The sequence below is a fragment of the Bacillus cihuensis genome (assembly GCF_000504145.1).
Classification (GTDB): Bacteria; Bacillota; Bacilli; order Bacillales; family DSM-1321; genus Peribacillus; species Peribacillus huizhouensis.
In genome coordinates, this window is the sequence record NZ_KI632495.1 from 483,992 (window position 1) to 541,662 (window position 57,671).

Annotated in this window: 47 protein-coding genes and 5 pseudogenes; 21 read left to right on the forward strand and 31 right to left on the reverse strand. The window is 34.1% G+C overall.

Features of this window, described 5'->3' with window-relative positions:
- Nucleotides 1-233 precede the first annotated feature (233 nt).
- Nucleotides 234-1,733: a xylulokinase gene (gene xylB / locus V179_RS0108170; RefSeq protein WP_028391025.1), complete on the forward strand. Its 1,500-nt coding sequence runs from the start codon at nt 234-236 to the stop codon at nt 1,731-1,733.
- A gap of 560 nt (nt 1,734-2,293) precedes the next feature.
- Here the strand turns inward: xylB and V179_RS29860 are convergent.
- The gene (locus V179_RS29860) at nt 2,294-2,518 is read right to left on the reverse strand and encodes a LysR substrate-binding domain-containing protein (protein ID WP_084552409.1); all 225 of its coding nucleotides are present in this window, start codon (nt 2,516-2,518) and stop codon (nt 2,294-2,296) included.
- A 32-nt stretch (nt 2,519-2,550) separates the two neighbouring features.
- Here V179_RS29860 and V179_RS0108175 point away from each other — a divergent pair, with 32 nt between their 5' ends.
- The 5 genes from V179_RS0108175 to V179_RS27470 all read left to right on the forward strand — a co-directional run bounded on the left by V179_RS0108175 (nt 2,551) and on the right by V179_RS27470 (nt 11,535).
- Nucleotides 2,551-2,913 (forward strand): alkaline phosphatase family protein, encoded by a 363-nt coding sequence (locus V179_RS0108175; RefSeq protein ID WP_268745202.1) that lies wholly within the window; start codon nt 2,551-2,553, stop codon nt 2,911-2,913.
- A 523-nt stretch (nt 2,914-3,436) separates the two neighbouring features.
- Nucleotides 3,437-4,816 (forward strand): amino acid permease, encoded by a 1,380-nt coding sequence (locus tag V179_RS0108180; protein WP_028391027.1) that lies wholly within the window; start codon nt 3,437-3,439, stop codon nt 4,814-4,816.
- 1,626 nt (nt 4,817-6,442) lie between these two features.
- Nucleotides 6,443-8,488: a transporter substrate-binding domain-containing protein gene (locus V179_RS0108185; protein ID WP_028391028.1), complete on the forward strand. Its 2,046-nt coding sequence runs from the start codon at nt 6,443-6,445 to the stop codon at nt 8,486-8,488.
- A complete protein-coding gene (locus V179_RS0108190; RefSeq protein WP_200868664.1) occupies nt 8,478-9,848 on the forward strand; it encodes a sigma-54-dependent transcriptional regulator in 1,371 nt (456 codons plus the stop codon). The genes V179_RS0108185 and V179_RS0108190 overlap by 11 nt, the downstream gene beginning before the upstream one ends.
- Before the next feature lie 568 nt (nt 9,849-10,416).
- A complete protein-coding gene (locus V179_RS27470; protein ID WP_051404888.1) occupies nt 10,417-11,535 on the forward strand; it encodes a YkvI family membrane protein in 1,119 nt (372 codons plus the stop codon).
- Nucleotides 11,536-11,913: 378 nt separating this feature from the next.
- On the opposite strand, the pseudogene V179_RS27475 reads toward V179_RS27470, so the two are convergent.
- A pseudogene (locus V179_RS27475) lies at nt 11,914-12,116 on the reverse strand (small, acid-soluble spore protein, alpha/beta type).
- Nucleotides 12,117-12,478: 362 nt separating this feature from the next.
- Between V179_RS27475 and map the strand changes: the two are divergent.
- Together map and V179_RS30995 are read left to right on the forward strand one after the other, a co-directional pair.
- Nucleotides 12,479-13,228, forward strand: coding sequence for a type I methionyl aminopeptidase (gene map, locus V179_RS0108205; protein WP_028391030.1), 750 nt, complete (start codon nt 12,479-12,481; stop codon nt 13,226-13,228).
- 466 nt (nt 13,229-13,694) lie between these two features.
- A complete protein-coding gene (locus V179_RS30995) occupies nt 13,695-13,844 on the forward strand; it encodes a hypothetical protein (RefSeq protein ID WP_154663996.1) in 150 nt (49 codons plus the stop codon).
- Nucleotides 13,845-14,243: 399 nt separating this feature from the next.
- On the opposite strand, the gene V179_RS0108215 is transcribed toward V179_RS30995, so the two are convergent.
- Both V179_RS0108215 and V179_RS0108220 read right to left on the reverse strand, forming a co-directional pair.
- Complete coding sequence (locus tag V179_RS0108215) at nt 14,244-15,608, reverse strand: cytochrome P450 (protein WP_051404889.1); 1,365 nt, start codon at nt 15,606-15,608, stop codon at nt 14,244-14,246.
- A 262-nt stretch (nt 15,609-15,870) separates the two neighbouring features.
- Nucleotides 15,871-16,695 carry an alpha/beta fold hydrolase gene (locus tag V179_RS0108220; protein WP_028391032.1) on the reverse strand — a complete coding sequence of 275 codons (825 nt, stop codon included), beginning with the start codon at nt 16,693-16,695 and terminating at the stop codon, nt 15,871-15,873.
- Between the two features lie 310 nt (nt 16,696-17,005).
- On the opposite strand from V179_RS0108220, the gene V179_RS27480 reads away from it, so the two are divergent.
- The 5 genes and pseudogenes from V179_RS27480 to V179_RS0108240 all read left to right on the forward strand — a co-directional run bounded on the left by V179_RS27480 (nt 17,006) and on the right by V179_RS0108240 (nt 21,535).
- The gene (locus V179_RS27480; RefSeq protein ID WP_034300909.1) at nt 17,006-17,767 is read left to right on the forward strand and encodes a helix-turn-helix transcriptional regulator; all 762 of its coding nucleotides are present in this window, start codon (nt 17,006-17,008) and stop codon (nt 17,765-17,767) included.
- A gap of 10 nt (nt 17,768-17,777) precedes the next feature.
- On the forward strand, nt 17,778-18,704 hold the full coding sequence (locus tag V179_RS0108230; RefSeq protein ID WP_028391033.1) for an MBL fold metallo-hydrolase: 927 nt from the start codon (nt 17,778-17,780) through the stop codon (nt 18,702-18,704).
- 90 nt (nt 18,705-18,794) lie between these two features.
- Nucleotides 18,795-19,946 (forward strand): acyl-CoA dehydrogenase family protein, encoded by a 1,152-nt coding sequence (locus tag V179_RS0108235; protein ID WP_028391034.1) that lies wholly within the window; start codon nt 18,795-18,797, stop codon nt 19,944-19,946.
- 716 nt (nt 19,947-20,662) lie between these two features.
- Nucleotides 20,663-20,890 (forward strand): annotated as a pseudogene (locus tag V179_RS31620) (site-specific integrase); the annotation flags it as partial.
- 18 nt (nt 20,891-20,908) lie between these two features.
- Entirely contained in the window at nt 20,909-21,535 is a 627-nt protein-coding gene (locus V179_RS0108240; RefSeq protein WP_235179083.1) for a tyrosine-type recombinase/integrase, read from the forward strand.
- Nucleotides 21,536-21,799: 264 nt separating this feature from the next.
- On the opposite strand, the gene V179_RS0108245 is transcribed toward V179_RS0108240, so the two are convergent.
- Entirely contained in the window at nt 21,800-22,462 is a 663-nt protein-coding gene (locus tag V179_RS0108245) for a hypothetical protein (protein ID WP_235179085.1), read from the reverse strand.
- A gap of 655 nt (nt 22,463-23,117) precedes the next feature.
- On the reverse strand, nt 23,118-23,519 hold the full coding sequence (locus V179_RS0108255) for a hypothetical protein (protein ID WP_028391038.1): 402 nt from the start codon (nt 23,517-23,519) through the stop codon (nt 23,118-23,120).
- Nucleotides 23,520-23,860: 341 nt separating this feature from the next.
- Between V179_RS0108255 and V179_RS31000 the strand changes: the two genes are divergently transcribed.
- The 3 genes from V179_RS31000 (at nt 23,861) to V179_RS29865 (ending at nt 25,715) form a co-directional block, all read left to right on the forward strand.
- A complete protein-coding gene (locus V179_RS31000) occupies nt 23,861-24,001 on the forward strand; it encodes a hypothetical protein (protein WP_154663997.1) in 141 nt (46 codons plus the stop codon).
- A gap of 375 nt (nt 24,002-24,376) precedes the next feature.
- A complete protein-coding gene (locus V179_RS0108265; protein WP_028391039.1) occupies nt 24,377-24,874 on the forward strand; it encodes a hypothetical protein in 498 nt (165 codons plus the stop codon).
- 577 nt (nt 24,875-25,451) lie between these two features.
- The gene (locus V179_RS29865; RefSeq protein WP_235179087.1) at nt 25,452-25,715 is read left to right on the forward strand and encodes a tyrosine-type recombinase/integrase; all 264 of its coding nucleotides are present in this window, start codon (nt 25,452-25,454) and stop codon (nt 25,713-25,715) included.
- Nucleotides 25,716-25,987: 272 nt separating this feature from the next.
- On the opposite strand, the gene V179_RS0108270 is transcribed toward V179_RS29865, so the two are convergent.
- The 11 genes from V179_RS0108270 to V179_RS0108330 all read right to left on the reverse strand — a co-directional run bounded on the left by V179_RS0108270 (nt 25,988) and on the right by V179_RS0108330 (nt 36,890).
- A complete protein-coding gene (locus V179_RS0108270; protein WP_028391040.1) occupies nt 25,988-26,737 on the reverse strand; it encodes a tyrosine-type recombinase/integrase in 750 nt (249 codons plus the stop codon).
- Between the two features lie 81 nt (nt 26,738-26,818).
- Nucleotides 26,819-27,049: a site-specific integrase gene (locus V179_RS0108275; RefSeq protein WP_028391041.1), complete on the reverse strand. Its 231-nt coding sequence runs from the start codon at nt 27,047-27,049 to the stop codon at nt 26,819-26,821.
- A gap of 1,402 nt (nt 27,050-28,451) precedes the next feature.
- Nucleotides 28,452-30,398, reverse strand: a complete 1,947-nt coding sequence (locus V179_RS0108280) for a PhoX family protein (RefSeq protein ID WP_051404890.1) — start codon at nt 30,396-30,398, stop codon at nt 28,452-28,454.
- Nucleotides 30,399-31,098: 700 nt separating this feature from the next.
- Nucleotides 31,099-31,530 carry a hypothetical protein gene (locus V179_RS0108285; protein ID WP_028391043.1) on the reverse strand — a complete coding sequence of 144 codons (432 nt, stop codon included), beginning with the start codon at nt 31,528-31,530 and terminating at the stop codon, nt 31,099-31,101.
- Between the two features lie 594 nt (nt 31,531-32,124).
- Nucleotides 32,125-32,751, reverse strand: coding sequence for a VanZ family protein (locus tag V179_RS29070; protein WP_051404891.1), 627 nt, complete (start codon nt 32,749-32,751; stop codon nt 32,125-32,127).
- 285 nt (nt 32,752-33,036) lie between these two features.
- Complete coding sequence (locus tag V179_RS0108300) at nt 33,037-33,303, reverse strand: DUF1292 domain-containing protein (RefSeq protein WP_028391045.1); 267 nt, start codon at nt 33,301-33,303, stop codon at nt 33,037-33,039.
- A 219-nt stretch (nt 33,304-33,522) separates the two neighbouring features.
- Nucleotides 33,523-33,975: a hypothetical protein gene (locus V179_RS0108305; RefSeq protein ID WP_028391046.1), complete on the reverse strand. Its 453-nt coding sequence runs from the start codon at nt 33,973-33,975 to the stop codon at nt 33,523-33,525.
- A gap of 111 nt (nt 33,976-34,086) precedes the next feature.
- Entirely contained in the window at nt 34,087-34,680 is a 594-nt protein-coding gene (locus tag V179_RS0108310) for a hypothetical protein (protein ID WP_028391047.1), read from the reverse strand.
- Between the two features lie 150 nt (nt 34,681-34,830).
- Complete coding sequence (locus tag V179_RS0108315; protein ID WP_028391048.1) at nt 34,831-35,325, reverse strand: hypothetical protein; 495 nt, start codon at nt 35,323-35,325, stop codon at nt 34,831-34,833.
- A gap of 273 nt (nt 35,326-35,598) precedes the next feature.
- A complete protein-coding gene (locus V179_RS0108320; RefSeq protein WP_028391049.1) occupies nt 35,599-35,808 on the reverse strand; it encodes a hypothetical protein in 210 nt (69 codons plus the stop codon).
- A gap of 899 nt (nt 35,809-36,707) precedes the next feature.
- Nucleotides 36,708-36,890, reverse strand: coding sequence for a DUF6440 family protein (locus V179_RS0108330; RefSeq protein ID WP_028391051.1), 183 nt, complete (start codon nt 36,888-36,890; stop codon nt 36,708-36,710).
- 450 nt (nt 36,891-37,340) lie between these two features.
- Here V179_RS0108330 and V179_RS27495 point away from each other — a divergent pair.
- Nucleotides 37,341-38,753: pseudogene (locus tag V179_RS27495) on the forward strand (LysM peptidoglycan-binding domain-containing protein).
- A 185-nt stretch (nt 38,754-38,938) separates the two neighbouring features.
- Here the strand turns inward: V179_RS27495 and V179_RS32370 are convergent.
- A complete protein-coding gene (locus V179_RS32370; protein WP_407637230.1) occupies nt 38,939-39,079 on the reverse strand; it encodes a YczI family protein in 141 nt (46 codons plus the stop codon).
- A gap of 536 nt (nt 39,080-39,615) precedes the next feature.
- A complete protein-coding gene (locus V179_RS0108345; protein WP_028391052.1) occupies nt 39,616-40,380 on the reverse strand; it encodes an SDR family NAD(P)-dependent oxidoreductase in 765 nt (254 codons plus the stop codon).
- 147 nt (nt 40,381-40,527) lie between these two features.
- Here V179_RS0108345 and V179_RS27505 point away from each other — a divergent pair.
- Nucleotides 40,528-40,803: pseudogene (locus tag V179_RS27505) on the forward strand (MerR family transcriptional regulator); the annotation flags it as partial.
- 262 nt (nt 40,804-41,065) lie between these two features.
- Here the strand turns inward: V179_RS27505 and V179_RS0108355 are convergent.
- Nucleotides 41,066-41,695 (reverse strand): NUDIX hydrolase, encoded by a 630-nt coding sequence (locus V179_RS0108355; protein ID WP_028391053.1) that lies wholly within the window; start codon nt 41,693-41,695, stop codon nt 41,066-41,068.
- Between the two features lie 208 nt (nt 41,696-41,903).
- Nucleotides 41,904-42,206, reverse strand: a complete 303-nt coding sequence (locus V179_RS0108360; RefSeq protein ID WP_028391054.1) for a hypothetical protein — start codon at nt 42,204-42,206, stop codon at nt 41,904-41,906.
- 517 nt (nt 42,207-42,723) lie between these two features.
- On the opposite strand from V179_RS0108360, the pseudogene V179_RS29870 reads away from it, so the two are divergent.
- Nucleotides 42,724-43,959: pseudogene (locus tag V179_RS29870) on the forward strand (IS110 family RNA-guided transposase).
- A gap of 312 nt (nt 43,960-44,271) precedes the next feature.
- Here the strand turns inward: V179_RS29870 and V179_RS27510 are convergent.
- Entirely contained in the window at nt 44,272-46,683 is a 2,412-nt protein-coding gene (locus V179_RS27510) for a beta-glucosidase (RefSeq protein ID WP_051404892.1), read from the reverse strand.
- A gap of 701 nt (nt 46,684-47,384) precedes the next feature.
- Here V179_RS27510 and V179_RS0108380 point away from each other — a divergent pair.
- Nucleotides 47,385-48,620, forward strand: a complete 1,236-nt coding sequence (locus tag V179_RS0108380) for an IS110 family RNA-guided transposase (protein ID WP_028390866.1) — start codon at nt 47,385-47,387, stop codon at nt 48,618-48,620.
- 277 nt (nt 48,621-48,897) lie between these two features.
- On the opposite strand, the gene V179_RS0108385 is transcribed toward V179_RS0108380, so the two are convergent.
- From V179_RS0108385 to V179_RS0108410, 5 genes are all read right to left on the reverse strand, one after another.
- Nucleotides 48,898-49,884, reverse strand: a complete 987-nt coding sequence (locus tag V179_RS0108385; protein WP_028391057.1) for an NAD(P)-dependent alcohol dehydrogenase — start codon at nt 49,882-49,884, stop codon at nt 48,898-48,900.
- Between the two features lie 172 nt (nt 49,885-50,056).
- Nucleotides 50,057-50,404: a hypothetical protein gene (locus V179_RS0108390; RefSeq protein ID WP_028391058.1), complete on the reverse strand. Its 348-nt coding sequence runs from the start codon at nt 50,402-50,404 to the stop codon at nt 50,057-50,059.
- Between the two features lie 200 nt (nt 50,405-50,604).
- A complete protein-coding gene (locus V179_RS0108395; protein WP_028391059.1) occupies nt 50,605-51,000 on the reverse strand; it encodes a hypothetical protein in 396 nt (131 codons plus the stop codon).
- Between the two features lie 464 nt (nt 51,001-51,464).
- Nucleotides 51,465-51,746: a hypothetical protein gene (locus V179_RS27515; RefSeq protein WP_051404893.1), complete on the reverse strand. Its 282-nt coding sequence runs from the start codon at nt 51,744-51,746 to the stop codon at nt 51,465-51,467.
- A 111-nt stretch (nt 51,747-51,857) separates the two neighbouring features.
- Complete coding sequence (locus V179_RS0108410; RefSeq protein WP_028391061.1) at nt 51,858-52,184, reverse strand: hypothetical protein; 327 nt, start codon at nt 52,182-52,184, stop codon at nt 51,858-51,860.
- A 448-nt stretch (nt 52,185-52,632) separates the two neighbouring features.
- Here V179_RS0108410 and V179_RS0108420 point away from each other — a divergent pair, with 448 nt between their 5' ends.
- Nucleotides 52,633-53,493, forward strand: coding sequence for an HAD family hydrolase (locus tag V179_RS0108420; protein ID WP_028391062.1), 861 nt, complete (start codon nt 52,633-52,635; stop codon nt 53,491-53,493).
- Nucleotides 53,494-53,805: 312 nt separating this feature from the next.
- Here the strand turns inward: V179_RS0108420 and V179_RS0108425 are convergent, their stop codons facing one another.
- From V179_RS0108425 to rpiB, 4 genes are all read right to left on the reverse strand, one after another.
- Nucleotides 53,806-54,411, reverse strand: a complete 606-nt coding sequence (locus V179_RS0108425; RefSeq protein WP_028391063.1) for a class I SAM-dependent methyltransferase — start codon at nt 54,409-54,411, stop codon at nt 53,806-53,808.
- Between the two features lie 323 nt (nt 54,412-54,734).
- Nucleotides 54,735-55,667 carry a ribokinase gene (locus tag V179_RS0108430; RefSeq protein ID WP_028391064.1) on the reverse strand — a complete coding sequence of 311 codons (933 nt, stop codon included), beginning with the start codon at nt 55,665-55,667 and terminating at the stop codon, nt 54,735-54,737.
- Nucleotides 55,668-55,697: 30 nt separating this feature from the next.
- Nucleotides 55,698-56,987 (reverse strand): MFS transporter, encoded by a 1,290-nt coding sequence (locus V179_RS0108435; RefSeq protein WP_028391065.1) that lies wholly within the window; start codon nt 56,985-56,987, stop codon nt 55,698-55,700.
- 54 nt (nt 56,988-57,041) lie between these two features.
- Nucleotides 57,042-57,494: a ribose 5-phosphate isomerase B gene (gene rpiB / locus V179_RS0108440; protein WP_028391066.1), complete on the reverse strand. Its 453-nt coding sequence runs from the start codon at nt 57,492-57,494 to the stop codon at nt 57,042-57,044.
- Between the last annotated feature and the right edge of the window lie 177 nt (nt 57,495-57,671).

Consider the following 57,671-nt stretch of genomic DNA (forward strand, 5'->3'; position numbering starts at 1 on the left):
ACTATTGTTTAAGTGAGATGAAAGAAAAAGGCTATGAGTATTCAGTTATAGGAGAAACTGGACCTCTTGAATTTTACGAATAAGCCTGTAATGCAATTGTTATTCCTAAATCTTTAGGTAATTTTTAAATGGAATCACTAAAAGCTCGACGTTATTTTGTTAACAGTAAAATGGTACCTGCTAATTGAAAGGGGGCCTTGCTTTATTTATTGGATTGGGAGTGATGGTATAAAATGAGTTATTTAATGGGAATAGATTTGGGTACATCCAGTGTAAAAACGGTCATAATCGATATCGATGGAAATATGAAAAGTTCTGCTCAAGCGTTCTATGATATAAATATTCCAAATAAAGGATATGCGGAACAAGATCCAAAAAGATGGTGGAAGTCCACTGTACAGTCGATCAAGGAGGCATTAAACAATGCTCATATTCAATCGCAAGAGTTAAAAGGGATAGGATTTTCTGGTCAAATGCATGGTATGGTGCTTATCGATAAACAGTTACAAGTAATTCGTCCAGCTATTATATGGTCAGATCAAAGAACACAGCGGGAGGTAGACTCGATCTATGAGTTGTTAGGGAAAAATTATGTAGGGGAAATCACTTTAAATCCATTATCTACGGGATTCCAAACTCCTTCCTTGCTATGGGTTAAGCAAAACGAACCAGAGACATATGAAAGAATTTATAAAGTACTGCTGCCAAAAGACTATATTCGACTAATGTTGACGGGGGAAATAGGGACGGATGTGACAGATGCATCTGCAACACTAGCGTTTGATACGAGAAATTTAGTTTGGTCGGACAAATTAATTTCGACTATAGGGTTGAATCGTGATTTCTATCCAAATGTAAACAATCCGTTTGATATTGCTGGAGAAATAACAGAAAAAGCTTCCAAAGAGACGGGGTTATACAGAGGTACGCCTGTCGTGTATGGAGGAGGAGATCAGCCAATGCAATCGGTGGGAAACGGCATTGTAGAGGCAGGTCAAGTTTCTTTAACAATTGGCACCGGTGGACAAGTTTTTTCAGTGATCTCTGAACCTAAATATGATAAACAAATGAGAACCCATACTTTCTGTAATGCCGTCCCGGGAACTTGGAATATTATGGGGGCGAGCTTAGCTGCTGGATTATCTTTAAGCTGGTTGAATGAAAAAATCCTATCGAATATGCCTTATCATGAAATTAATGAGTTAGCGAAAAGTGTCAAACCTGGAAGTGAAGGATTGTTATTTTTGCCATATTTGACAGGGGAACGAACTCCTCATATGGATTCTTCTGCGCGGGGAACATTCATTGGCTTAGTATTAAATCATTCTCGGGCCAATCTTATCCGCGCAGTGATGGAAGGAGTAGTATTTGCTTTAAAAGATTCAGTAGAAATCATCAAAAGTCTCAATACAAAAATGGATACCTTTATTGCTTCTGGTGGTGGGGCACGAAGTGATGTTTGGTTGCAAATACAAGCTAATATATTAAATCAAGAAATTTACAAAGTAAGTCAAGAAGAACAAGCATGTGTAGGTGCAGCAATCATGGCAGGAGTTGGTGTTCAAGCTTATCCATCAATTCAAGAAGCGTGTCAAGCAATTATCCAAATTAGTGATGAACCTGTCGTTCCACATCCAGAAGATGCTCGTAAGTACAACGACATGTATCAATATTACAAAATGGCTTACCAACAGAATAAGGAGCTATTTCATCACCTTTCGGATTTTAGTTAAGTATTTATCACCAAGCAAGTAAAAAATATATTAATAGAATGCTAGTATCCACATAATAATTAACGTAACAATAGGATCTTTAAAATAATTGTCGAATGATAGGGTTAATATAAAGGTCCATTACAATTCCACCTATTTAAGTATAACGATGAGAACAGTCAGTACTAAGGAATAATCATCGATTATTTTAGAATTCTTTCAATCAACTTAGCCAAAAAATAAAATTTAAAACTGAACCTGCTGGGAATAGAGGCATACGATGATGTAGTATATGGAAAAGCCGCTTACCTTGACATGATAGAATCTCCGCTTCATTGAATCTATAAGCAAAAGGGAGTCATGAATGTGAGAAAAGACTTCTCTGGAAAATAAAGCCAAAATAAAAAAATCCTACTATTACTTGTAGGATTTTTTTTATTTTGGCTAGTGAATTGTTTATAGATAGCAGTAAAAATCACATCATGAAGTTGTTATTTGGTTGAACAAACGGAAATGTAAAACTTACTTGAAAATCCTAAACAGGTAGTGTAGGTACTATAGAAAAAATGTTTATTTTAGACTTATATAGACTCTAGATTCAACATAGAGATAAATTGAATCGCTGCGGGTGAAAGATGTGAACTGCGATGATAAACGTACCTAATTCCCCTATGAAATTTTACCCCTTCAATAGGGACAGCTATTAATAATCCTGTTTCGATCTCCAGTTTAATTGCAAAGCTGGAGACAATTGATACTCCGAGTCCTTGTATAACCCCTTGTTTAATGGCTACTAATCTCCAAATGTTTTTGAGAACGGAAGCTGGCTCTTGAGGAAATTGATATGGTGTATGTTCATGTTAAGGCACCTGATGTGAAAGGTCACGATAATGACCCGTTTGAGAAAGTTAAAGCAATAGAAATGTTCGATCAAATGGTTGGGCTTATTGCTAAGCAGCTACCTGAAAATGTGTATATGGCTTTAGCAGCTGATCATTCTACACCATGTGAAATAGGAGAGCATACAGGTGAACCCGTGCCTGTCGTCATTTCTGGTCCTAGTATTCGAAGAGATAGAATCTTGCAATACAATGAATTGGATTGTGCCCATGGGGGGTTAGGGCATTTAACTGGAAATGAATTTGTGAGAACACTACATAGGTTAATGGGATACGTAAAAAACAAGGTAATTAGACGATAATTGCATTCAGTTCAAAGGTTGTTAAAATTACATAAGTTGGGTGAGCTAATCTGCTCCTTCAAAAGGAGAATGTACTAAAATCTAGTTAGGTTGAAGCTACTAAATTTTAGCTAGAAGTGGTAATGAGCATGATTGATATCTGTCTTTATCTTAGTAAACTGAAAATCCTAGTACCTTTTGTAATGCTGGTTTTTTATCCAAGAAGACCACTATCAAAGTTTCACCATTTACCACAACCAGAGCTATGTCTGGATTCTTGTAATTCTATTTATCCGTTAAATGCTCTAGCTTTACGTTTGCATAACTAGAAGAAAAAAGTAAGGAAGCTGTATCTGAAGTCCTAGAAAAGGTTTAGAAAAAATACTATTTATCAAAAATATATGAAAATTTATTCTATTATGAATGTAAACGCTTACTTTGTTCTTGTCGAACTGACTAATAATATGTTAAACTTTTATTAGAATATTAATATGTTAAAAACGTAAAATTGCAAACATCCTAAAACTAGAGAGTGGGAAATCGTATGCAGGAAGAAAAATTGGCGAGAGGTTTAAAAAACCGACACGTACAACTAATTGCTATTGGTGGGGCAATCGGCACGGGATTATTTCTTGGAGCAGGAAAATCTATTCATTTAGCAGGACCATCGATTCTATTTGCTTACTTGATTACAGGTGTCATCCTCTTTTTACTTATGCGGGCACTTGGAGAATTACTTTTAAGCAATTTAAGTTATCATTCTTTTGTTGACTTTGTAAGAGACTATTTAGGTAATATGGCAGCATTTATCACTGGATGGACGTACTGGTTTTGCTGGATTTCAATCGCGATGGCCGACTTAACAGCAGTTGGTCTCTACACTCAATATTGGCTTCCTGATGTACCACAGTGGATGCCAGGATTAATTGCTCTTGTCATTTTGCTAATAATGAATCTTGCAACAGTCAAACTTTTTGGTGAAATGGAATTTTGGTTCGCATTAATTAAAGTCATTGCGATACTAGCACTAATTGTTATTGGTATTTTTATGATTATTAAAGGTTTTTCCACTGATTCAGGCGCAGCCAGTTTCACAAACTTATGGAGCCATGACGGCATGTTCCCAAATGGCATAAATGGCTTTATCCTTTCATTCCAAATGGTCGTATTTGCGTTTGTAGGCATTGAACTAGTAGGACTTACAGCAGGTGAAACAGAAGATCCAGAAAGAGTTATCCCAAAAGCAATTAATAATATTCCGATTCGGATTATTATTTTCTACATTGGCGCTCTTATTGTCATTATGAGTATTTATCCATGGAACGCAATTGTCCCAACGGAAAGCCCGTTCGTCCAAGTATTCGTGGCAGTTGGTATTGCTGCAGCTGCTGGTATTGTCAATTTTGTCGTCCTAACATCCGCTGCTTCGGCATGTAATAGCGCCATTTTTAGTACAAGCAGAATGGTATACTCGCTTGCCAAAGATAAAAATGCACCAGTACTATTTGCAAAACTTGATGCTCGTAAAGTACCTTCTAATGCATTGTTCTTTTCAACTGTCGTGATTCTAATTTCCGTTGTGCTTAACTATGTAATGCCAGAAGGAGTATTCACACTAATTACAAGTATTTCTACAGTATGTTTTATCTTTATTTGGGCAATTACTGTTATCAGTCATTTAAAATATCGCAAAACAAGACCAGAACTGGCGAAAGTGAACAAATTTAAATTGCCGCTTTATCCATTTTCCAATTACTTAATTCTTACTTTCTTAGCGTTCGTTCTTGTCGTGCTTGCACTTGCAGAAGATACTCGTGTAGCCTTATTCGTAACTCCTGTTTGGTTTATAATGCTAATTGTGGTTTATAAGATTCGGATATCGAAAGTGAATCATGTGAAGCATGATAAGGTTGCGGAACATTAAGAGAAAACAGATAAAAATCTACACGCTTTGATACTATTAATTATCTAAACAGCTGTATAAGTTTATAATACTTATTGAAAAATTCCTTGTCTTTTATTTCAAGACAGGGAATTTTCAATGTTTAAAGATTTATTTTACCTTATATTAAAGTTTAAACTCTAATCATTGTTAGACATGGCATTATATCATATCTCGTCATCAGTGGAAGTAAGTGGTTGTCAGTATCTAAATTACTCTCTAATCGTTAAATCGACACAGATTCTATAAATAGAGCATTATAAAAAACGCAATGTATCAATAATTACTTATTTTATTCAAATTACTCGATTTTTAACAACCGGATGCTTTCCTACAATAAAGATTATCGCCTATTATCATTATTGGCCAATTTTATCTATAATAAATGCACAGTTACTATTTATTGTCCAAGATCCTATTTTTGAATACTTTTCTTCATTAGTTAATCCAACCATTAAGTGAAATCTTTATCTTAAAACTGAATTTAAGATGAAAATGTTATCTTATACACAAATCTTAGGATATATAAATGTGATTTATAGCCATACCAAAAAGATTATATTTCGTTAGGAGGCTATATTAAGGGAAGATCAAACAATAGAAAATCATCTAGCAGGAAAAATTCATTACCTCAGGCTCCCAAAAAACTTAAAAATAGAACCGGATCATGTGAATGAAGAGTTTTCTCGTGAGATAGGTGAAAGTGTGAAAAAAAGAGCTACAAGACCTAAATAATCCATTTAAATAAAAAGGTGCAGAGGGATTGAATACACCCCGCTTTAGATTTTTGTAAAACGGATAGATGATAAATTCTCTCCATAAAAGTAGGAGAGAATTTTTTGTTTCATTCAGATATTTTAGCACGAAACATCCAGTAAATTGCTTCGTTAATTTTCTGATGTCAGCCTGGGATGTGATAATCTCAAAGTTTGTAAGCATACTCTGAATAGCTGATGAAGCATTTTATTTTCTGTTTAATTCCAATTAAGCTTTATGAAGAAGTATTTGTTTGAAATCAAGATCCGTTGTAGCTTCATGCCCCTCTATTATTAGCAATCCAACTTGTCCACTGAATTTCTAATAAATTAGAAATTGCAGTTCATGAATAATATGTTTCATTTTTTAATTAAATGAAGATGAGTGTTTACAAAAATGGACACATACATTGCTTCAGGTGGTAGAGCTCATTGTGATGTTTTGATGTAATTACAATCAAATATTTTAAATCAAGAAATATACTTGAGTAATTATAGGACCTAGAAAGTCTAGAAAAGATTACATAAATAAAATACGTTGAAAGATAGAGTAAACAAAAATTTAAAGTTATAAAAGGATTATTAAAATATTTGTCGAATGATAGTGTATGGAATTAATGGGTTGAAAGAAGTACACCAAATGTATTTGTTCAAGGAAATCTTTTCAAAAGGGCCGTCATAACTGCTATAAGGGGATTTAAGATAGGGAATGGGAAGGAATTGTGGTTTTTCATGCTATGTTTAGCATCTAATATTATCTGAATTTTCGGATGGTTTCTAGATCATATAAATTTTATTATTTATCTACTTTGGTTCGATCAGATGTAACGACAATGGAAGGTTAGATGGTGTAATGAATAAAAAGACTGTCGTAGCCCTATTAATCATCATCACTATTTTGCTAAATGCTTATTTGAATCTTAGATACGATTCAGATCTTTTTGCTTTCATAAATGATGATCAAAGGCTGTCAAAGAGTGAAAAGCATTGGCTGGATAATCACGGTAGCTTCATCTATAGCTCTGATTACAATTCTCCACCTCTTAGGTATATAGATGAGAACAATCAATACCAAGGTGTAATCGTCGACTATATGAGTGCCCTTTCTATCAACTTAGAAACAAAAATGAAATTTAAACCTGAAGCTACTTGGAATGGTGCATACGAAAATGTGAAAAGCGGAAAAGCAGATTATATTGACATGATTGAATCTCCAAAAAGGAATCTCCGCTTCAATTTTTCAAAGCCAATCTACAAGTTAAGGGGAGCTGCAGCATTTAAAAAGGGGAAAAGTGAATTAACAAATGTTTTGGATTTGGAAAATAAAACGATTGCGGTTCAAAGATCTGACTATGCAGTAGAGTTTTTAATGACAAATGTTAAAGGGGCAGATATTGTTCAAACGAACAACATGAGTGAAGCCTTAATAAAGCTTAAAAATGGAGAAGTAGATGCAGTAGTAGGGGATGAGCCTGTAATCAAATATATTGCTGCAAGATTATCTATTGAAAATGGTATAAGCTTTTCTGAAAAACCACTTTATGAAGAAAATGTTGTACTCGCTGTTGCAAAGTCTCAAAAAGAAATGATTTCCATACTAAATAAGAGCATAACAGAGCTTGATAAGAAAAATACGATGCAAAAGATACAAGAAAAGTGGTTTGGAGCGTACTCCCTCTCAAAAAATGAAAAACAAGAAAAGATGATCTCCATATTCCTTTCATCTATTTCTATTTTAGTACTACTTTCTTATATATTTTACAGCTGGAACAGACAGCTAAAAAATGAGGTCAAAATAAGGACAAAACAGCTTAATTTAAGCAGAAATAGCCTTATAGAAACTTTAGATGGATTTACAGATTATTTGGTAGTTATTGATAATAATGGAAAAGTGATTCTAGCAAATCGCTCGTTCGGCAAAAAGTTTGGAAAGGCTAAGGAATATTTAATAGGCAAAAATTATAATGAGTTAATAGATTTTCCATGCTGGGATTATGCAATGGGAATGATTAAGGATACTTTTGAAAATGGAAATGGGCTATTCAAGGAATACAAGTGCAATGGTAGCGTTTATAGCATTAATACTTTTCCGATAAGAGAAGGATCGGAGAATATAGAAAGAGTGCTTACAGTTATTAAAGACATTACAAAGATAAAAGTCAGTGAAAAAATGCTTCTCCACGAAGATAAGATGGTTGCCATCGGTCAACTTGCAGCAGCCGTAGCCCATGAAATTAGAAACCCCCTTGGGATCATAAGAAATTATGCATACATTATCAAGACAAATGATGAGAACTTAGAAACTACACAAAGATCAATCGCAGCGATAGAAAGTTCTGTAAAGCGGGCAAGTGGGATCATAGATAATTTGCTTAACTTTTCAAGGCTTAGTCCCAACACAGTCATTAAAACGAATATGAAACAATTTATACAGTCAATTTTCAACTTGTATACAAAACCTATGCAGAATAAGGGAATACAGTGCTCCGTGATTTGCAGTGAAAATTCAGAGTGTTTTGTAAACCAGGAATCATTAAAGCACATTATGACTAATCTTATATCGAATTCAATTGATGCGATCGAACAAAATGGCATGATAGACGTTAAATGTATGACATATAATGAGAAAGTTGTTATTGAAATTTCAGATACTGGTTCGGGTATAAAGGAAGAAAATATTGAAAGCGCCTTCAACCCCTTCTTTACTACGAAAGAGCCTGGAAAGGGTACGGGACTTGGTTTATATATAGTTTACAACGAAGTAAAAAAATGTTCTGGAGAAGTTAATGTATACAGCACGTATGGAAAAGGAACGACATTCAAGGTGAGTCTGCCGTTAGAAACTAGAGAATTAAGGGGAAATACTAAGAGTATAGAAGGTGAATCTATTGATCAATAAAAAACAAATAAAAATATTAACTCTAGACGACGAAGTTGAATATACTCAAACACTTTTTCATATACTGAGTACTAGCGGATACGCCGTTAAGACATCCAATTCACCAATAGAAGCATTCGAAATGATGAAAAATGATAGTTTTGACGTAGTCATTACAGATCTTATGATGCCGACTATAAATGGAATACAAGTGCTTAAACACATAAAAGAATATTACCCAAAGACACAAGTCATTATTATAACAGGCTATGGAACGATAGAAAATGCTGTTGAGGCAATTAAAAAAGGGGCTTTAACTTATTTTATAAAAGGACATGATCCTGAAAATCTTCTTCAGGAAATTGAAAACATAAAAAGCATGAAAGAAGAAGGTGTTTTAAAGAATTTAGATAATGAAAAGCAATTCTCAGAAGTTAATGGATTTTTACTAGAGACAAAAAGTAAGGTTTTTGCAAAGACTCTCGAAATTGCTCAAAAAGCAGCAAAAAGTAATGTGAACATATTGATACTCGGAGAATCGGGTGTAGGTAAAGAAGTGTTTGCAAGATTCATACATGACAGTAGTAGAAGAAGCTCCGGTTCGTTTGTTCCTATAAACTGTCACTCATTTTCAGAAAGTCTTTTGGAATCTGAGCTTTTTGGACATGAAAAAGGAGCATTTACTGGAGCGGCTACAACTAGAATTGGAAGATTCGAAACTGCTGATGGAGGAACTCTTTTTCTTGATGAAATAGGAGATACATCCCTTGATACCCAGGTCAAGCTTTTAAGAGTACTTGAATCAAAGAGTATACAAAAAGTTGGTAGTAACGCTTCAATAAAACTTGATTTCAGACTAGTCAGTGCTACAAATCAAAATCTTCAGGAAGAAATAACGCTTGGAAATTTTAGAGAAGACTTTTTCTACAGGATAAGCAGTATTGTCATAAGAATACCACCTCTTCGAGCAAGAAAAGAAGATTTGGAAGGCCTTATTGCCTTTTTCATGAAAAAGGCACAGAAAGAGCAGATGATAAAGATTTCTAACATGGAGCCGGAAGTAAAGAATTTTCTATTACAATATGATTATCCTGGGAACGTCAGAGAGTTAAAAAACATAATAGAAAGGCTTGTAGTGCTTTCTGAAGATGGAGTGATCACAAAAGATACTCTTCCTATATGTACAAATTATGAAAAGAAACTTGATGAAAGCAGAGGTTTTGAAATAAAACCTCTCAAAGATATTAGAAAAGATTTTGAGATCGAGTATATCCAAAAAGTTTTACATGCTTGTTCAGGAAATTTAACTGAAGCTGCACGACATTTGGCAATAAGCAGAAGACAATTATTTAACAAAGTTTCTGATTATGGACTAAAATGAGTCAAATTGCCTTAAGTGGAAAGAAAATTCACTCTATTCGGGAAATTTATTTCCAATTTAGAAAAAATCCGAAATGATAATAAATCATTTCGGATTTTTTTGTTGTCTAACTCATTGAAAATACTGCTACTAGAAGATTTCAAATTACAATTTTCATAGAATTGGCATACTAATTGCATGTATATAAGAAAGGAGGAAATTTATTGATCAACCATCTACTAAAGTAGGCGGAATCCATTTGGCCTAAAGCCCACTGAAGTACAAACACTAAAAAAAGGTTAAAAAACAGACAAGGCTAAAAGCAGATCCCGGTTAAGGACGGTGGTTTAAGACCACGCATTTTTATATCAATTCATAGGGAGGTTGAAAAGTTATTAGGGCAAATTGAAGGAATGGGAATACTGAAAATTCATTATTTGGACAGTCATTAGGGATTGTTGAAGTTGATTTTGAAAGCGTTTTAAATTGAAAAGAACTCAGGATGTGTATGAAAGCAGCAGGTTAAGTATTCAATACTCGGCACAAGCCGGTAAATAACAATCAAATGATGTGAACAGGAGATATTAATATGGATCGTAATAAAGTAGAGTTAAAACAAGTTATTGCTTTTAGCGGAGCTTTTATAGCATTTTTAATAGGATCAGGATTTGCAACGGGACAGGAAATCATGCAGTATTTTGTTGCATATGGATATATGGGTGTTGCTGGAGCAGTAGTCGTTTTCCTCCTTTTTATGTATGTAGGAGTTAGTTTTATTACAACAGGGTATGAGCGTAAATTTCCGAAACCCAATGATATTTACACATATTATTGCGGAAAGACAATAGGTAAATTTTTCGATTACTTTTCAATACTATTTATTTATCTTTCATTTATTGTAATGATAGGAGGAGCAGGAGCCACACTAAAACAGCAATATGACCTTCCAATCTCAGTTGGGGGTATAGGAATGGCCGTACTTGTAGGAGTTACGGTAATATTGGGACTTAACAAAATAGTTGATGTTATCGGCAAGATCGGACCAGTAATATGTGTTATGGCTATACTATTAGGAATTTCAGCAATTATTATGAATCCTTCTGGTTTAGGTAACGCTACTCAGATTATACCTAACTTAGATTTATTAAAGGCATCGAGCAATTGGATATTCGCAGCGGCTTCTTATGTAGGATTTTGTATGCTATGGCTAGCTGCATTTATGTCTTCAATGGGAGCAACAGCAGTAAACAAAAAAACAGCATCTTTGGGTGCAATTTTTGGAGCGCTTGGTTTTTCAGTAGCTGTCATCGTTCTAACTATAGGACTTATGGCGAATATTCAGCAAGTCGAAGGGGCTTTAGTACCCACATTAATTTTAGCAGGAAATATACATCCTAGTGTAGCAATATTATTTTCGTTGACAGTTGCAGGTGGAATCTACACTACAGCTGTACCACTACTTTGGACAGTTTCATCCAAGATTGCAGATGATAAGAGTAGTAAGTTTAAATATGTTACGCTAATACTAGCAGTTATAGGACTATTTGTTGGATTAAATATACCGTTTGATAGGCTGATAAATATTGTTTATGTAATTAACGGGTATGTAGGAGTACTCTTACTAGTTTTAATGATTATTAAAAGCATTAAAAATGTTATCGAGGCTAAAAAGGATAAAAACATTGTCGACAAGTCACTTGGAGCATAAGTAATTTGGTTTAAAGTTAAGGGGAATGTAAGCACAAAATAAAAAATAAGCGCACTTTCACGGTACGCACCACAAATAACCGTCTATCATGATTTTTTTATCAGATAGACGGTTATTTCATTGTATCTGCCACATTCTGCTTGGTTCATTTTTGACCAAGGCATATATTGTTGTAAAATTTCCGGATGTTTATAGGGGTTCAGTCGAGGTACGCGTAAAAATGGGGCATACAATTTGGCCAATAATGACCTATTTCTTCGTCTTTCGGAATAGTAAATTTACTGAATAAGATCAGTGTCACTATAGGAACATATATAAGTAGAGAGCAGGTTAAAAGAAAGTTACTACTCATCTATTACGTTTAATATCAGTTAAATATTAGCTTTTATATCCATCTAGTTGTTGTTCAGTCATTTGTACTAACCGTTTTGTAATTTCATCACCTACAGATCTGTTGACGCGTGAGGTTGTTTCAGCTCCTAATGTAACTCCGAGCTCTTGTCCAATTTCATATTTCATTTGATCTAATGATTGTTGTACTCCGGAACAACTAAATTATTACTGTTGTTACTAGTCGTGATGCACAATTCCTAAGCATTTTAAATTACGGTGTTTTTAATAAAGACTTACAGAAGGGAGAAAAGATTGGAAACCAAGTATAGGTATGAAGAGGAAATTACATAATTAACAGGAGTGAATGTTTGTCTAATAAATTCTAATTAATTTTGAACAGACTCTAATCAAACAGGAGAAGATAACCTGTGGTATATTCGAAAGAATAATGTCTGTCATCGGCCTGTTAGAAATTTTGATGAGACCCTTCAATTATTAACCCGCTGTTTTTGGCGGGTTTTTGTTGCATTTTATAGCGGAAAAGGCATATGATAGGGAAGAATTGTCTAAGAGGCAAAGGAAATACGAATTTATATGAAAGAGGATTATCATGATTACATTAAAAAGTGAACGCGAAATAGAAAAAATGCATGAAGCTGGAAAGTTATTAGCAGCTACTCATAAAGAAATTGCTAAAATGATTAAACCGGGCATAACTCCTATGGATATTGAAAAATTTGTTGAAAAATTCCTAGCTGATCATGGGGCTACACCGGAACAAAAAGGCTACCAAGGATACCCGTATGCAACATGTGCATCTGTGAATGATGAAGTTTGCCATGGTTTTCCTACAGATAAACCGTTAGAGAGCGGTGATATCATTACCGTTGATATGGTTGTTCGATTGAATGGCGGATTAGCTGACTCTGCTTGGACTTATGCGGTTGGTGAAGTATCTGAAGAAACACAAAAATTATTAGATGTGACAAAAACAGCGCTTTATAAAGGGATTGAAGCGGCCGTAGTAGGAAATAGGTTAGGGGATATCGGTCATGCTATTCAGTCGTATGCAGAAGGTGAACAGTTTTCTGTTGTACGCGATTTTACCGGTCATGGTATCGGGAAAACGATGCATGAAGAGCCAACTGTGCTTCATTACGGGAAACCAGGTAAAGGAACCCGTTTGAAGGAAGGTATGACCATCACGATAGAACCAATGCTAAACGCTGGATCATGGCATTGTAAAATGGACAGCAATGGCTGGACTGCAAGAACAGCTGATGGCAAACTTTCTGCTCAATATGAGCACACAATTGTTATTACAAAAGATGGGCCAGTAATTTTAACTGATCAAGATTAATCTGAAAAACGTGAGGGGATTATACCTTCGCGTTTTTATTTTTTTAGCGGATAACTTTCAAAAGCAAGTTTTTAGCATCCATCCAGTAGGAACTTAGGCTTTACATAAGATTTTTACCTAAACAATCAATTTATGTTCATGTATGATTCGATTTCTTTTAAATATGAGGACGGTTGTCCAATCCAATACGATAAGTAAACATATTTTAGTAGAGGTGTTCTTAGCAGCGAATATTTTTAGAATTTAGAGTTGGACAAGTTGTCATTCAGAGGTCGTATAATAACACTAGCAAGCCTTTACACGAAGAAATGAAATAATAGACTACAACTTCTAAAACGGCTATAAAACACTAAGAAACACCTGTTATGTACTTGATTAAATACTAAATGGGCTGCCTTTCATTTATGAGCTAATAAGAGTAAGGCATATATGATAAGGTTCTGCCAACAAAAAGGAGGGCTGAACTATGTATATGCTATCTACAACGAGTAAGAGTCATATTGATCCTATACCGGAATATCTAGGCATGGGAACACTTGTATACGCCAATTTCTTTGCCTATATAAGGGAGCTTGACGATTATTCTGAAAGCGAATTTCAACACGAAGTATTTTAGAGTTAAACTTGAATAAAACTACTGCTAGCTAGTGAAATGGTTGTCCCAAAAAAACGGTAGGTCAGACGAGGAAACTTATAAATAGTTTTAAAAACAATATATGTAACACGAAAAACTGTTTATTAAGAGCGAGATCAGATCCGTTGTTTGGGACAGCCTCAATTCAGTTTATTTTTAAAAGATGATGGATTATGCTCGATGTAAAATGGTAGGAATGAAATTATGCTGTAAGTGTTGAGTTTATTACAGTAATAAGCAGTCCTATCAAAAAAAGGCTGTCCATTTCATGACAGCCTTTTAATTGGTCAAAGAAATAATTTGAAAGATTACTGCTACTAAGATGTTTTTCATTATCTTTAATAAAATAGAGGGGCTCGGTAGTTGAATGGTTTATTTATATCAAATTGATTTTCGTTCTTCTACTACCATTCGCAATCCACGCCTTGGTCTGAGTGTAATAGTTGGGATAGGGATTATTTCATGATGGTCTGGCGCAAGTTTTAGTCTGTACCGTTGAGCAATACAAGCTAGGACAAGTACCGCTTCCATCAAAGCAAAATGATTTCCGATACAAACTCTGGAACCTCCTCCAAACGGAAAATAAGCGTATGCAGGAATTGTTTTAATAAAGTTATTTTCAAATCGCTCAGGAATAAAAGACTCTGGATTGTCAAAATACTCCGGTTTACGGTGCATCACATACTGACATACCATAACCATTTCCCCTTTTTTAAATTGATAACCTCCTATCATTACATCTTCGTCGACTTCTCGTTCGACTATAAAAGAAGGGGGATATACGCGCAGAGATTCCCAAATAATATTTTGTGTATATGTTAAATTTTTGAAATCGTCAGGAGTGGGGGGACGACTACCAATTACAGTATCTATTTCATCAAAAAGTTTCTTTTCTACTTCAGGATTCTGAGAAAGCAAATATAAGGTCCAGGATAGCGCGTTTGCGGTTGTCTCATGACCGGCAAGGAAAGTGGTCATTAATTCATCACGTACTTGCTTGTTTGTCATACCTAATCTATTCTCATCATCTTTGGCATTCATAAGAATACTAAGCATATCGTTATGACCCACTGGATCTTCTCTACGCTTTTCAATCATGCCATAGATTATTTGGTCGAGTTCTTGGATTACCTTTTTATATTGACGGTTATTTTTAGTTGGAACCCATAATGGCATTCGAACAATAGGTCTCATCCTTTTGACGGCCATTTTGATTACAGTTTCAACCGATTTCCCAAGAAGCTCATATCCCTGTTTTAAATCCATACTGAACATCGTCTTACAAATGATTCCGAGAGTAATGCTCATCATATCCTGTGTAATTATTCGTTCTTCTCCATTTTTCCAAGTCGAAAGATAATCGGTTGTAATGTCAATCATATCTTGGCCATAACTATTGATATGTGATCTTTTAAAAGCGGGCTGAATAAGTCTTCGTTGACTCATATGAAATTCTTTTTCACTCGTAAAAAGGCCTTGGCCCATAACGTCTTCTAATGAATGCATGGCCTTTGATTTTATGAATGATTTTTGTTTTGTTACAAGTACTTCTTTGATTAAATCTGGATTAGATATTAGATAAACATTTTGAAAAGGTCCAAACTTAATTTTCGCAACGTCTCCATATTCGTTTGATAAATGAGTAAAATAAGCAAGCGGGTCTGCTTGAAAATCCTTTATATGACCAGTAAGTAGTTTTCCTTTTGGTCCTTGTGGGATATTAGGTGAAATATTTGAATCGGTCACTGTGGTGTCTCATCCTCCTTTTATGGAATACTCCTTTTATACTATGACAACGATGAATTTTGGCTTGGACTACGGTTGAGTACACAGATTATATAAAGAAAATGGGCTATACCCTAAAAGTAAATAATAAAAAGGATGTACATTAGACTAAGTCTGAACGAGACACCCTTTTTCAATTTAATAATTCTAAGGAAAAGTAGAAGTATCAAAGATATTGTAAGAAATAGAGAGGAGGAAGTCAGATTAAATAAATACTTAGTTTTTATTTACAATTTTTGAAATGCTGGTGTATATAAAAATTTACTTCATCAGGTACTTCAATTTGGAGGAAATGACCAGCATTTTGAATAATAAGAACGTTCGCATGCGGTAAACCATCATTTTTAAGTTTATATGCAAACTCAAAAGGTATATACGGATCGTTTTCTCCCCAAATGATAGTGACAGGTATTTTGAATCGATTGAGTTTTTCATTATACGTTTTTACTTTTTCTAAATTTCCTGAACGGTATAGATCTAAGATTACTCTACTTGATTCAGGAGTTCGAAAGACACGAAAGAAGTCTTCCAAAGTTTTGTCCGTAATGTTTGGAATTGTCTTTTTCATTTCAGTTTGAAATTGTAAGTGGTTAGCCATTTTCTTCATTATTTCTTCACCTGCACTAGGTGTTCGCCAAATTTGTGCAAGCGGGTGCCATTTATAGTCTTCTGATAATGTAGTATTAGAAACAAATAGACTTAGAATACTCTCTGGATGATCACATGCCCATTTCAACCCAATTAGGCCTCCCCAATCATGTACAATTAAATGAAATTTGTCCAAATTTAGTGCTGTTGTAAAATCAGAAACAAACTGCTCAAATCGCTTCCAAGTTGATGGTTCATCAAATGGTTCACTATGACCGAAACCTGGAAGATCTGGGGCGATGGTTCTATATCCACAAGACATAATACAAGGAAACAATTCTCTCCAAACTAAGCTTGATTCAGGTACGCCATGTAATAAAAGAACTGGCGGGTCATTAATATTACCTCTCTCAATATAGGCTACCTTTTTGCCATGTAAAAATAAGTTTTTCTTCTCCAATTTTCATACCCTCCAAAAATGCTGTATTGTATTAGTTCTATTGATGATAAAATAGGTTTATAAAGTAAATAACTTCAAAATCAATCAATCTCATAATCAACTAATTAGAAGTATGGTGTTGAGCTGCTAATTTCATGTTTATGTTAAAATGCGATTAACTGCTTGTGGTTTCTTATATTTTTTTCAATTTGATACATATAAGGAAAATACGAGGTAAGAAAACCCTAATTGCGTGCTATTTACCAATACATATAGGATAATAGATTATATGAACCGAACGAGTATTCTAATCAATTAAGGGGGCTTTGCCATGGAAAAAAAAGATTCAACTACTGTAACACTGGAAACAGTTGGTTTAAGTCAACGAGAGTTTTTAACGATGTATTTGCTGCAAACGCTATCTAATCATTCAAACTATCCACGTGCGATTCACCAGGAACTACAAAAGCTATTTACTGGTAAAATCCATAGCTATGATTATTTATGTAAAACTTGTAAACAACTTGTAAACTCCGGTCATTTAAAGTTTCACACAGTAAAAGGTAGGCATTATTATCAAAATACGGAAAAGGGTAAAGAGCTTTATAAATGGTATCAAGATAATTTCTCAGAGCGATTTCGTGAAGTAAAATACGTGATTGATCGATTTATGTATGATTTAAAGGGTTCTGGCGATAATCCACCTGTGCTACATGAACTTCCAGAAGAATATCGGTCTTATTTTTCAAAAATTATTTCAGTCAAAGATCTAGTTCGCTATGTTACTTTGAAAGCGGCTTTTACGAAAAGACCAATTTATATGGGAGAGATCGGTGATTTATTGAAGAATAAATTCGGTTGGATTGCTAGTAATGGCTATTTGTATGATCTTTCTCATGAAATGGAGGAAGGAGGCCTATTGGTAGGCCGTTGGGAAAGTGAAAAGCGTACGAAGCGTTATTTAAGAATTACGGATGAGGGGCTGCATCACTACAAACAAATTGCTGATTCTGCCGCATATCAAGTTCAAGAAGTTCAGAAATATTTAGGAAGTGTTCTCTCTTTTTTAGAAAGAGAAAGTACGAATGTGTGAGGCTAATCAAGTGAAAACAAAATATGAAAATTTAGACGGTGTTATTAATACCAAGTCAGTGAAAGAACTGCTTCAATGGGGCAAAGAACGACGTTTGAAAAAGAAGGATTTACACACATTAATTCCTCAAGCAAGCAATAAACAAATAACGGAGATCAAAAGCAATCGAAGTATGCCTAGTATCACATGGATTGGTCATTCCACCTTTTTGCTCCAAATAGATGGAATGAATATTTTAACAGATCCTGTTTGGGCAAGATGGCAAGGTACACAGAAGCGGATGACAGATCCTGGCCTATCAATTGACCAGTTGCCAGATATTGATATCGTAATTATTTCACACGGGCATTATGATCATCTTGATTTTGGAACAATTCGTCGATTACCAGGAGATCCGATCTATTACGTTCCTGAGGGTCTGAAGCAGCTTTTTTTGAAAAAAGGGTACAAGAAAATTATGGAGGCTAATTGGTGGGACTCATTTCAGTATCAAAATTTGAAATTGAGTTTTGTTCCTGCACAGCATTGGACACGTCGCAGTCTATTCGATACAAATACGTCACATTGGGGCGGTTGGATTATAGAAGCAATTGAAGCGGATCATTCTATCTATTTTGTAGGTGATACTGGTTATTTCCGTGGATTTAAAGAAATCGCAAAACGGTTCAAACTTAAGCATGTATTAATGCCAATCGGGGCGTATGAGCCTGAATGGTTCATGAAAGATTCTCATATTAATCCCGAAGATGCTGTGAAAGCTTTTCAGGAACTAGAAGGAATTGTCTTTATACCTATGCATTATGGCACTTATCGTCTTGCTGATGATACAGGACCAGAAGCTTTGGATCGATTGAAGCGGGCATGGAGAACGAAAGACCTACCTGAAAATCAATTACAAGTATTGGAGTTTGGTGAAACACTTTGGTTGAAGGTTTAAAAAATATACGCGAACTTACTTTGGTAAGGAAATAGAACATAAGTACAAAGCTCTATCTGTGAGGCAAAGTATATTAAAAGAGGAGAGGGAATACCGTTGTCATTTTTTCAAACTGAGGATCAAAAAACATATATTGAACAATTAGGTGAATCAATTTCGGACTTTGCTTCACGTGCAGAATCTTTAGATGAAACGAGAGGATTCCCTTATGAAAATATTCAAAAATTAAAAGACTTCGGATACACTAAGCTTACATTAGGGAAAGAGTATGGAGGACATGGAGGAACATTATACGACTTTATTTTGGCACAGGAGCGGATTGCGATAGAATGCGGACCTACCGCGCTTTCTATTGGCTGGCATGTTGGAACGGTTCTTAGCTTAATGGAAAAAAAGTCTTGGAATGAAGTTGTAATGGATGAATTTTTCACGGAAATCGGTAATGGAGCATTAGTAAATACCGCTGCAACTGAGCCAAAGACGGGTAGCCCGACTAGAGGAGGGAGACCTGAAACAATTGCTGTTAAGGATGGGGATAGCTGGGTAATAACGGGGAGAAAAACGTTTACGACACTATCACCTGTCCTAGATATTTTTCTCGTTACTGCCTGGGTACCTTCAGAGGAATCTGTGGGAACGTTCCTCATCCATCGAAAGCTGGCTGGTGTTCGAATTGAAGAGACATGGGATATGATGTCTATGCAAGGAACAGGAAGTCATGATTTAGTACTTGAACACGTTAAAATTCCTGAACGTTATTTTGTTGAACAAAAGCAAACAGCTAATAAACCTGGAACGGGTTGGATGTTACATATTCCGGCATGTTACATAGGTATTGCTGCAGCAGCAAGAAACTACGCAGTGCTATTTGCCAAGACTTATGCTCCAAATAGTATAAGTGGACCGATCAGAGATTTACCCAATGTACAGCGCACGATTGGTGAAATTGATTTAGAATTAACGGAAGCACGTCATTTTCTATACTCAGTAACGGATAAATGGCAATCCCAACCGGAAAACAGAGAAGTGCTAGCAACTGATTTAGCCGCTGTAAAAGTAGCTGTCACTAACAAAGCGATTCGAATTGTTGATCTAGCAATGCGTGTTGTAGGTGCACGTAGCTTACAAAGAACGAATCCACTCCAACGATATTATCGCGACGTTCGAGCTGGTTTACATAATCCACCAATGGAAGATATGGCAATCATCACATTAGCGAGACAAGCATTGTATGATAAATAAAATTAAAAGTCTGTATAAGAGGAATGATTCCTTTTATACAGACTTTTTTTGTTAATAAACACTTTATTAGAAGTAATGGTTTTATTGTATTAAATCGTATCAATTACGTTTTGTGCACGAAATATATGAAAGACATACATGAGCAGACTTAATTTAGATATTCATTGAATACCCAATGAATACCCAGTTTCAAGAATAAATCAACTCTGATTTAACGAACTGGAATTATTAAAAGTAGCATGTAAAACTGATTCAAATTAATTTACGAAGCATTATGATCATAAATCGAAAGTTTAATTTACGAAGTTTTAAATAATTTTTTGGGGATCGTATAGTTAATTTATTTAGTAATTGAATGTAAAACGCTGTGATCTAGTTAAGGAATCGATTTTATACAAAATGATAGTTAATATAGAAAAAAATTTCTTTTGTCTCAATTCATTAAGTATTCTTAGTATATGAGACAAAATATAAAGAAATAATTTAACTTCCTATAATATATATTATGTAAACTAGAATAAAACATAATAGTATCAAGTGGTCGTAGCCTCAAGTTCCCATAAGATTCATTATGATCCCCTAACTAGGCTCAAGTTGACTATAATATTCAAAGCGGATTCTGATAACTCTTAGGGTTCTTCCTATAATTCGGTTAGTTCTCATAATAAATGGTTCTGATAATTATGAATTACATTCAAGCTTCGGATGATTATCTTATGTATTTACAAGTTGAGAAAAATTATTCGGTGAACACCTTAACCAGTTACGCGTTCGATTTAAAGCTCTATGGTGACTTTTTAACTGCTAACGACCGATCATTGGACTTAGATGAACTCACATCGTCTAGTGTGCGTCGGTTTGTGCAAGATCAGGTCATTAATCATCATATTAAGCCAAGGACGCTACAACGCCGTATATCGTGTTTAAAATCATTTAGTAAATATTGTTTGAAGGAAAACTACATGAAATCTGATTTCACAGCAGGAATCCAAGCACCTAAAGCCGATAAGAAATTACCTAAATATATGACCTTACAGGAGCTTCACAAATTATTTACTTATTTAGAACATGATCCGCGACCGCAAAGAATTAGAAACGAATTAATGATTAAATTACTAGCAACGACTGGTATGAGACGTCAAGAATTAGTAGATTTAACATGGGAGCAAATTAATTTAAATAACCAAACAATTTTAATTCGAGGAAAAGGAAAAAAAGAACGTCTCCTTCCCCTCCATCCAATTGTTTTACCGTTATTTCATATCTATAAAGAAACTCTTCTAGAACAGCAAAAACATTATAGTGAACCAATATTTTATAATCAAAAAAATAAATCTTTAAACCCGCGTGGTTTGCACAAAATATTTAAAGAGATATTAGATCGCGCAGGATTACCCGCTCACCGCTTTTCTTTGCATCATTTAAGACATACGTTTGCTACCTTACTTTTACAAGAAAACAAAGATAAAGTAGATTTAAGAACGTTACAGGAGTTATTAGGACATGAAAGCCTTGCTACAACTAGTATGTATACTCATATCGATTTTGAACAAAAGAAAAAAGCGATAAATAGTTTTTTAATAAGTTAATTTTAAAATTAGAATAAGAAAAGCGGCAGAAATTAATCTCCGCTTTTTAATCTATTGGTTAATGGTTACTAATCTTTTCTGTTTTATTAATAATTGTATTCGGCAATCAAGAAATGCTGTTTATGGCAGTGTGTTTTATGAATGGAAAAAGAGCCTAAATATATAAGAATTGCATAAAACCTTGCATATTTTAGGCTCTTTAATTTATTTCTTATTGTGTTAAAGCACCCCTTTAGTTCAACAAGGTTATAGAATGGGAGAACACTACTCCCACTCATAATCACCAGTTACCAGCTCGACCTTTTCTGGTATTATTTTTTGAAGAGAGTCTATTGTTGAAAAGTGTTCATCATTTGAGAACGCAGTAATATAATCACCATCATCCCCTACCCAAAACATAGTGGAACTTTCAGTTAAAGTTGCTATCGGGGTATTGGCTATCCACTTTAATTTAACTAGTCTAGTTCGGTTTTTTTTAGTCCTTTTTACAGGATAAGGTGACTCATATTCCCTTTCCTCCAGTCTGAATACATCCTGTTTTAAGGACCATAATGATAAGTTCAACATGCTTCCATTCCTGTACAAATAAGGATAATATCCCTTAAACTGCTGTGGGCTGCGTATAATTGCCTTTACAAAGAACGTGTCTTTACGACTCCCCTTCATATAATTAAACTCTATATTTTGCATCTTAAACAGCTCTTCGTACTCTGCTTGTTGAAAATCATAGATTTCCGCAAGTGAATAAATTGGGTAATAATCTGAGTTGTTCATCCAGTTGCAAAAAAGTTCTTCATGGATGTCTCTTTCGAGAAAAAAAGAAAAATCTATGATGTATTTGAAATCACCGTCAATTTCAAAAGGATAAGTAGGTTCTGAACTTGGTGCAGATTTTACTTTTTCGGGCGGGAAGTAATCTATTTCCACCTTCAATTTAATCACCTCTTTAAAAAAATAGAATAATTATATTACACATTAACACATAGATTTCTCCAACTAAACTGCTAGTTAAAAGAAGGGGTTTTCTGAATGTATGATATTAGATATTTTCGTACATTGACTTAGATTTAGCCACGATAATTGACCTTATAGGCAATAAAAAAAAACTTTCAATAGAAGGATCCTTTTATACTTTCTTATTCCACTTAAGCACTCCGTTAGCGAATGAAATACCTTAGAGAAAAATTACAATAAATAGTAATCCTATACCTATAAGAAATCCACCAATCAACTCATAATTGTCCAACAAGAAGAAGAATTTACTTTTACTATTAAAATCGAATGATATAATCCTTTTTCTTAACCAAAATCCAAAAATGATAGTAAAAAAGAGCCCAAAAAGAAGTAATAGTGGAGTATCTTTTATATATGTTTCACTTCCCATTTTTCACACCTACCAGTAATCACTAAAGATTAATAATTAATTTTATTTATCTTTCTTTTTATAAAAGTATACTGCTTCTTTAGTTGAATAGGGAGTTTTTCTGAATGTATGATTTTGTATAGAATATACATTCGTAAAAGGCCGTCATTTGGCGGTCATTTTATGGCGCTAACGCACCCGTTAGCTGAAGAAGAACCTTTAAATTACATCATTTAATACTTCTTTAATATATTCCTTTAATTCCTCTTTTACTTCTTCAACTGATTCATCAAGTAGTTCACCGATAATTTTGCTTCCAGGAATATTTTTTGAAATCGGCATACCTAATAAGGAACGTTCGCATACCCATATTTTAATTATATGTAAATCAATAAGTTCACCGCTTTTGTCAGCAATCCCTATCGAAACAGAGGAACTGTATCCAGGCTTAAAAGGGTCATTGCCTTCTTTATCGAACCCAACATCAAAATCTAAGTTTTTCTTGGCAAAAACAGATTTATTTTCTTTTAACAATCTTTTGATATGGTCTTTTAAAGTCGATTCAGTATTTTTAATCTCTTCCTTTAATTCTACATTGAAATCCTTATGTTGATACTTCATTAAAAATCACTTCATTTCCAATAGGATAAATAAAAAATTCGTCAAGCTATTATAAAATCCTTCTTGAACTAAACTGCCCCGTTAGTTTATGTGTAATCCTTCACAATCTCAATTGCATTAGAGATAAATATTTGTTTACTTTCCTCAACAATATGGCCCTTTAACGGAACAACTCTATGTCACTTAACAGTTCCTTAATCTACCTTTCAATTCAAATGTTCTGCCCTTTTCACTATAATAAAACGTAATCGACAGAAGAAAATTAAGTTTAACCCACCATGGAAAAATTACCTGTCATTGGAGCTTAATTTTTACCAATCCTATTAATGGAGGTGGTAATCATGACAAATCAAAATCCTATTGAGTATACTGGGAAGGTTCTTGATCAACGAAATGACCTTACTGGACCTGACGATTCAGGCAAGGCATTATATCCAAAACGGCCCAAGCGTGTATCGATCCAGGAGCCTAAACGAAAGTAGATCAGACTCTGACCCCCAAGCGGTGATGCATTTTCCAAATGGGGGTCAGCTTACATAGACATAAGAACATACTTTAGTCTTTTTCATTTATTTCTTCCTGAACTAAACTGCCCCGTTAGTGCAATAAGTACAGCTTTATAAATATGTATAAATATTTGTGTGTATACAATTCCTCTCTGAGTAATGATTCAAAATGATTAATATACATACTGCCGAAACATACATCAATTAATTTCCAGATACATAAATAGGCTATTGCTATGATCGTCGAACTAAGTATTAAAATAAAGAAAAACTGTTCGTACTCTGTATAGTATAATTTTGATACCATTTTCACCTGGAATTCTACTTTGGCTTACTGAATGAGGTGTTAACATGACAAAAAAACTATGGAAAAATTCCGTAGATGTATGGAAACCTTATTTTGATCAATCCTATACTTATTGTGAATTTGCCGAACTTAAAAATTTCTTAATTGACCCAAGTGAAATCATTGGACTATCCCGACCAGAAAATGAAATAAACGAAAGAAGAATGAAACAATTAAGATCTCAAGTAGAACTTAATGGTTGGAATTATAATTTACCTATGTGTGTTCATTTGTATAAAATACCATTTGGGAGTTATCTAGTAGGTCGCGATGGAAACCACCGCACGCTCCTAGCTACTGAAATGGGATTAGCCAAGATTCAAGCCGACATCAGTATAATAATCCCTCATAGTATCATTAATAGTGATATTAAATCTGTACTAGGAATACTTGAAGAAGAAACTACATCTGATAATAAATTAGATATTTACCATTTAAAAAACAAAATACTCTTGGATTTAGCATCTAAATTGGGTATCTTACCACAATCATTAAAAGAATAGGTTTAAATGTAAATTGTTTTATTTCCACAACATATTCACAGTTTTTGTCGTTTGTGCAAGTTCCCCTATTGGCCGAGATCCTAACTATAAAAAAGATTACTTTTTGTATAAATATTTTTCTTGGATATAATATTTCAATATTAGGAATTCAGTATATTTTTCACAAATCTCTTGTTTACTAAATTAAATTAAAAATCAACAAACCATTTTCAATCGTGATTCATCAATATTTATCATAATTAAACGTCTAAATTGATTACATGTCTAATATAATATTACATCAATATAATAAAGTTTTTGTATAATGCCGCTTTTTTTCGCATTTATATCTAATTTAACTATATTAAAATAATACTTTCGTGCTTTTTTTGTAAAAAAATTTCTGAAAATGTATTTCATTCGCGTATGTGTCGAAGTTAATTTTATCTATTAGGATTTCAGAATTGGATAATCATATGATTTTAATTCGATGGAAAAAAAGAACGCCTCATCCCTATCCATCCAAACGTTATACCATTATTAATTGAATATAAAAAATTACGAATAACAGAAACATTATAGTGAACTGATACTTATAATAAAAAATAACAAGCAATTTAACCCTTGTGTCCTACATAAAATATTCAAGGAAATATTAGAACGAGCTGGATTACCCGCACATCGCTTTTCTTTGCATCATTTAAGACATACGATTGCTACCTTACTGTTACAAGAAATTAAAGATAAAGTGGATGTGAGAACCTTACAACAGTTATTTGGACATGAAAGCCTTGCTAGTACTAGTAAGTACACTCATATAGACTTTGAACAGAATAAAAGCTACTTAGTGGTTATAATATAATTAATTATTGATGAAAAAACGACAGAAATTAATCTGTCGTTTTATTCTGTCATAGAAGACTTTGCTATGGCATTTATTTAAACATATCAAATAATTTTTTTAGTTTTAACCATTCTATTTACTTTAATATTCAAAGTAGCATCCTATATTGCCGATTGGAATAAAAACTTCATTTCATTTTGCTTATCATTAGAAGCTTCTTTTTTATTTTTTTCGATGGCTTGAAACATCTTGCATTTGATTTTGATTGCAAAAATCCATAAAAAATCACCTCAAATGTTTTGATGTTTGTAATGCTCTATCATCAACTTTTCTAATAATTTTGGATTTGACTTCGAAAGTTCTAAAATGAAGTTTTCTGAAAACGGGAGGCCTGTTAATAAATGATTACCACCTCTCTTCCCCATTTCTTCGTGGTCTATGGATGGGAAATCACCCTTTTCTTCTGTAACACTTTGTTCTAGCTCTAATTCTATTTTGGTCAATTCCTCTTTGATTTGTTTGATTTTTCGTTCATGTCGTCTAAGATAAAGATCAACGTTGGCTCCAGAGCTGTGTCCAAGTAAATATTTGATGGTTTCGACTGACAATCCTTGTTCATTTAAGAGTGTGGCAATCGTGTAGCGAAAACCATGAGGAGTTACCCTCTCTTCTCCTTTCCAATCCAGAAATTCATTCACTTTATTGACCACAGCATTCAACTGCTTATTTTTAAGCGGGTAACCCTTAATTCCATAACTAAGTGGATCGTCATCATTCAGTTTCATTTCTTCTACGTGTTTCCGTAGTTCTTGCATTAACAGAGGCGGAAGAGGCAACACCTGCATCTTGTTTTTCGAATTCCTAACTTTTTGATTGTAAATAATCAAACCCTCTTCCCAATTAATGTTTCCCACTTTCAATTTGGTAATGGCCTGGTTGCGAAGGCCCGTAAACAGAAGCAGTTTAATTGGTATCCCAATATAAACCCCTTGTTTTTTCAAGCCCTCTAATGCGCTGTACACTTTTTTTAAATCATCCATTTCCAACGTACGACTATGTGGGCCAACATGCTCGCCAGGAACACTGGACGCTTTAAAGGCATTTGTTTGAACGATACCTAACTACTTATAAAACGCATAAAGAGATGAAAGAGCTGCTACCCTTCTCATAATGGTTTTATACGCAACAATATTTTCTTTTTGTTGTACAATCCACCTATTCACAAGACTTAAGTGTTGCCCATTTTCTAAAGTTGATTCCAATCCTTGACTAGTGAGAAATGTTTCAAATAGTTTCACATCATATTTATAACTGTCAAATGTGGTTTCAGACCAATAGCGATGTTCTTTCATAAACAGTAATGCTTGAGACAAACTGGTTTTGAATTTACCAAGCTTTCAATTGGTTGAAATTTCTCTTCCATAGTGGAATACTCTTCCCCTTTCATATGGTAGTGGACCTAAAATAAAGAAGATTTGATACCAGTATTCGCTATGAAAATGTAATCTATTCATCTATATGTTTTTCGGTATTTTGTGTTTCTTAACTTTTGCTAGAAATATATTTTTTTATATTTTTTACGATACATTACTCTCATTTTTTTGAAAAAAATCTATTTTTATTTATTGTTAGTTGAAATTTAAAAGAGAAAAAAGATTTTAAATTAACTTTAACAAAAAACAAAACCACATTATATGGTCCATAAAAGGAATACATAAAATTCAGAAGTCCAACCTTTTTCATTTACTTCTGTAACTTTTATAAATTTTGATGTGATTTATTGAAATGTAATTCCTTAATCGCCCTTAAAGCTATATTTTGTTAAACATTATGTAGCAGAGCCACATAAAATCAAGCCAAACGCATGATACGTCTGGCTTGATCTTCTTATAGCTAAAATTCGGTATATGGACAATCACGGGAACCAGTAATTTTTACTGGCTGACCTTATAATACGAACGCACCCGTTAGCTTAAGTACAATAGTCTATAGTTAAAATTTTACATCATAATAGGATCACTATGTAAGCAGGGTTCGTCATCTAAAATTAGTCTTTTATCGACAAGAATCTCGTAAAACTTAATTTCTAACCTATCATTTTAAAGCTAGATAACAAAAAATAAAGAAAGAAAAAGCTCCCACTCATATTTTCATCTGTCATGAGTAGGAGCTTTTTCTGATATTATTGACTGTTCAATACTTTGAATCGATTCATTTCTTATTTAAAATTTTTTTTATTTCCCTATTATTTTATCTTAATTCCACTCTAATTGGTGGAACTATCCATAAAAAAACAAGAGTAGTTCGAGACTATTATACCTCAAGCTACTCTTGTAAATGAAATTCTCCTATTACTAGATTTCGCCGTTACTTATGATAAGGCTCACCGTGATATATCTAAATGAGGTTTGTTTTTAAGATTTATTATTTAGAACACGGTCAATATTCGTTTTTCCTAATTCTCGTACCGCTGTCCAATAGAGTGCAACTTTTGCCGTTGACCACATATCTTCATTATTAAAATAATCACAAAGTTATTATAAATAAATTTTTACCGTATTATTTTATCAAATTAAAACTAAACACCTCAGAATTCTGATAATAATTTGACATTAAAGAAGGCTTTGCTTTTAAAAGCTATGAAAGAAAAAACCGCACCTATTATGGTACGGTTTACTGGAAGCACATATATTTCCTGCTATATCAGTTGCTGATACTTAAATTTGTGTTCGTTCACTTAGCTTTTCCCTAAACTTATTTTCCTTTATTATCTATTTCTAAGTCTTTTTGATATTTACCATTATTATATTTTGTTAAAGAAGGTATACCAGAGATATAACCAATACCACCTGTTTTATTAATACCAATTTGTTCGTCAACAGCTTTAACTAATTCATCTTTGTTAACAGCTGTAATTGACTTACTTTCTACTTCATCACCAGGATGTTGGAAATTACTGAAAATGTATGAGAAACCATTGCGGTCATCTGCAGCAAATAATCCTGTTGCTTCCGCTCCTGCTGGGACAGATAAAATACGTTGTAATTCTTTCGTATCAACATTATATGCCCAAACAAAGTTATTTGTGTGAGCACCGCTATCTTCACCAATAAAGAGGGTTCTCATTGCTTCAGAATAACTTAAGTTATCTGGATTCGCTACTTTGTCTACATTTGCAGTGTTTCCATATGCATCAGCTTTAGGAAGATCCTCCCCTACTACCAATCCATGCATTGATGGTGCTACATAAGAGCTATCAATAACTTTTCCTCCGCTATCCTTTTGACCACCTTGCAAATCTAATTGATAAGTTACACCGGCTTTAATTTTTGGTAATTGGATATGGTCTGCTGGATCTTTTCCTGTTGAATCTTTTTCCATGCTCTTACTTTGATCGGAAATAGCAATATATACTTTTTTATCCTTTTCGTTTAACGCTACTCCTTCCATTTTGTTAAATTCAGTAGTCGCACCAAGCATTGCTGCGTATCGGCGTGTTTCAAGGAAAGCCGCTGCTTTTTCTTTACCAGGTTTAAGTTTTAGATATTCTGTTTTACCATATGAATATTGTTTTATCGCTGTAAAACCTTCTTTAGGTACATCAGAAGTTTCAAAAATATCATTGAATGTAATGCCACTGTCAATAATATTTTTCATTTCTTTATCTGTTGCATGTCCTAAATTAATCCATTCTAAGTCTCCTGAACCACCATTCTCAGTTCCTGTTTGTTTAAATTTCGCTGCGTATAGTGTACCCGCTGATAAATCTTTTGCTTTATCGGCTACATACATAAACATTCCTGTATTACCGCCATCATCACCGTAAAATACAGTTTTATTATCAGGCATTACTTTAGCTAACTCATGGGAGAAACGTCCTGTGCTGTAATGTTTTACAACTGATGCTTTACCATTTTTATCTACAGTAATTTCAGGGGTGTAGCCATAGAAATAAGGATTAGCCTTTGCTTTATCTCCAAAATAGAATTGAGCAAATGTTTCAACTTGACTTCTTGTTTTTGATGTAGGATCTGCAAATTGGCGAGCATCTGGCTCATATTCTTCTGAACCTAAGTGTGTATTCCAAGGTGATAAAGATCCATTACATGGAATCCAAAGTCCATTTACTGCTGAAAAATCAATTTTTTTAACATTGGCAGGTTTAAGTTCACCTGTTTTTTTGTCCTGTTCCATCTCAGTTAAAGACATAGATGCTGGAACTAAACCGTAAGCTGATTGACCAGCAGCATCAATTGTTTGATATTCATAATGTGTAACCATATAAAGTTTGCCGTCAATTGGCATTAATAAACTATTTGAATCCGGAGCATCTGAAACAAAGTATTTTCCATCTGTACTACTTGGATCAACGATTGGATTTCCGTTCACATCAATCGGTGTACCAGCAGGGATTTTTTCCCAATTAACTGTTGCTACCTTATCTTCCGATTTAAAAAGGTAGTTATAAGACAACGGAAATGTTTTTACTTTTCCATTGCTATATTTCACATCAACTGTTGCAGTTGTATACGTTTTTACCATTTCATCAATAGTAGATGGTGCTTTCATTCCGTTAAATTTAACAAATTCTATTTTACTATTATCTTTAGCTGCCGCTGCTATCGGTGATAATGCTGGAACTGTAATAGCTAAAGCAAGAGCTAGAGTAGCTCCTGTTTTCACAAGTTTCTTATTAATCATCTAGATATTCCTCCTAGTAGATTTATCTTATACAATTCAATTAAGCCAGCTCAATATTAATTTAATATTAATAGATTATTAAATTCTTGTAGAGATTAACTTTTGCGGCGGTCATCAAGAGAGGATCATAATATTCCATTAGTAGAAGATTGTATTGAAATGCAGGATACATCATATTGAAACGTCCTTTGCTGCTTCCGGAGGTATTGGCATTTCTGGTTAAGTAACCTTTAAATTTAGTTTCTAAACCATAAAAGCAGTAAATGAGCAGGCCATTATGAGCCTGCTCATTTATTGAATTGCAGTATTCATTTAGGTTAATTATAAAAAAAGTGGTAAACCAAACTATCAAAAAACCTCATTTACTTATGATACGGTTCACCGTACATGATTCTAAACTATATGCCCTGTTAGTTTAAGTACAAACCTTCACAATCTCTTCTAAGCTATAACATAGACATCTTATTTAATTAAAGGTTTTGTTCCACAATCTGGCCCTTTTCATGAAGAAAGACGCTTTCCTTATTTCGGAAAAGCGCCCTTTAATTGAATAACTAAAATATGGTCTCATTCCTAAAATCACATAATTCTTATTGAACTAACGCACCCCGATAGTTTAAGTACATTTCTTCACAAATGGAAAATTTCTATCCATGATAAAAAGGTAATTGCCTCTTTTATCATTCAACTGTATACACGGCTACGGACTTGTTAATATTAACTTTCTTGTTTTGACATCATATATTTTGTAACCAATTTCAAACATATGGTCCTTTGTAACTGTCACCTTACAATAATAAGGGATTGACTTTCCATAAGCATCAAGTGCAGGAATATCATTGAAAGTAAACAGTTCATCTGTATCGAGCATATTAAAGTCCGCCAAAGAAGAACGACCTGATGAAATTTCAACAACACATTTTCCACTGACGACATCATATTCCTTTAGCACAACATATTTTAGGCTTGGGAGGGTAGCAGCTAAAAGAAAAGCACCAATTACAAAGCTTCCTAAGATTTTACCTACATTTAATAATGAATATTCTTTATCAACATACATAGCAAAAAAAGTAAATACTGCACCTATTACTAATAAAGCTCCTACTATGAGCATGAAATAATAAATGATCATCTTTTCACTTCCTATAACAATTGAATGGTAATATTACCAAATGATAATTGTTCTTCAACTAACCTGCCGCGTTAGTTGAAGAACAATAAGGATTATTTTGAACTATAAACCTAAAACCTTAACAGTTATAATGATGAACAGTAAAATGATATTTAGCCAGACGAAAAATTTAATCATAACCTCAGCCCATAACTTCCTACGCAATCCAAAATAAAGGATAACACCATAAATTAAGAGGCTAATAACTACACGAAATTCAGATTTTTTTTCAATTCCCAAGTCGAAAAAATCAATGAATGTATATATTAAAACAGTGATAGCAAATAAAAAAAGGTATACCTTGAAAATTTTTTCTTTTCTCTCGGACTCATGTTTAAATTCATACATTTTTCTTACCTCAACTTATCTTCTTTTTCCTTAAGTTTAACAAATATGTACTTAAACTAACCTGCTTCGTTAGTTCAATAATCAAAAAGAGCCGCCAGTGTTGGCAGCCCTGATCTTCAAGTAAAGCTACCCGTTAGCTTAAGTACAATTTTTCACAAACTCTTTATAATAAAGCATTATCATTATATAGAAATTGACTGGTTTTACTCAGAAAACTCTTTGTTTTTGGGGTGTTTTTTTATGAATCAGTTTTACAATAGTTAAGTTAAGCATTAAGAATACTCCGTATCCTATAAGTATTCCGAATGTATTTAAAATAACATCATCAATGTCGGTACTACGCCCAATAAACATTTGAATAATTTCAATAAAGCAAGTTACTGTTAAACCTAAAAATAAAACTCTTTTAAAGGAATACCACTTTTCCCAAATTAAGGGGATGAAAAACCCTAAAGGTGAAAACAACAGTAAATTGGCAGAAATATTCAAAAGTGATACGCTATTCCAATCATCAACATTCGTATTTGTTTCAAAAATATATTGATAGAGAGTGTAAAAAGGTATTAGATTTACCTTAGAAATTTCATTTGATAAATGAACATTAAAAAAGAATTCACCAGTATCACTAACTATCCCCATATTCCACCTTGGAATGATTGTTTGGGAAGCTAAACCAACAAGATATAGAACAAAAATTAACATTAGTATTTCATTCATTATCATTATTTGTTTTTGTCTCTTCTTTAAAAGAACAATTCTACCAACAACATAAAAAGGTAGTGCGACAATAATATATCCTATCATACTCTGTATGTACATTAATATTAAGCCCATATTACGTTCCCTTCCTAACGGATTATATTATCTAAATTATACCACTTCTACTTACACTAAACTGCCCGTTAGTTTAACAAGAGAATGTTAAATTAATGAACAATTTAATCCGACTGCGCCAGAAAAAAGCCAACATTTTCTCATAACCCTAGCCCTTAAACGTGTTGTTCTAGAATCTAAACCATTACAAAAAGACGTCTTCTCATTGGAAGAAAACGCCCGATTACTAAACAACAAAAACCTTATATTGGCAAGGTTTTGATATTCCTTTTTTTTCAAAAATCATTAGTCTTCTTTCATTATTTCATCAAAAGCTGAGGAAACTCTGTCGAATTCCCCGTCGTTTTCAATACCTGTAAAGTCACCATCCTGATCAACCTTTAAAAAGAAGACATCAATGTCTTCCTCGGTTTCTTCTTCAAGATCCTCCACAAAGCTGACTGCAACGTAATCTGTCCCTTCAATATTTAACGCTGCCAGCACTTCAACTTTCTGCTCCTGTTCATTCTCATCGGTAATCGTAAAGATTTCGCCTATTTCAATGTTTTCCATACGATATCTCCTCTCCTTTTTAAAAAATTGTCTTGCACTAATTACTGTATAAAAGTATTCATACTCATTTTATTTCCAAAGAGGAACAGATTCATGCAGGAAATTAAGATTTTAAAAGGCTTTACTCATTAATCAAGTAAAGCACCCGTTAGCTTAAGTACATTTCTTCACAATATTTTAGTTAAGTTCACAAAGACTTGTCGCTTTCGCTTAAGTCCCTTAGTTACCCACTTCCCATTTGAATTTTCCATTATTTTTCTTAAGTTGTTGTTTCACCAATTCTAATTCATAGAAACTTAAGTTTGTTTTTTCTACAATCTCTTCGTTTGATTTACCTTCTTTTAAAAGTGCTCTTGCTTTCTCATATCTTGATACCTCAAACTCAAAATAACCATGATAGAGTTTGAGCTGCTCTCTTACGTCCTTTAATTCTACATAGCTTGTTGGTATCATGTGAACAAGTTCTTCATCCGTTTTTCCTAATTGAATCAGGCTTCTTGCGATTCGATACCTTTCATTTACAGTTCCTGTACCATAACCCATCCTATACCCGTCATCCCAAGCAGTATCATAGCATTCTTTACAATGAAGGCATTTGTCTTGGTCTTTCTTAACAAAACCTGTAAGAATGATTACAGAAATTAATGTTAAAAGAAAAAATGTTTGTTTCATAAAGCCACACCTTTTTATCTTAGTATGACCTGTTAGTTCACTAAAGAGTCAAATACGCATTATTCGTTTTTCTTCTTCTTCAACTATACTGCCTCTTAGTGAAGGAAGAAACTAAATTTTTTGAGCAGTATAACAAACCAAGACCACAGGTTCCTCATTTGTTTGAGGCTTAAAATAAGACTCCCCCCAAGTTACTTTAGCTATTATTAAATCGTTGTGTATTGCTAATATTCTTGGAAAACTAAGATTTGGAAACCTTGAATCATTCATTTTAAAATCTTCAAGTAAACTCAACAAACTTTCACTGCCTAATGCTCTTTTTGAAATGAACAGAATTGAATCCCACAAAAATTCTACTTCTCCTATATGAGAAAATTCCTTTTTGTAAATATGCTTGTTGTTTTCTAACTGCTCCCAATTACCCTTTACTTGTTCTCTTTCAAATAAAATCTTTTGAATAGTCGTCATCTCGGCGACTATATCTATACAGTCATTTATACAATAAATCCTATACCCTTCCCTAAACAACCAATTAATAAATTGAGGAATTACAATTCTATTCTGTTGACTGATTTCAACAATATACCTATTTATAGTTGATAACTGTGACTTTACTTGTGGTTCCTCAGTATCAACAACGTTTCCATTATCATCAAACCAAGTAAAATCCTCGCCTTGTACTGGTTCGTGCTTTTCTATAAACATTTTGTACCCCTCACTTAAAATTGTTTAAAAATGAATACCTACCTTTTCCTAATTATAACATTCCTTGTTCAACTAACCTGCTCTTTAGTTTAAGTGTAACAATTCACAAACTCAATTAAAAAAAGAGAATCCTCTCTTATTTTTTTGATTTTACAACTGGTTGCTTGCAATATCTATTAATCTATTTTCAATTGCTATGTCCCCAACCAATCCAAGAGGATTAGGGATTTTTTTAAATTCTTCTTTTTTTATTTTTTCGCAATCACTTATGGGCAGAAGGCTATTACCGACACTTCTATAAAATTTATCCATAAATTCAGCAGCATATTCCACCTTATTTAATTCATCAGAGCCCATTATCATTTTCTGATAGGAACCTACAAACGTCCAGCAATGATTATAAATCGAAGCTATTCCTGAATTAGCAATAAAAGAGAAATTCCTTTTCTCTATATTTTTAATTACTTCTTCAAGGTTTATTGGCTGTTCGGTGAAAGATTCTATGTAACCGATGATTATATCATCATTTTTATCTAACCGTATATCGCCCGCTAAGACTACACCGTAAGCATATTTGTTAATTTGCTGAAGATAAATTTCGAAAATTTGTCCTGGGTATATTTCACGAAATTTTTTGGCAACCATTCATTTCTCCCTCACTTTTTCTCTTCCTTGATTTATATCCTTTTAATATTACTTGGTTGACTCATATTCTTACATCGATTTTTTTATTTCCCTTCCTAAGCTAACCTGCCAGTTAGCTTAATAAACTAGATTAAAAAACTCCTCTTATTTTATCTCAAGAAGAGTTTACATAATCACCCTTATCGGTACTGAAAAAGGAACTTCATTTGAAGATCCTTTTGTGCTGCTTGTTTAATTAAAGCACCCTGTAGTTGAATAACAACATCTTTTTTGTTAGTAAATAAAGCGAAAATAAAGTGCAACAAGATAATTAACGACAATAATGAGGGAATAAATTTTTCCGAATAATAAAATACACCCTTTTTCTTTTCTTGTGTAAATCAACCATCCAATACACAATATCAGTTGAATAATATACAAAGGGGATACTGCAAGTTTTGAGTATAGTTCTGGAAAGGTTGTTTCCATAATTTTGTCATCCATTTAAAATTCTCTCCTTAAAGCACTCTTTACTTGAATAAGAAAAGGCATTAGTCATTATAACTGTTCATTAAGAAACATTATAAATTTTTTTTGAACGTCTTCCTTCTTAAAATCCTTTGCACACGATATGTGTTTTGTAAATTTTTTTGCAATCATGATTTTCATTAAAAATATATTTATTAACTTAATAGGTCAATTCCGGTAGAATATAATCGAGATTTAAAGTATTTCAATATTCTAAAAGATCTAGATTATGGGAATTAATAGGAGGTTAATAATGGAAAAATCTTTTACTAAGTATTTATTATTGTTTTTCCAATATATATTTTTCACGATAAATATATATATATTATTGGGATCTTTGGCATCCTTATTTCCATTTGTAATCTACAATATAGATCAAGGTTACATTCTCGCTAACATTGTTCGAATTTGCATAGTTATAAGTATTTTATGTGGATTAATATTGACTTTTATTTTTTATAAAAAACAAATTAATATGAAAAAAACTTTAATTATCAATGTTGTAATACTTGTGTTATTGATGAGTGTTTTATATTTTAGTATAGACTATTTAAATGATAAGATATCAGAACCATTTTATGAATAGCTAAAGGAACTTATTTTTCATGCTTAACAGTATTTCAGCTAATAGTACTTGAGTTTCTTGTTCAGTGCAAAATAATAGTGAATCCTCACATGAATACTCTATACAAATCTAGTAAACATAAAGTACCTTATAGGCACTGAAAAAGGATCTTCAATCGAAGATCCCTTTTATGTTGTTCAATAAATTAAAATATCTATTTGTAAAAAATCATAAGTACAATTAGAAAGACCGCATTTGGTGGTCTAGATTGCTATTCCCCTTTTTTGGGGCGTTGGGCAAAAACATTCATTTACTGCCTCTTAAAATTTTTATCTACTAAGGGGTTTCCTTCTTGATCAACCATAACAGTCAGCCCAGCACCATATCCTTCCTGCTGGAACATATATAAAATCCCAGTTTCATTATCACAAATAACTTTAGTAACCTTTAGTTTTCCTTGTGTGTAAATCTCTTCAAAACGTTTATCAGCCATTATCTCACTCCTCCATGTTCTCTTAAGTTAAACAATCAAAGATGACCTGGTTATCCTATAATCTACGTTTGTTAATGTAATGTGGTAAATATGAGCCTTCTTTTTTCAAATTGATCTCTCCTTTTTTAATGTCAATAATCTGTATTTATTGCTTTCTAGATTCCACGAATCATTTCTATTTCCTTTATTCTTATTCCTCAAAATGGCCTTTTAGTTTAGTTAGGTTTCCAAGTAACACATGTATACTCAATACAAACCTAGTTAACATAAAAGGGAAAAGAAAAATACTGATGAAGACGCACGAAATGACAGAAAATGGGAGTGGACCGGATACAATGAAGCTTTAAAGTCGAGACATTTTATAAGGTAAAAACGACTTCCACCTATGAAGGGATATATAAATCTTGCCTCCAGAATATAGTTAAAAGAGATGATGAAGGAGGGGATGGAATGCAAATTCATGTGGTGCAGGGTGGAGATGCCCTTTGGTCTATTTCACAGCGTTATGGTGTTACGATTAACCAAATTGTGACTGCAAACCAACTGCAGGACCCAAATAGACTTGTAGTGGGTCTTGCCCTTGTCATTCCAACGGCTAACCGGACCCATACAGTCCGTTCCGGGGAGACATTGTGGATGATAGCTCAACGGTACGGGACGACCATTCAGGCAATAGTGCAAGCGAATAATATAACTGATCCATCACAGATAGCCCCTGGGATGGTTTTTATTATTCCTGCCAGGACTCATGTTGTCCAATCCGGAGAAATCTTATGGCAAATTGCTCAGCTTTATAATACTACCGTTCAAGAAATAATCAGGTTAAATCAAATCCAAAATCCTAATGTAATCTCCAAAGGTACCGTTTTAAGTATTCCGTTCAGAAAGCCCGTAACAGATGTGAATGCTTATACCATCAATACCGGGGAACAAGGAGCAAGTGATATTCGAGATGTCGGAAGATACCTAACCAACTCAGCTCCCTTTGCTTATACGTTTAACGAAGATGCAACCCTTAATACCATTACCGATGTTCCAATAATACAGGCATCGGTTGCTGAGAGGGTCTCCCCAATGATGTCAATTACAAACTTTACATACAAAACTACTGGATCTCAGTTAGCTCGTACTATTCTTTCCAGCACGGATCTCCAGGATCGATTATTAACCAATATTTTAAATGTTATGAGACAAAAAGGATATGAAGGGTTAAATATAGATTTTGAAAACGTTTATCCCGCAGACCGTGAACTATATAATTCATTTTTACAACGTACTGTTGACCGTTTACATCCTGCAGGATATTACGTCTCCACTGCACTTGCTCCAAAAGTAAGCGGCGAACAGAAAGGATTGTTAGTTGAAGCACATGATTACCCTGCTCACGGGCGGATTGTGGATTTTGTTGTCTTAATGACATATGAATGGGGATACAGACTTGGACCACCTCAGGCAATTTCACCTCTTAATCAAATAAGAAGAGTCTTGGATTATGCTGTATCTGTCATTCCAAAAAACAAAATCTTTTTCGGATTCCAAATTTATGCCCGCGATTGGCTTCTTCCGCATGTCCAGGGGCAATAAGCTGAAACATTCAGTCAGCAGGAGGCTGTCCGACGTGCCATTCAGTATGGTGTGGCAATCCAGTATGATCAGGTAGCTCAATCCCCATTTTTCCGGTACACTGACGCCCAGGGCCGAGGACATGAAGTTTGGTTTGAGGATGCCCGGAGTGCACAAGCAAAATTTGATGCTGTAAAAGATTATGGACTGAGAGGAATCAGTTATTGGGCACTCGGTTACCCGTACCCACAGAACTGGCTTTTGCTTGAAGATAATTTCATTATCCATAAATTACATTAAGGAAGTTAATTTGCAGGTCTCCGTATATGGTTAGTCTTTTTTTTGTTTCTCAAGTCAATTTTTATGACTTTAATGCCATTTTACAATAACACTACATTAGGCTTTCTTTATTTCACAATCGCGCCCGATTGTTGAAGATCAGTGGCTGCTGAAGATGGCTCACACTTATTGAACTCTAGTACCCGTTACTCCAATAAGAAACTTTCGATTGATACAAATAAAATAAATATAAATCCAACTATACTTAGCCAGCCGTAACCTTTTTGTCCCTTTTGAAATTCTCTTAATCCCATTACCAACATCGTTAAACCTAAAAACAACATCATATATGGTTAAAACTTAAAATCCTCAGTAATCAATCCATACCCTGCAAGTGAAATAACTGTTATTGATAAAATAATTTGCAAAAACTTTAACAATTAACCATCCCCTTTAACCAAGTTACCACATATTCCTAATTGATTGTTAAACTATCCTGCTCCGTTCGTTGAAGAAGTTTTTCCGAATGTATGATTTTGCATATTTACATACATTGAAAAAGGATCTCCCAGTGAAGATCCTTTTAGCTACTTGTTAAATAAAAGCGCCCGATTGCTGAATAACATTTTTGTGTTTTTAGGATTTATTTTCCTTATTTGGCATGACAATAAGCGAGATCGCTGTATCAACTTTTGATTGCTCAAAATATTTTTAGCCCTTATAGCTAATTCTTCCTATCTAAATCAATTCTTTAAGTCCTATGAATATTGAATTCCAACCATGTTCAGTTCCATCGGGATACTCTCTAAGACTTTTTTAATATCAGATTTTGTCCAAATTTCTTCACGTTGTAGGATTTAAAACAAAAAGGATTGAATATGAATTAGTTTCTTTCTAATACTACATTTGGATAAATAGGGTCTTTTAATTCAAATTCATACGTAATTCCGTCTACTATTCCTACTACCTTTTCACTATCATAAAGGTCGAGCATAAATCCTGCCATTTCTTTAGCAGTATGATACTTTGGTAAAATACCCGCTAATTTAACATCTTCTTGGAGATCATAAGAACGTTTTGTAAATTCTGTTTCAGTTGCAGCTGGAGCTAAAATTTTTGCTTGCATGTTTGCCCCTTGCGCTTTTAGTTCATGTGAAAGCCCTTCTGTAAACGCACTTACATAAAACTTAGTTGAGCAATAGGTAACAGCATCTGCAACAATTCTATATCCTCCACCTGATGAAACATTGATTAATTGAGTTCCTTCAATATTCGAGTAATCTCGTACGAAAAGTGATGACAAAATTGTTAGAGCTTCGATATTTAAATGTAACATTGTCTCGATTTTATTTAAATTTTGTTCTCCGACAGATGCGAAATTTCCAAATCCTGCATTGTTTATCCAAGTCTCAATTTGATAATTTTTAAGTCCTTCATAAAGCTCATATACATTTTTACTAACTGATAAATCAGTTGTTCGAATAATAACGTCTAAGTCTGAATTAATCTTCGCTATTTCTGATTTTAATTTCTCAAGCTCATCAGTTCTGCGAGCAACTAGGACTAAGTTTTTTCCACGTAATGCAAAAGCTAAAGCAGTTTCATAACCAATACCTGAACTTGCACCTGTAATAACTGTATATTTCACTTAAATTCCTCCTAAATGATACTCTTTGCTTGTGTTGTTCAAATTTATTATAATTTGTACAGTTGTTATTATATTCCTTAGAGTAAACTCTAAGTCAAATCCTTTTTTGACCCTTAGTATTTCTATAAAAAGAGGAGGTAAATAAATATGTACACGATCGGTGAAATAGCTCAAATATTAGGGGTTAGTACACACACGTTACGATATTACGAAAAAGAGAGTATCATTCTCCCAGATCGAAATGAAAATGGAGAAAGACGGTATACTGATTATCATCTAAAATGGTTAACCTTTGTTCTTAAATTAAAAGAAACTCAAATGCCCATAACACAAATTGAAGAATATACCAGTTTATTAAAAAAAGGGGAACAAACTACTGAAGCAAGGTTAAAACTTTTGGAAAATCATAAAAGTTCTATTGAAGTCCTGTAACCTTGGAATAAAGTTTGATTAAAAATACCTCACAAACCCATATTTTACGATAAATTTGAAAAATCCCTTTTGAAAAAAGTTTGATCAAAAGGGATTCTTATTCAGCAGATTTAAGTTAGATTTTTATAAAAAAGTTTGATCATTTTCTACCTATGTTGTTCAAAAATCACTCCCGATTGCTGAAGATTATTTCTAGTTAAATTAGTATAAAAATGATTATTTAACCTAAAAAAACGCCCCTTTACTAAGAGGTTTATATCTGCTTAATATGTTCTTTTATTTTTTGGATAATTGCTTTATAAAATGAAATTTGATGTGGTACGAATTTATTCCTTCCCACATATTCTTCAATCAATGTTTTATTACCACCTTTATTTATTTCAAATCCCTTTATTTCAATTGTTTCTCTTTCACCAAACCAAAGTTTTGTAAAGTCGTTAAATTTTGCTTTCACAATACCTGAAACTTCTTCTTCTTGAAGTGTAAAGTCATCAAATGTATTCTCACTCTTATATAAAAAAACGTTTGCTAATTCCTTATCAATAAAGTTTTCTTTAATTACACAATAATCAAACACTCCTAACGGTACTAATTCATCAAATGGGACATCAATTCCAATTTCCTCCTTTATTTCCCTTACACCATCCCTAACTGTTTCATCAGCCAATAAATGTCCAGCAGCAGTAATATCCAAAAGATTTGGATAGTCTTTTTTTATATCACTACGAAGCTGTAAATAGATATAATCTATTCCTTTTTCATTGCTGACGAACCAGCAATGAAACGCTTCATGCCAATATCCAATTCTATGTACATCCTTACGAGAAGCAACACCTATTTGATTTCTGTCTTCGTCAAAAATTCTTAATTGTTCATGTTCCATACTTTTATCCCCTTTCATGAAGATACCAATACTTTCTATTTATGTTACCGCAAACTCTTCACTGTTCTGTAAAATCACCTTATACAAAAAAGAGGCTCCTTTAAAGTACGCCCGATTACGGTGAAAATCGTTATTTGTTAATGAACATCTAAAATTCAAAAGTGACCTTCGATTAAAGTGCCCTTTAAGTGAAAAAAGAAACCAAAATTTATTCAGAATAGAACCAAGGGATAGCTGGTGGGATTCCTGCTTCCGGTAAAAGATAAACAATGACGAAATACAAACAAATTAATACACCAAAAAGAGAAACCAAAATAGAAAGTAAAGGATTGACTCTTTTTATAATTCCATATATTCCACAAACAAAGCTAACTAAGCCAAGGAATAACTCAAAAAGTGCCACTGGATATACGGAGAAATGTTCCAATACAAAAATTCTAATATTGTTAAAGATAGAAATAACCAAGATAAATAAAACTTGTAAAATTAATCCCCATACAGGAATGCTCAATTAAAACCGCCACCCTAACTCACAAAAATCTATACCAATTATAACAAAAAATGGTCATTAAGTATTTGGGTATAAATAGCCCGATTGCTGTAGATTTGGAATAAAGTTTGATTAAATTAACTTAATGAACCTTGATAAAAGAACTAATAGAAAAAGCGTGTTTTGAAAAAAGATTGATCAAAACACGCTTTTTCTAAATTCAATTGAATCATCCTTTTATAAAAAAGTTTGATAACTTTTGTAATTCTTGCTCAATTAAAGCGCCCTTCGTATTATAAGGTCAGCCAGAGAAAATCTGGTTGACTATTTTTTATTTAGTCTTATAGATTGATAGTAGCCGGGGTAGAACGTAAGCGCCCGTGGGACTTGATCCCGACCGTTAAACTGTTCGCCCTCTACTTGTTAACACATGATTAGGCTGGTTGGGACAGGGAGATCCCGTATAACAAGCGAAGATATGAATAACAAGGTAGATAGAGGTTACCGGTCAATCCACTGCATAAGGAGGAGATAACTCATGAATCCAGTTGTTGGTCTGGATGTCGCAAAAGGTGCAAGTCAGATTCAAATGTTCTTGGATAAAAAAATGACTTATAAAAACAGTGTGAAAGTTGAACATACGGTGGAAGGATTAGAAGAGTTACACTCTTATTTACTAGATTTAGAGCGTCAAACAGGGATGAAACCGCCTATTGTTTTAGAAGCGACAGGTCACTATCATGCCCCAGTTGTACAGTTTTTAGAAGCAAGAGAGTACATTGTCATCATCGTAAATCCACTCGTATCTTATCGAGCAAAAAGCTCTAATTTGCGAAAAACGAAAACAGATGCCATTGATGCTTATCACTTAGGTGAGATGTACTACAAAGAGGATTTAGAGCCTCAGAAAAAGCGAGGTATTCAATTATTAAACCTTCGGCATCTAACAAGACAACATGAAAATATGACGGGAATTATGGTTCAAACAAAGCTTCAATTCCAAGCTATATTAGATCAAATATTCCCTGAATACAAAGGAGTTTTTGGGAACTTATATGCCGAAATTTCATTAAAAACTTTACAAACCTTCCCTACCTCCGAGTCTGTCTTAATAGCTGGTGTCGAAGAAATTGCACAGTTTATTAATATGTATTGTAAAGCACGTTCATTTGATTGGGCGCTTGAAAAAGCAGAGGAATTAATCGTAGCTGCAGAACGCAACCCATTTCAATCAACCCTTTAACATAGCCTTCTTGTCAGTCTGAATATGTATATAGATTTACTTCAAGCGTACCACCAACAACTTTCTACGTTGGAGCGTGAGATTGATCAGTTAGCGGTACAACATGAAGAATATGAACTACTCCAAACAATTCCCGGTATAGGTGAAAAAATCGCTGCAACGATTATTTCTGAAATCGGGGAAATTGATCGGTTTAGTCATCCCAAAAAGTTAGTTGCCTTTGCAGGACTTGATCCAAGTGTGTTTGAATCAGGGCGCTTTAAAGGTACAAAAAATCATATTACCAAACGTGGCTCAGCTAGGCTTCGCCGTATGCTTTATACAGCCGTTCGCTGCTCTATACGTGATAGCCGGAAAAAGAAAACAACTGACGAAACTATAGCACGAAATAAGAGATTACGAGCCTTCTACGACTTGAAACGCGAAGAAGGTAAACCATACAAAGTAGCTATTATCGCTTGCGCTAATACGCTTTTACACTGGATTTATGCAATGTTAAAAACGAAAACACCGTTCCAAGAAACCATTTAGTAACAATATTTTCAAATACAACAAAAACCTTCCAAATTAGATTCGGAGGGTTATTTGAGTTGTTCATTTTTAGTATAGCATGAGTTCTTTTTCTATAATTCTATCAAAAAACGTTCATAAAAGTATATATGATTCAACGGCCGTTCGTAAAGTAATTTTTGAATTTTATGAACGCTAATATTAACCGTTTTTAAACCAAGAACACCCGTTCGAAAAAAGTGTACTTTTACGAACGGGTAAAATGTAATGTTAACATGTTTAATTTTTTCATTTAGATTTTACTACCTACACCAGTGCCTCTAAATCCAATCTTTAATCAAATTTAGACAATCTATCAATTTGTACTTGTGGTTCTAAAACATCATTCACCTTTTCTACAAGAATATCCTTATCTATTTTAAATGTAGCTGTTTCTTTAATTTTTGTAGATGAAGCCCCTACTTTTACTTCATATGTTCCCTTTTCAATTACCCATGCTGATAACTCTTCATCAAATGATGCAATGTCTTTTGCATTAAGCTCAAATTTTAAATTCTCTTTTTTGCCTGGACGTAATTCTTTTGTTTTCGTAAACGCCTTCAACTCTACTTCTGGCTTTTCAAGCTTACCGTCAGGAGCTGAAACGTACACCTGTATTGCTTCTCTCCCTACTTCATCCCCTGTATTTTCTACTGTTGCATGAACTGTAATCTTATTTTTGAAATTACCGTTGTTTGTCACCCTTACCTTACTATAGTCGAATGTTGTATAGGATAATCCATAGCCGAATTCATAGGAAGGCTTTACATTAAATGTTGTATTGTAACGATATCCCACATAGATATCTTCTTCATACGGGAAGCCGCTGGCAGATCCAGGATATCGATCCGCATAAGGGAGATCGCTGTAGTCCATAGGGAATGTTTGTGGGAGTTTACCAGATGGATTTACTTTCCCAGTTAAAATATCAGCAACTGCATTTCCTAGTTCTTGACCTGGCTGCCACGCAAGTACAATTCCATCTACTTTATCTTTCCAGCTTTCCACTTCTATCGGTCCTTCTACATTTAATACAGCAATGACTTTCTTTCCTTTGGCTCGATAGGCATTGGAGACATTTTCGACCATTTCTTGTTGAGATTCAGATAGGTAGAAGTCTTCTTTAGCACGGTCAACAGCATAAGACCCAGGTGCAGATCCAATAACTACAATACCAACATCTGTATTTTTAGCTGCTTCTATGACATCTTCACTAATATTCATTTCAGGCAGTTTTGGTCCAACTGAACCAAATGTACCTGGTGTACCTTTATACGCATCTTGACTTCTTAAGTCTGAAACATAATCATCGTATTTTTCGATAAGTGACTCATTTAAAGTTAACCCTGCATTTTTTAGTCCTTCTGCAATTCCAATTTGATATTGAGCATTTACTAGTGCACTTCCTCTTCCACCAGTATTAATTTCACTGATTGGGACGCCAAATAAGGATGCACTTACATTATTTTGAATCGGTAATGCTGATTTTTTATTTTGAAGTAGGACCATACCATCAGCAGCGGCTTTTCGCGCTACTTTTGCACCTGCTTCAAGATCAGGATTATTTGAAGCTATTGCTCCTTTAAAAGTAGGAGTTTCAACCACAATACGAAGTATTTCTTTGACATTTCTGTCTAGAATAGCTTCTTCCAAACTACCGTTATTAACAGCATCGATAATTCTTTGTGACTGAGCAGCATTACCAGGCATAAATAAGTTTGTTCCTGCTTCCACCTGCTTAACAATATTTCTTGTTTCACCAGACTCCCAATCCGTCATAGCAAAGCCGGTAAAACCAAAATCTTTTCTCAATACATCGGTTAATAATTCTTTGTTTTCCGTTGCATAAGTACCATTTATCTGATTGTAGGAATCCATAATCGACCACGGATCAGCTTCTTTTACAGTCATTTCAAAACCTTTTAGGTAAATTTCTCTTAGGGCCCTTTGACTGACAACCATATTTCCATTGTTGTTTGTTCGTTGGTTAAAAGTAGCCAAATGCTTAATGGTTGTACCCACACCATTGTCTTCAACAGCATTTACGAATGCTGTTGCCATTTTTCCAGTAACAACAGGATCTTCTGAGAAATACTCAAAATTTCTGCCGTTTAGAAGGTAACTCTGAATATTCATTCCTGGGGCAAGAAGTAGATCGATACCATATGCCTTCATTTCATCGCTTGTTGCATCACCAACTTCTTTGACTAATTTAGTATCCCATGTAGAGGCTAAAACGGTAGGTGACGGGAATTTGGTAGCGTAATAGGTTTTGTCATCGTTCGTTCTAGTAGCATTTATTCTAACTCCCATAGGTCCATCAGCCATTACAATTGCAGGGATGCCTAAACGCGGTATTGCTTGAGTTTGTCCAGCAGCTCCTGGAACTTTTGTTGATTGTCCACCAATTATTTCTCCATTTTCATCAGTTAGCCCGCCTTTATTACCCCCAACAACCAAAAAGGCTTTTTCTTGCAATGTCATTGCTGCAACAACTGATTCAATTGACGCTTCATCTACTAGCTGAGGAGTAGCAACCTGGTGTGCTCCCACATTTCTTTTTCCAATTTTTGAAACTTCATGTGTCTGAGTAGCCGCGCTATTGACTATAACAGATTCAAAGCTAAGTCCGGAAATGACGACCCCAGAAGCAAGTGCTATCGCTAATACCTTTTGCCTTCTTTTCTTTTTCATTTTTTTTAACAAATTTCTCACCCTTTTCTAAAATTTTAAGCGCTTACATTTTTTTTGCAATGTCTCATCACCTATGTCTCATCACCTATGTTAAGCACTACTACTACTATTTTACCAATACTCTGAATAATCTGCATAGTTGTGAATACTGTACTTTTTTGCTATTACTAGCACTTTTTTATTATTTTCGTTTGTTTTAGATAGAGTGATATACCCATATGACTGTTTTGAAAATTGCTAAGGTGATAAATCAATGAGTTTATAGATGCAGCCTTACAACAGAATGTTGCTTTGAAATAAGGTCTGATCAAAAACATCTTACAAACCTGTTTATTATGGTAAATAAAATGAATCCATTTTAATAAATATTGATCAAAATGGATTCTTCTTAGCAAATTTAATTTTGATTTATATAAAAAAATTTGAGTATTTTTTCCAATGTTGTTTAACAATCGCGCCCGATCGTATTATAAGGTCAGCCAGAAATTATTTCTGGTTGACCATTTTTTATATCGATATATGATAACGGTAGCCGAGGTAGAACGTTCGCGCCCGTGGGGCTAAGACCCCGTCCGCAAAACAGTTCGCCCCCTACTTGTAGAAACATGTTTGAGGCTGGTTGGGACAATGATCTCGTATAACAAGCGAAGCTATGACACTATGAGGAGGATTCAGGGGTTACCGGCAATTATATTTTTGAAGGAGGAATTTTAATGAATCCAGTCGTTGGTCTGGATGTGGCAAAAGGTGAAAGTCAAATTCAAGCATACTTGGAAAGAAAGAAGCCCTACAAGAAAAGTTTCAAAGTAAAACATGATCTTGATGGGTTAGCTAGTTTATTAGAGTTTATTAAAGAGATAGAAGATATTTCAGGAGAACGTCCCCCTCTCGTAATGGAATCAACGGGTCATTATCACACACCGGTTGTTCAATATTTTGAGGACAAAGGCTATTTAATCATTATCGTAAATCCACTCATCTCCTATAAAGCAAAAAGTTCTAGTTTGCGAAAGGTAAAAACAGATATCATTGATGCCAATCACCTCTGCGAGCTGTATTATAAAGAGGATTTAGAGCCTTATAAAAAGCGTGGTATCCAACTTATGAACTTACGTCACCTTACAAGACAGCACGATAATATTACAGGCATGTTTGTACAAACCAAATTACAATTTCAGGCCGTTTTGGATCAAGTTTTTCCTGAATATAGTAAGGTTTTTGGAGATTTATATTCGGACGTTTCTTTAAAAACATTACAAGCATTTCCTACTTCAGAAGATGTCTTGAAAAGCGATACTGAAACATTAACAACAAAAATAAAAGAATTCTGTAATACTCGTTCACTACAATGGGCAAACAAACAGGCTGAAAAGCTAATGACTGCCGCAACTCAAAACCCTTTTCAGAAGGCTTTATACTCTAGTCTTGCCCTGAGCTTAGATATGTTTATTAATATGCTCTTTGAATACAAAAAACATCTATCCATGATTGAAAAGGAGATAGATGCTTTAGTAAAAGGTATTGAAGAATCTAAGATTATCCGATCAATTCCCGGTATCGGTGAAAAAATCGCAGCCACGATTATTTCTGAAATTGGGGAAATTGAAAGGTTTAATCATCCTAAGAAACTAGTCGCATTTGCCGGTCTTGATCCAAGTGTCTTTGAATCTGGCACATTCAAAGGTACTTACAATCGAATTACCAAAAGAGGCTCTAGCAGACTACGGCAAGCTTTGTATATGGCTGTTAAATGTGCTATTCGTGACTGTCGCAAACAGAAAACAACGGATGAAATCCTTCCTCGTAATAAGAGATTACGAGCGTTTTATGATAAAAAACGGGAAGAAGGAAAACCTTTTAGAGTAGCTGTGATAGCTTGTGCAAATAAACTTTTACATTGGATTTATGCACTTTTAAAAAACAAAACTTCTTTCCTAGATTTAGCTTGATTTAACATTTTAACTAATCGGTCCAGAACTTTCCAAATATAGTATTTGGACGGTTATTTGGTATGCACAAATTTAGTATAACATGATATTTTTAATATTTTTATTTAAAAATATTGACAACTATTGGCTGGTTTTATTGAAGATCATAAGTACATGTCCTGTTAAACTAACGCTCCCGTTAGCTTAAGTACAATTCTTCACAATCTTATTATTCATAATTTGGTGATTTACACCACAAATTATTCACCTTGGGGGCGTGCATTTAGTGCTTCATATGTTAGGATTTGTTGTTATGTTCAACAATTATGACAACATTTCCCCTCTTGTGTCCTTTCTCCACATATCTATGAGCTTCCACAATCTCATCAAACGAATAATATCTGTCAATGACCACTTTTAACTTCCCCATCTCTACAAGTTCTTTAAGGAAGTTTAATGCTTCTGAAGTTTCAGGTGGATTTCGACTCAATAATAGTTTCTTGTTACTCTTCAATTTAGTCCATAGCATTTGAACACTTGGTAGCGGTTCAGTAATATTTATATATGTACCGTTGTTCTTTAACAATTTCATACAAGCTGAAAAAGAACTCTTGTTTACCGCTTCAAAGATGATATCATATGTTTCGTCTGTACTAGAAAATTCCTCTGCTGTATAATCAATTACTTTGTCAGCTCCAAGAGATTTTACTAATTCCAAATTCGTGGTACTGCATACCCCTGTAACGTTTGCTCCGAAATATTTGGCAATCTGAACTGCATAACTTCCTACACTTCCTGAAGCACCATACACTAAAACCGATTGACCGCTCTTTATACCCGCTTTCTTAAGAAAATACAATGCTGTACGAGCACCAATAGGAATGGCAGCAGCTTCTCCATAAGTTATATTGGAAGGCTTAATAGCGACAGGTCCATCTTCCTCCAAACACTTATATTCGGCATAAGCACCAAATCCAACCAAGGATGCCGCAAAAACTTGGTCTCCTTGCTTAAATTTTTTAACATTTTCTCCAACTGATACCACTTCTCCAGCTAACTCCATTCCTAATATCTCTTTTTTGGGTTGTCTAAAACCTAGTGTTATACGTGCGGGTAGCCAAAAAGCAGGAGGAACTGTAAAACTCCGTGACCTTATATCTGCTACTGTTACGGTTGTAGCTTTTACTTTAACTAAGATTTCATTTTCTTTCGGAATAGGTTTTTCTACTTGTTTTAGTTCAAGAACATCGGGGGGACCGTACCTTGTGTACACAATGGCTTTCATTTATCCACCTCAGATTCGTTTTATTCCTTAATATAAATACGAATATTAGGAATAAATTAGACCAATAGTCCGATAACAGTTCTTAAACTATCCTGCCCGTTACTTCAATAAGAAAAGCCGCCAAAATGGCATCTGGATCTTCAACTCTTGCCCCTGTTTGTTAATTAACACACTAATCGGTTGGTTCTTCTATCTCAAAATTAGAATGCCAATTTTCATAATAATCATTTTCAGATTCTTTCCAAAATACAACGATTGGAAATCCACTAAAAAAATCTTCTTGAACTGTTTCATCAATCATTTCTCTGGCAGATGTTTCTCCAAAATCTCTAACAAACACCCTATCATCCAATGGAAATTCCCTTACTTTTAACTTTGCCATTTCCTCATTGGTATAGCCTACATTATCTCTTGTCCAATAGATAGCAATATCTTTACTATGTGTTATCACAACTTGAGTAAGCCTAAATTTAAAGTCTTCACTTATTTCATAGGCTTTTAATTCCTGAGACTTTTTCATTGTATGTATACTCCTAAATGAAGATTTTTTAATATTATTGCAGTTATTAATTCTTCAACTATCCTCCCGTTAGTGGAATAAGAGAAGGGATTGCCGCAGCAGTCCCCATCTTTAACTCTAGCTCCCGTTTGTTGAATAAGATTCTGAAACTTAATGGTTCTTATTTCGTACTTTTCATTAATTTATTGCGGGGATCTTGGCTATACTTCGCTAAAAGTAACAGATTCAGCTTTATACATTTTTCCGTTCCAATGATACTTAACTTTTAGGCTACCAATACTTGCTTCGGGAATAGATACAAATACATTTGTATAACCATAAAGAACACCATTTTCATGCTTATAATCCTCTACTGAACCTACTCCAGGACGGTCAACAGGCGTGTAATAACCAAATTTTAAATAGTCCACTAAGTATTTCTTTTTACCAATTTGAATAGCAATCTCATTGCCTTTTCGTTCCATTTTTACAAATCGTTTGACAGCAACTTTAATGGATTCAACTGGTACTTCTTCATATCTTCGATAAGGGTCATATACCTGATTCAAAACATGAATTTCTTTTGTGGATACTTCAGAACCAGCACCAGAAATCAATGCGACTATTATATCTTTAGTCCATCGCTATTAATATCTTCATAAAATAATTTCGGGGCAAATTTGGAATTATACCAATTTGGAAAGTTATATAATAATTCACCACCAACACTATCGAATCCACCGCCGACTTGAACAGTAAAGTTTTTAGTAGCCATACTATCTGCCTTATCTGCAATTAGAAAAATGTTTTCATACCATACATTAGATATAATGTGCGATGTAACAACTCTCTGAACCGCATATGCTTTTCCTGTATGACAAACCAAAATCATTATTAACAAACACAAAAAATATTTTCTAATTGCTTTCACTCCTTTTTATTTATTATTTCCCCAATAGAAGTGAATAATAGGTATCTTGTACGACATAGCTTTCAAATTTTCTTAAGCAACTAACCTGACTGTTAGCCTCAATAAAGTGCATTTTCTCAAGCATCGTACCTGTTAGTTCAATAAAGATGTTTATTCATTTCTCTTTTTAAAGAAATCCTCTGGATACAAATAGTCATCTTCGACATCTACATCTGGGTACCGAGTAAAAACAGACTCAAACTCATCATTTTCGATAAGGTAGTCAATAACTTCATAAATTCGTTCTCTACTTGCAATATCTATTAGAACCATATCACTTGACCAAAGATATGCACCTTTCATACATTCGCCTGTCTTTGCATTCTTCTCTTTCAATGTCTGTATGTTTTGTAGGTGAAAAAACTCGCAACCCATTGAACGTGCAGCCCGCATAGGCCGTTATCCACAATAAGGCGAGGTTATACAAATCGTTGCTATTAAGTTTTTTCTTTAAATATTCTCTTAATGTGTCATCAAAATCAATTTAGAGTTCATAAGAAGTCATCAAATGCTGTAAAGCAGCTTTTTTACTATTCCCCACCATTTTTGATACGTTTTACCGTCAGAACCGACTGTATCTACTCCCTCAATATATAACCATTTTGGAACAAGCCCATTAGCCTCTTCTTGAGTCCAAATATCAGGGTTATTTACGATGAAGACGATTTTGTTCCAAACTAAGCCATCTTCTTCTTGATAATCGAAGTAGCAAAAGAAGTGTTTTTTCGTAAATAATTGCCGCTCTTTATAGAAGGCAGCCAGTTCCTTAGCTCCAAATCGAAAGTACTGTTCTACAAAAAAGACCGGAGAAGCTAATGATGAAGCGTCCATGTTTATGGTCCAATCAGGTTTGAATACCAAAAGAGAAAATTTTATGGCATTACGAGATTAAGAATTTGAGTTTTGATCAAGATATTCAAATACGCTATTGCCTCCCTGCAATCTAAGCCTTTTCATGATACAGTTGGTTATGTAAATTCTAATACTGCTAATCGTCCAATTTTCATTTCTTCTAATATATTTAAACCTTTCCAACTTATTTTTAAGGTAAAAATCACCTTTGTTACTCCACTCTATCAAATATAGAGTCAGCTTGATTAAATCTGATGTAGATAATACTATTGAACGAAGAGCTTTTTATGGAAAGTAAGAAGAAGAAAATATCTCAATAGATAAACTTAAATTTCAAATAAAAATGATCCATTGAATAGAACAATATCTAACAATAAATAGAAAGCCCATTATATTTTTAGCGACTTAATAAATAGGGGGAATAGGAATGTTATTTAAACCTAAAGCAATTTTTTTAGATATGGATGGTACAATATTAAATTCTTATAATAAAGTGAGTATTAAAACCAAAGAGATTATTGATGACTTACGAAATCAAGGAATATTTGTTTTTATTGCTACAGGAAGAGCTTTCGATGAAATAGCAGATTTAGTTCCAGTAGGGTTCCAAGTAGATGGGTGCATTACTTCAAATGGGATGGCAGGATATATAGGGGAAAATGTAGTTTTTCAACATTCCCTTTCTCTTGATTTAGTAAAAACGGTAATCGAGAAGGCGAGACAACACAAAATATATTACGAACTCTTCCCATATGGAACTTCGCGCATTACCTTAAACCAGGATAAGCATTATGTTGAACATGAAATTAGAGACCCTAAGCCAGATAGTGTGGAGATTAATGAATGGCTTTCACGTAAACATGCCATTAAAGAAGAGATCGCTTGGAAGGATAATATAGAGGGAAGTATGTTTTCAAAGTTTTATTTCTTTGCTAGAACAAAAGAGCATATCAATGAATGGAAAGATGTTCTTAATCAATTAAAGCAAGAAATAGACTTTACTACATCGACATCTTCCAGCCATAACGTCGAAGTGATGTTTGCGAATGTAAATAAAGCAACAGGGATAAAGCAAATGTTAGCTCATTTTGGTTTATCTGAGGTAGAAATAATGGCTATTGGTGATAGTTATAATGACATGCCAATGTTCGAGTTTGTGAGCTATGCAGTAGCCATGAAAAATGCACCAGATCCTATTAAACAAGTCGTTGATGATGTAACTGAGTTCACTTGTGATGAAGATGGAGTATATCAATTTCTTTATAGGTTTTCCTCTGTAAATATCTAATCATCATTTGCTTGGTTATATAAAAGATTATGAATAATAAAACATAATTTAGGTTGATATTCAACTATTTAATATTGTCTGCTACTATGGACAATACGCAATTTTAATAAGTATCATATTTGTTATCAGAGAAATAATTGTATGAAACCCCTTCATTCAAGAATACAATACGGCCCTATAATGAAAAAAAGCGTTCCTCTTTATTGAAGAATCGCGCCCTTTAATGGAGGATGAAAAAATCCTAATTTCTCATCATTAAATTGAAAAATTAGGATTTTTAATTTAGTTAGAAGCTCACCTTAATTACTTCCATCATCCCTTTTTTGAATCAAGAATAAACATAGACGCATCTTGTCCCATGAATATTTTATTTCCTGTATAAAAAGTTTTGAATTGAATATCCCTATACCCTATTTTAGTCATAATGTCGGTTAGCTCTTCTGGATTAAATCCGTTATGAACAATCTCCGAAGCTACTTTTTCATTTTTATTAAAATCTACGACCAGTAGATGTCCTCCATCATCCAGAATATCAAATAATCTTGATAATACTAATTCAACATCATGAATATGGAGTAGAACCTGAGCCATAAAAATATAGTCGGCTTGTAGATCCGATAGACTTTCATTTTCAATATCAAAGCATAATGTATCTACATTCTGAATGTTCAAATCAGTTATTTTTTGCTTTATTTGATTAATCATGTTTTGTGACGTATCCAGAAAAAACATAGAATTAAACTCGTTTAACAAGTTCATTCCGACAAGACCAGTTCCACACCCAAAATCAATAGCATTCTTACTTTTAGCATCAACTAAATAATTACGGATGGCATCTGACGATACCTTTGCAATTTGGATTCTTTCAGGAGTGTCATATATATTAGCTATCATTTCAAACTTATCAGTATTTCCCATTATTATCTCTCCAATCAGGCTTAATATACAAACCTTAACACTAAAAAAACTTATCATTATCTAGGATACGATTCTGCATATTATAATTCAACAAAATGGCCCTATAATGGAAATAGCGCTGTTTCTTATTACAGAAACGCGCCCGATTGAAGAATATTCCAGTCAATCCAATCCAGAGACCAATCCAAAGATTTGATTAGCAGCGTAATCCATTTCTTCTCCATTTTTGTGTGTTCATGAAATATATTGTTGCATTAACTACTTGTTCCGCTTTTTCTTTATTGGTACGATAATAGGTTTCGAAAGAGGTTTTGTAATCATTATCATCTACAGTTTCTGCGACTATTACGGATAAAATCATTGACCTCATTTAATGTAGGAATAGATGTTATTGCTCCTTCCCGTGTCACTGTAAGAGCAGCAGCAGCGGAAGCAAAATCTAGTGACTCTTGAATAGATTTATTTGATAGGATACAGGATGTAAAATAACCGATAAATGTATCCCCTGCGGCTGTAGTATCCAATACATTAACATTAAACGCTTTTCGATGAAGAGCTGGGGAATTCAAGTCCGCATAAATAACCCCTTTTTCCCCTAAGGTCACAACAACGGCATTTCCACCTAATTGAAAAAGAATATAATTTGCAGCGTTTTTAGCATCTTTTTCGTTACGAACTTTCAAACCCGTAATTTTCTCTGCTTCGTGTTCATTTAATACAAGGATGTCTATTTTGGGAAGTATTTCAACCGAAAAATCTTCTATAGGAGCTGGGTTGACAATAACCTTCACATTCCGTTTGTGAGCTTCTTGAATCATAAACTGAGTGAATTCCCACGGGATTTCATTTTGTAAAATTAAAGCTTTTGCAGTGTCCAATGCTTCCAGCGAAAAGTCTGTTTTCATATCAATTTTTCCGTTCGCCCCCGACGATAAGATAATTTGATTTTTGCCGTAACGATCAACGTCAATAAACGCCAAACCGGTTAACCCGTCTTTTTGAATGATATGCTCGGTAGAGAGATTTGCTTGTTCTAACATGGTCAAAAGTTCAGCCCCAAATGAATCTTTTCCGACCGCACCCATTAAAATGACTGAGGTTCCGCTTCTGGATACAGCTACTGCTTGATTTGCCCCTTTACCTCCTGGCCCAGATTGGGTTTCTAATGAGGAAATGGTCTCCCCTTCGTAAGGATGGTTTTGAACTTTCATGACGATGTCCATATTAACGCTACCCATTACAACGATTTTACTCATTTTTTCACCTTCCTGCGTCCAATAATGTTTCTAGCTTCCCACTTGGGCATTGGATTCTGTCATTTGATTAGCGTTTTCATTTCTTCTTGTTTTTAAGAGCATTGCCAATGAGCCAGAGATGAGAAGAGAAATAATTAGAAATAATTCACCTACAAAGAAGTTTCCGGTTGTTGAAATTAAATAGCCTACAATGTATGGACCCACGAATCCACCTAGGTTTCCTACTGCATTAATTGTACCCATACCAACCGACAATACCGAATCTGTTAAATAGGAAGTAACAGCAGTCCAATAGACGCCATAGCAGAATATAAATCCTAAACTTAGGCTAAGGAAAGTTATAGAAAGGATCGGGTTTTGATCACCCATCCAAACAGACAACAATAAGCAAATTCCGCCGGCTAGAATGGGAATGGCGATATTCCATTTATAATCTTTCTTTTTATCAGCAATCTTGGAGTTAATAATAGAGCCAAACATAGCACAAATCCAAGGAATAGCTGACAGTAGACTTATTTGCATCATACTGCCGTCCACAATTGATTTAATTAATCTTGGAAGCCAAAGACCGATGCCATAAAAACCGATTTGAAGGAAACAGAATACAAGAAGAAGAAGAATGACATTACGGTTTTTTATAGCATCCTTTAAGGTTCCGGTCGATTTTTTGATTTCCTGCCGTTCTCTTTCAAGAGTTGTTTCAAGATATTCCTTTTCTTCCTTGGATATCCATTTTGCCTCGGACGGTGAATCGTCAATCATATACCACCAAATGACGGCCAATATAATAGGAGGCAAGCCTTCTATTATAAACATCCATCTCCAGTCCAGGAACGTGAGAATTAAGCCGGATAAAGGTGCTGAAACGATGGAAGCTACAGGTATACACAAATACCAGTACGCATTAGCCCTTGATCTTTCACTTAGAGGAAACCATTTGGTTAATAAAATCATTGTAGCCGGTGAAACACCACCTTCAACAAATCCCAACAAAAACCGGACAATTAAAAGTTGCGTCAGATTTTGCACTAGACCGGTCGCAACAGAGAAAACACCCCATGCAAGTAAGGATATGGTGATATATTTTTTTGCACTCCATTTTTGTGCAAATAAGGCCCCAGGTACCTGTAAAAACATATAACCAAAAAAGAAAACACCAGCAGCAAGTCCTGCATAGGTTGCTCCAATCCCAATATCTTTTTCCATACCAAGCAATCCGAAACTTATATTATTCCGATCAAGAAAGGCAATCGTATACATTAAAAATGCAATGGGGATAATGCGTTTCCAACGTTCGGACGGTATTTTAGGATAATCCATGTAAACCTCTCCTCTATCACTTATTTATCACAATAAGAAAGTGCCTTCATATTATTAAATGAAATTCATTTTCTCCATATTGTGTAGTTTTTGAACTCTTCTTCTACAGTCTTCATCAGTACTAAATTCTGCACTAAGGAAATGTTCCACTAAATCTTCCGCTAACCAAGGCCCAACAATCTTTGCTCCGATACACATGACATTAACATCATCATGTTCAATGCTTTGATGAGCGGTATGAACATCATGACATACAGCAGCGCGAATTCCAGGAATTTTATTGGCTGCAATCGAGGCGCCGACCCCTGTTCCACATACCAAGATAGCTTTTTCAGCTTCGCCTTTTCGAACCATATTACATACCTTAATTGTTATATCAGGAAAATCGATTGGCGTTTCGTCATAGCATCCGTAATCAGTAACTTCGTGTCCTAATTTTCTTATAGCGCTTACAATTGTTTCCTTCAAAGGGAAACCTGCGTGATCTCCACCAACTGCTATTTTCATATGTTAAATTCTCCTTTTTATTTAATCGATTAACTGAATAAAAATTACTTTTTATCAAAGTATCATTTATCTTTCATTGCTTAAATGGATAAATACCAATCCCCTTCTCCCTTAGTTAATCGTTTAACTAGAATAAGAAATCCTATTCTTTTACATTGTAAAAGAATAAAATAGGTT

What these genes read in the sequence shown, in the direction of transcription:
- V179_RS0108315 (WP_028391048.1), bottom strand. Translation starts at nt 35,325, where the DNA reads ATGGTTGCCAAAAAATTTCGTGAAATATACCCAGGACAAATTTTCGAA.
- V179_RS0108280 (WP_051404890.1), bottom strand. Translation starts at nt 30,398, where the DNA reads ATGATTAATAAGAAACTTGTGAAAACAGGAGCTACTCTAGCTCTTGCT.
- V179_RS0108420 (WP_028391062.1), top strand. Translation starts at nt 52,633, where the DNA reads ATGTTATTTAAACCTAAAGCAATTTTTTTAGATATGGATGGTACAATA.
- V179_RS0108425 (WP_028391063.1), bottom strand. Translation starts at nt 54,411, where the DNA reads ATGGGAAATACTGATAAGTTTGAAATGATAGCTAATATATATGACACT.
- V179_RS0108410 (WP_028391061.1), bottom strand. Translation starts at nt 52,184, where the DNA reads ATGGACGCTTCATCATTAGCTTCTCCGGTCTTTTTTGTAGAACAGTAC.
- V179_RS0108430 (WP_028391064.1), bottom strand. Translation starts at nt 55,667, where the DNA reads ATGAGTAAAATCGTTGTAATGGGTAGCGTTAATATGGACATCGTCATG.
- V179_RS0108185 (WP_028391028.1), top strand. Translation starts at nt 6,443, where the DNA reads ATGAATAAAAAGACTGTCGTAGCCCTATTAATCATCATCACTATTTTG.
- V179_RS27480 (WP_034300909.1), top strand. Translation starts at nt 17,006, where the DNA reads ATGGAAAAAAAAGATTCAACTACTGTAACACTGGAAACAGTTGGTTTA.
- V179_RS0108255 (WP_028391038.1), bottom strand. Translation starts at nt 23,519, where the DNA reads ATGAAGTATCAACATAAGGATTTCAATGTAGAATTAAAGGAAGAGATT.
- map (WP_028391030.1), top strand. Translation starts at nt 12,479, where the DNA reads ATGATTACATTAAAAAGTGAACGCGAAATAGAAAAAATGCATGAAGCT.
- V179_RS0108320 (WP_028391049.1), bottom strand. Translation starts at nt 35,808, where the DNA reads ATGGATGACAAAATTATGGAAACAACCTTTCCAGAACTATACTCAAAA.
- V179_RS27470 (WP_051404888.1), top strand. Translation starts at nt 10,417, where the DNA reads ATGGATCGTAATAAAGTAGAGTTAAAACAAGTTATTGCTTTTAGCGGA.
- V179_RS0108240 (WP_235179083.1), top strand. Translation starts at nt 20,909, where the DNA reads ATGAAATCTGATTTCACAGCAGGAATCCAAGCACCTAAAGCCGATAAG.
- V179_RS0108285 (WP_028391043.1), bottom strand. Translation starts at nt 31,530, where the DNA reads ATGATCATTTATTATTTCATGCTCATAGTAGGAGCTTTATTAGTAATA.
- V179_RS0108300 (WP_028391045.1), bottom strand. Translation starts at nt 33,303, where the DNA reads ATGGAAAACATTGAAATAGGCGAAATCTTTACGATTACCGATGAGAAT.
- V179_RS0108265 (WP_028391039.1), top strand. Translation starts at nt 24,377, where the DNA reads ATGACAAAAAAACTATGGAAAAATTCCGTAGATGTATGGAAACCTTAT.
- V179_RS0108390 (WP_028391058.1), bottom strand. Translation starts at nt 50,404, where the DNA reads ATGAAAAAGTCTCAGGAATTAAAAGCCTATGAAATAAGTGAAGACTTT.
- V179_RS27515 (WP_051404893.1), bottom strand. Translation starts at nt 51,746, where the DNA reads ATGCGGGCTGCACGTTCAATGGGTTGCGAGTTTTTTCACCTACAAAAC.
- V179_RS0108275 (WP_028391041.1), bottom strand. Translation starts at nt 27,049, where the DNA reads ATGAAAGAACATCGCTATTGGTCTGAAACCACATTTGACAGTTATAAA.
- rpiB (WP_028391066.1), bottom strand. Translation starts at nt 57,494, where the DNA reads ATGAAAATAGCAGTTGGTGGAGATCACGCAGGTTTCCCTTTGAAGGAA.
- V179_RS0108310 (WP_028391047.1), bottom strand. Translation starts at nt 34,680, where the DNA reads ATGTTTATAGAAAAGCACGAACCAGTACAAGGCGAGGATTTTACTTGG.
- V179_RS0108270 (WP_028391040.1), bottom strand. Translation starts at nt 26,737, where the DNA reads ATGGATGATTTAAAAAAAGTGTACAGCGCATTAGAGGGCTTGAAAAAA.
- V179_RS0108385 (WP_028391057.1), bottom strand. Translation starts at nt 49,884, where the DNA reads ATGAAAGCCATTGTGTACACAAGGTACGGTCCCCCCGATGTTCTTGAA.
- V179_RS0108355 (WP_028391053.1), bottom strand. Translation starts at nt 41,695, where the DNA reads ATGGAACATGAACAATTAAGAATTTTTGACGAAGACAGAAATCAAATA.
- xylB (WP_028391025.1), top strand. Translation starts at nt 234, where the DNA reads ATGAGTTATTTAATGGGAATAGATTTGGGTACATCCAGTGTAAAAACG.
- V179_RS0108305 (WP_028391046.1), bottom strand. Translation starts at nt 33,975, where the DNA reads ATGAAACAAACATTTTTTCTTTTAACATTAATTTCTGTAATCATTCTT.
- V179_RS0108380 (WP_028390866.1), top strand. Translation starts at nt 47,385, where the DNA reads ATGAATCCAGTCGTTGGTCTGGATGTGGCAAAAGGTGAAAGTCAAATT.
- V179_RS31000 (WP_154663997.1), top strand. Translation starts at nt 23,861, where the DNA reads ATGACAAATCAAAATCCTATTGAGTATACTGGGAAGGTTCTTGATCAA.
- V179_RS29070 (WP_051404891.1), bottom strand. Translation starts at nt 32,751, where the DNA reads ATGGGCTTAATATTAATGTACATACAGAGTATGATAGGATATATTATT.
- V179_RS32370 (WP_407637230.1), bottom strand. Translation starts at nt 39,079, where the DNA reads ATGATGTTGTTTTTAGGTTTAACGATGTTGGTAATGGGATTAAGAGAA.
- V179_RS0108435 (WP_028391065.1), bottom strand. Translation starts at nt 56,987, where the DNA reads ATGGATTATCCTAAAATACCGTCCGAACGTTGGAAACGCATTATCCCC.
- V179_RS0108180 (WP_028391027.1), top strand. Translation starts at nt 3,437, where the DNA reads ATGCAGGAAGAAAAATTGGCGAGAGGTTTAAAAAACCGACACGTACAA.
- V179_RS30995 (WP_154663996.1), top strand. Translation starts at nt 13,695, where the DNA reads ATGTATATGCTATCTACAACGAGTAAGAGTCATATTGATCCTATACCG.
- V179_RS0108330 (WP_028391051.1), bottom strand. Translation starts at nt 36,890, where the DNA reads ATGGCTGATAAACGTTTTGAAGAGATTTACACACAAGGAAAACTAAAG.